Origin of the sequence: Streptomyces sp. NPDC006544 (assembly GCF_040611715.1) — a bacterium.
Classification (GTDB): Bacteria; Actinomycetota; Actinomycetes; order Streptomycetales; family Streptomycetaceae; genus Streptomyces.
On the sequence record NZ_JBEXOV010000034.1, the window covers coordinates 1 to 57,671 of the forward strand.

General features: G+C 70.8%; 39 protein-coding genes and 5 pseudogenes (1 of these 44 running past the window's edge). 22 read left to right on the plus strand and 22 right to left on the minus strand.

The window, feature by feature from the left end; translation table 11 throughout:
• Positions 1-158: pseudogene (locus tag ABZY44_RS17820) on the minus strand (RdlA protein); the annotation flags it as partial.
• Between the two features lie 170 nt (positions 159-328).
• Positions 329-1,072, minus strand: coding sequence for a class I SAM-dependent methyltransferase (locus tag ABZY44_RS17825; RefSeq protein ID WP_356654761.1), 744 nt, complete (start codon positions 1,070-1,072; stop codon positions 329-331).
• Positions 1,073-1,670: 598 nt separating this feature from the next.
• Here ABZY44_RS17825 and ABZY44_RS17830 point away from each other — a divergent pair.
• The 4 genes from ABZY44_RS17830 to ABZY44_RS17845 all read left to right on the plus strand — a co-directional run bounded on the left by ABZY44_RS17830 (position 1,671) and on the right by ABZY44_RS17845 (position 7,911).
• Positions 1,671-1,874 (plus strand): cold-shock protein, encoded by a 204-nt coding sequence (locus ABZY44_RS17830; protein ID WP_356654763.1) that lies wholly within the window; start codon positions 1,671-1,673, stop codon positions 1,872-1,874.
• 1,183 nt (positions 1,875-3,057) lie between these two features.
• Entirely contained in the window at positions 3,058-6,099 is a 3,042-nt protein-coding gene (locus ABZY44_RS17835; RefSeq protein WP_356654765.1) for an NPCBM/NEW2 domain-containing protein, read from the plus strand.
• A gap of 350 nt (positions 6,100-6,449) precedes the next feature.
• Positions 6,450-7,127, plus strand: coding sequence for an alpha/beta hydrolase (locus ABZY44_RS17840; protein ID WP_356654767.1), 678 nt, complete (start codon positions 6,450-6,452; stop codon positions 7,125-7,127).
• A 364-nt stretch (positions 7,128-7,491) separates the two neighbouring features.
• Positions 7,492-7,911 (plus strand): subtilase-type protease inhibitor, encoded by a 420-nt coding sequence (locus ABZY44_RS17845; protein ID WP_356654769.1) that lies wholly within the window; start codon positions 7,492-7,494, stop codon positions 7,909-7,911.
• Between the two features lie 101 nt (positions 7,912-8,012).
• On the opposite strand, the gene ABZY44_RS17850 is transcribed toward ABZY44_RS17845, so the two are convergent.
• Both ABZY44_RS17850 and rph read right to left on the minus strand, forming a co-directional pair.
• Positions 8,013-8,918: an NAD-dependent protein deacetylase gene (locus ABZY44_RS17850; protein WP_356654771.1), complete on the minus strand. Its 906-nt coding sequence runs from the start codon at positions 8,916-8,918 to the stop codon at positions 8,013-8,015.
• Between the two features lie 132 nt (positions 8,919-9,050).
• Positions 9,051-11,651, minus strand: coding sequence for a rifamycin-inactivating phosphotransferase (gene rph / locus ABZY44_RS17855; protein ID WP_356654773.1), 2,601 nt, complete (start codon positions 11,649-11,651; stop codon positions 9,051-9,053).
• A 717-nt stretch (positions 11,652-12,368) separates the two neighbouring features.
• Here rph and ABZY44_RS17860 point away from each other — a divergent pair.
• Both ABZY44_RS17860 and ABZY44_RS17865 read left to right on the plus strand, forming a co-directional pair.
• On the plus strand, positions 12,369-12,668 hold the full coding sequence (locus tag ABZY44_RS17860) for a hypothetical protein (RefSeq protein WP_356654775.1): 300 nt from the start codon (positions 12,369-12,371) through the stop codon (positions 12,666-12,668).
• Positions 12,669-12,833: 165 nt separating this feature from the next.
• Complete coding sequence (locus ABZY44_RS17865) at positions 12,834-14,117, plus strand: low temperature requirement protein A (protein ID WP_356654777.1); 1,284 nt, start codon at positions 12,834-12,836, stop codon at positions 14,115-14,117.
• A gap of 165 nt (positions 14,118-14,282) precedes the next feature.
• Here the strand turns inward: ABZY44_RS17865 and ABZY44_RS17870 are convergent.
• A pseudogene (locus tag ABZY44_RS17870) lies at positions 14,283-14,888 on the minus strand (transcriptional regulator); the annotation flags it as partial.
• 2 nt (positions 14,889-14,890) lie between these two features.
• Here ABZY44_RS17870 and ABZY44_RS17875 point away from each other — a divergent pair.
• Positions 14,891-15,100: pseudogene (locus ABZY44_RS17875) on the plus strand (SDR family oxidoreductase); the annotation flags it as partial.
• 15 nt (positions 15,101-15,115) lie between these two features.
• Here the strand turns inward: ABZY44_RS17875 and ABZY44_RS17880 are convergent.
• The 3 genes and pseudogenes from ABZY44_RS17880 to ABZY44_RS17890 all read right to left on the minus strand — a co-directional run.
• Positions 15,116-15,555: pseudogene (locus ABZY44_RS17880) on the minus strand (Tn3 family transposase); the annotation flags it as partial.
• 388 nt (positions 15,556-15,943) lie between these two features.
• Positions 15,944-16,495: an EF-hand domain-containing protein gene (locus ABZY44_RS17885; RefSeq protein WP_356654779.1), complete on the minus strand. Its 552-nt coding sequence runs from the start codon at positions 16,493-16,495 to the stop codon at positions 15,944-15,946.
• A 125-nt stretch (positions 16,496-16,620) separates the two neighbouring features.
• Entirely contained in the window at positions 16,621-18,933 is a 2,313-nt protein-coding gene (locus tag ABZY44_RS17890; RefSeq protein WP_356654781.1) for a molybdopterin-dependent oxidoreductase, read from the minus strand.
• Positions 18,934-19,290: 357 nt separating this feature from the next.
• Between ABZY44_RS17890 and ABZY44_RS17895 the strand changes: the two are divergent.
• Positions 19,291-19,470 (plus strand): annotated as a pseudogene (locus tag ABZY44_RS17895) (IS256 family transposase); the annotation flags it as partial.
• Between the two features lie 204 nt (positions 19,471-19,674).
• Here the strand turns inward: ABZY44_RS17895 and ABZY44_RS17900 are convergent.
• The gene (locus tag ABZY44_RS17900) at positions 19,675-23,034 is read right to left on the minus strand and encodes a BTAD domain-containing putative transcriptional regulator (RefSeq protein ID WP_356654783.1); all 3,360 of its coding nucleotides are present in this window, start codon (positions 23,032-23,034) and stop codon (positions 19,675-19,677) included.
• 229 nt (positions 23,035-23,263) lie between these two features.
• Between ABZY44_RS17900 and ABZY44_RS17905 the strand changes: the two genes are divergently transcribed.
• The 5 genes from ABZY44_RS17905 to ABZY44_RS17925 all read left to right on the plus strand — a co-directional run bounded on the left by ABZY44_RS17905 (position 23,264) and on the right by ABZY44_RS17925 (position 26,656).
• On the plus strand, positions 23,264-24,250 hold the full coding sequence (locus tag ABZY44_RS17905; RefSeq protein ID WP_356654854.1) for an NADP-dependent oxidoreductase: 987 nt from the start codon (positions 23,264-23,266) through the stop codon (positions 24,248-24,250).
• A 5-nt stretch (positions 24,251-24,255) separates the two neighbouring features.
• The gene (locus ABZY44_RS17910; protein ID WP_356654785.1) at positions 24,256-24,714 is read left to right on the plus strand and encodes a RidA family protein; all 459 of its coding nucleotides are present in this window, start codon (positions 24,256-24,258) and stop codon (positions 24,712-24,714) included.
• 170 nt (positions 24,715-24,884) lie between these two features.
• Positions 24,885-25,541 (plus strand): class I SAM-dependent methyltransferase, encoded by a 657-nt coding sequence (locus ABZY44_RS17915; RefSeq protein ID WP_356654856.1) that lies wholly within the window; start codon positions 24,885-24,887, stop codon positions 25,539-25,541.
• 135 nt (positions 25,542-25,676) lie between these two features.
• Entirely contained in the window at positions 25,677-26,069 is a 393-nt protein-coding gene (locus ABZY44_RS17920; RefSeq protein ID WP_356654787.1) for a PadR family transcriptional regulator, read from the plus strand.
• Complete coding sequence (locus tag ABZY44_RS17925; protein ID WP_356654789.1) at positions 26,066-26,656, plus strand: hypothetical protein; 591 nt, start codon at positions 26,066-26,068, stop codon at positions 26,654-26,656. The genes ABZY44_RS17920 and ABZY44_RS17925 overlap by 4 nt, the downstream gene beginning before the upstream one ends.
• A gap of 353 nt (positions 26,657-27,009) precedes the next feature.
• Here the strand turns inward: ABZY44_RS17925 and ABZY44_RS17930 are convergent, their stop codons facing one another.
• The gene (locus tag ABZY44_RS17930) at positions 27,010-27,666 is read right to left on the minus strand and encodes a hypothetical protein (RefSeq protein WP_356654791.1); all 657 of its coding nucleotides are present in this window, start codon (positions 27,664-27,666) and stop codon (positions 27,010-27,012) included.
• 384 nt (positions 27,667-28,050) lie between these two features.
• On the opposite strand from ABZY44_RS17930, the gene ABZY44_RS17935 reads away from it, so the two are divergent.
• From ABZY44_RS17935 to ABZY44_RS17945, 3 genes are all read left to right on the plus strand, one after another.
• Positions 28,051-28,626 (plus strand): hypothetical protein, encoded by a 576-nt coding sequence (locus tag ABZY44_RS17935; RefSeq protein ID WP_356654793.1) that lies wholly within the window; start codon positions 28,051-28,053, stop codon positions 28,624-28,626.
• Between the two features lie 725 nt (positions 28,627-29,351).
• On the plus strand, positions 29,352-29,762 hold the full coding sequence (locus tag ABZY44_RS17940; protein WP_356654795.1) for a hypothetical protein: 411 nt from the start codon (positions 29,352-29,354) through the stop codon (positions 29,760-29,762).
• 162 nt (positions 29,763-29,924) lie between these two features.
• A complete protein-coding gene (locus tag ABZY44_RS17945) occupies positions 29,925-30,386 on the plus strand; it encodes a ricin-type beta-trefoil lectin domain protein (protein WP_356654797.1) in 462 nt (153 codons plus the stop codon).
• A 124-nt stretch (positions 30,387-30,510) separates the two neighbouring features.
• On the opposite strand, the gene ABZY44_RS17950 is transcribed toward ABZY44_RS17945, so the two are convergent.
• The 5 genes from ABZY44_RS17950 to ABZY44_RS17970 all read right to left on the minus strand — a co-directional run bounded on the left by ABZY44_RS17950 (position 30,511) and on the right by ABZY44_RS17970 (position 34,755).
• Positions 30,511-31,236, minus strand: coding sequence for a hypothetical protein (locus ABZY44_RS17950; protein ID WP_356654799.1), 726 nt, complete (start codon positions 31,234-31,236; stop codon positions 30,511-30,513).
• 188 nt (positions 31,237-31,424) lie between these two features.
• Positions 31,425-32,702: a hypothetical protein gene (locus ABZY44_RS17955; RefSeq protein ID WP_356654801.1), complete on the minus strand. Its 1,278-nt coding sequence runs from the start codon at positions 32,700-32,702 to the stop codon at positions 31,425-31,427.
• Positions 32,703-33,133: 431 nt separating this feature from the next.
• Positions 33,134-33,298 (minus strand): pentapeptide repeat-containing protein, encoded by a 165-nt coding sequence (locus ABZY44_RS17960; RefSeq protein ID WP_356654803.1) that lies wholly within the window; start codon positions 33,296-33,298, stop codon positions 33,134-33,136.
• Between the two features lie 240 nt (positions 33,299-33,538).
• Complete coding sequence (locus ABZY44_RS17965) at positions 33,539-34,036, minus strand: hypothetical protein (protein WP_356654858.1); 498 nt, start codon at positions 34,034-34,036, stop codon at positions 33,539-33,541.
• A 65-nt stretch (positions 34,037-34,101) separates the two neighbouring features.
• Positions 34,102-34,755, minus strand: a complete 654-nt coding sequence (locus ABZY44_RS17970; RefSeq protein ID WP_356654805.1) for a TetR/AcrR family transcriptional regulator — start codon at positions 34,753-34,755, stop codon at positions 34,102-34,104.
• A 62-nt stretch (positions 34,756-34,817) separates the two neighbouring features.
• On the opposite strand from ABZY44_RS17970, the gene ABZY44_RS17975 reads away from it, so the two are divergent.
• A complete protein-coding gene (locus tag ABZY44_RS17975) occupies positions 34,818-36,497 on the plus strand; it encodes an FAD-binding oxidoreductase (protein WP_356654807.1) in 1,680 nt (559 codons plus the stop codon).
• 104 nt (positions 36,498-36,601) lie between these two features.
• Positions 36,602-36,985, plus strand: a complete 384-nt coding sequence (locus ABZY44_RS17980; RefSeq protein ID WP_356654809.1) for a YciI family protein — start codon at positions 36,602-36,604, stop codon at positions 36,983-36,985.
• Between the two features lie 102 nt (positions 36,986-37,087).
• Here ABZY44_RS17980 and ABZY44_RS17985 read toward each other — a convergent pair whose 3' ends face one another.
• The 5 genes from ABZY44_RS17985 to ABZY44_RS18005 form a co-directional block, all read right to left on the minus strand.
• The gene (locus ABZY44_RS17985; protein ID WP_356654811.1) at positions 37,088-38,302 is read right to left on the minus strand and encodes a M4 family metallopeptidase; all 1,215 of its coding nucleotides are present in this window, start codon (positions 38,300-38,302) and stop codon (positions 37,088-37,090) included.
• Positions 38,303-38,367: 65 nt separating this feature from the next.
• Positions 38,368-39,441 carry a serine protease gene (locus ABZY44_RS17990; protein ID WP_356654813.1) on the minus strand — a complete coding sequence of 358 codons (1,074 nt, stop codon included), beginning with the start codon at positions 39,439-39,441 and terminating at the stop codon, positions 38,368-38,370.
• 30 nt (positions 39,442-39,471) lie between these two features.
• A complete protein-coding gene (locus ABZY44_RS17995) occupies positions 39,472-40,602 on the minus strand; it encodes a trypsin-like peptidase domain-containing protein (RefSeq protein ID WP_356654815.1) in 1,131 nt (376 codons plus the stop codon).
• A 6-nt stretch (positions 40,603-40,608) separates the two neighbouring features.
• The gene (locus ABZY44_RS18000) at positions 40,609-44,721 is read right to left on the minus strand and encodes an ATP-binding protein (RefSeq protein ID WP_356654817.1); all 4,113 of its coding nucleotides are present in this window, start codon (positions 44,719-44,721) and stop codon (positions 40,609-40,611) included.
• Between the two features lie 193 nt (positions 44,722-44,914).
• Positions 44,915-45,805 (minus strand): DNA/RNA non-specific endonuclease, encoded by an 891-nt coding sequence (locus ABZY44_RS18005; RefSeq protein ID WP_356654819.1) that lies wholly within the window; start codon positions 45,803-45,805, stop codon positions 44,915-44,917.
• 180 nt (positions 45,806-45,985) lie between these two features.
• Between ABZY44_RS18005 and ABZY44_RS18010 the strand changes: the two genes are divergently transcribed.
• Entirely contained in the window at positions 45,986-46,840 is an 855-nt protein-coding gene (locus ABZY44_RS18010; RefSeq protein ID WP_356654821.1) for a caspase family protein, read from the plus strand.
• 316 nt (positions 46,841-47,156) lie between these two features.
• Here the strand turns inward: ABZY44_RS18010 and ABZY44_RS18015 are convergent, their stop codons facing one another.
• Positions 47,157-50,018 (minus strand): peroxidase family protein, encoded by a 2,862-nt coding sequence (locus ABZY44_RS18015; protein ID WP_356654824.1) that lies wholly within the window; start codon positions 50,016-50,018, stop codon positions 47,157-47,159.
• A gap of 597 nt (positions 50,019-50,615) precedes the next feature.
• On the opposite strand from ABZY44_RS18015, the gene ABZY44_RS18020 reads away from it, so the two are divergent.
• Positions 50,616-52,322 (plus strand): thiamine pyrophosphate-binding protein, encoded by a 1,707-nt coding sequence (locus ABZY44_RS18020; RefSeq protein ID WP_356654826.1) that lies wholly within the window; start codon positions 50,616-50,618, stop codon positions 52,320-52,322.
• Positions 52,323-52,366: 44 nt separating this feature from the next.
• Positions 52,367-53,764 carry a hypothetical protein gene (locus ABZY44_RS18025; RefSeq protein ID WP_356654828.1) on the plus strand — a complete coding sequence of 466 codons (1,398 nt, stop codon included), beginning with the start codon at positions 52,367-52,369 and terminating at the stop codon, positions 53,762-53,764.
• A 67-nt stretch (positions 53,765-53,831) separates the two neighbouring features.
• Here ABZY44_RS18025 and ABZY44_RS18030 read toward each other — a convergent pair whose 3' ends face one another.
• Positions 53,832-56,897, minus strand: coding sequence for a hypothetical protein (locus ABZY44_RS18030; protein ID WP_356654830.1), 3,066 nt, complete (start codon positions 56,895-56,897; stop codon positions 53,832-53,834).
• Between the two features lie 284 nt (positions 56,898-57,181).
• On the opposite strand from ABZY44_RS18030, the gene ABZY44_RS18035 reads away from it, so the two are divergent.
• A protein-coding gene (locus tag ABZY44_RS18035; RefSeq protein ID WP_356654832.1) for a hypothetical protein crosses the window boundary here: on the plus strand, positions 57,182-57,671 show its 5' portion. 266 nt of this gene lie beyond the right edge of the window; only the first 490 of its 756 coding nucleotides appear in the window; the start codon lies at positions 57,182-57,184; its stop codon lies off the right edge, out of view.

Genomic DNA, 57,671 nt, shown 5'->3' on the forward strand with positions numbered 1-57,671 from the left:
GTCGTCTTCTGGTTGCCGTAGATCTGCTGGGCACCGTTCCCGTTGACGGTGTTGACCCCGTTGTCGTTGCCGATGGCCATGGCCGGGGCCGCGACTGCGGCGCCCGCTCCCAGGATGGAGGCGGTGGCAGCGGCGGTGGCCATCATCTTCTTGATCATCACGAGTCTTTCTTTTGCACGAGTGCGCGGTAGTCAGCGGCTTGATCAACGGCCTGATCCGGCACAGGTGTCTCTGATTCACCCGATCGGCCCTGATCACCCCACGACGCGTCGAAGTCCTCCGCCGAGACCGTGCCCGCTCGGAACGCGCCGCGCCGGGACCGGCCGGTTCAGGGGCGGGCGGGCGTCCGGCGTAGGACCAGGGAGGCGAAGCCCCAGGTGTCGCGGTAGACGCGCAACCATTCCGAGCGGCGGGTGGTGGCCGTCGTGAGCGCGTGCGCGCTGTCCGGAGCGTCGGGGTGGTCCAGAGCCCATGAGGCCAGTGCTCCCCAGCAGGCCCATTCGTAGTCGTCCAGCTCACGGCGCGTGCTGACGTGCCCCTCGACGGGAGTCCATCCGTCGGCGACGACGTGGTCCACGGTGGTTGCGAGGTCGGTGAGGTCCCCGAGCATCTCGACGGCTTCCTCGGACGGGGCGCGGTCCCAGAACCCCTCACCGATCAGTACGCGGCCCTGGGGAGACAGGTGCGTGCGGGCCGCCGCGAGGGTGGGCAGTAGACCGCCGAAGGCGTGCGCGGCCCCGACGCTGATCACCAGGTCGAACGGCTCCGTGGACACGAAGGCCTGGGCCTCTTGGTGGTGCAGGGTGAGGCGGTCCTGGACGCCGAGGTCGGTCGCTGCCCGGCGGGCCTGCGCCAGGGCGTCCTCGGAGATGTCCACGCCTTCGGCGCGCACGTGCGGGTGGGTGACCAAGGCGCGCAGGAGCCATTCCCCGCTGCCGCAGCCGAGGTCGAGTACGCGCTCCCTGCCGTGGGGGAGCCCGCGTGCCAGCAGTCGACGTACGGAGTCGTCGTCGAGCGGAGACTTTATCGGGTGGTCGGCGTGGGCGATCCTGGAGATTTCTTCACGGTTCACCGGCGCAGCTTGTCAATGACGGAGGTCACCGGCACCTCCTTTTCCTCCATGGGGCGGACCCGTCCATGGACCGGGTGCCTTCAAGGAGCCTTCGGCCAAGCGCCCTTGACCTCTGCTCTCTCGCGGCGGCCCGCCCGCACCGGCGGTTGCGGGCGGGCGGCCGCGAGCGCTCGACAACTGCCGCGCGGCGTCCTCGTAGGTGATCGCCTCCGGGCCGGTGGGAACCTGGGTCGGCCCGCCCCGCACCGCCGTGCTCAGCAACGAGGCCGCCGCTGCGGCGACGTCCCGAGGATCGGACGCCGCGCGCGGGTGAGCGTGAACCTGCGGCCGTGAGGTGAGGGTTTATCGCTCCCCAGGGAGAGGGTTTTTGCCGCAACGACGAGAGCGGAATGTTCTCACCTACCGGGGCGGGTATGGCGTGCTACTGTCGATCTCAGTTGCAGTCTTGGTTCCCACGAATTCAAGCACACCCTCCGTTGGTATTATTAGACGCTGGAAGTGTGCTTTGCATTTCCGCCGATTTCCGGTCGGGGCAATCATCGCGGCGACTCCGGATCCGCACAGTGCGAGTCCGGGCATTGCCCCAAAGGAGATTGATATGGCATCTGGCACCGTGAAGTGGTTCAACGCGGAAAAGGGTTTCGGCTTCATCGAGCAGGAGGGCGGCGGCGCTGACGTCTTCGCTCACTACTCGAACATCGCCGCCCAGGGCTTCCGCGAGCTTCAGGAAGGCCAGAAGGTTAACTTCGACGTCACGCAGGGCCAGAAGGGCCCGCAGGCCGAGAACATCGTTCCCGCCTGACGCTGACGCGTACACGCAGCTGGGGCTCGCACCTTTCGGTGCGGGCCCCAGCTGCGTTGTCCTGTCCTCCCGCGCCCCGCGCAGCGATGCGCTGGCCTCCCGGGGGCGGGTGGGCCGGCCAGAACGCGCCCCCGACCTCGTGTCGGCCGCCCGCGGCCGTGGTGGCCGTCGCCCCGTAGGCGTCCTTCCCCGCGTCGCGCCCGCCCTGGGCGTGGTTGCGACGGTCTTCGAACCGTTCCCGTAGGTGTGCGCGTAGCCGCCGCCTGGGCCGTGGGCGCGACGGCCAGACCGAGCGGCAGCGTCATACGCCGACGCCCCACGCGTGCGGGGCGCGCAACGGCTTCGCCAGTTCGTCCAAGCCGTGCACGACCACCTCGGCCCGCCGAGGCCGCCGTCCCGCCAGGGCCCCGACACTACGCACGCACGGCGCAGCATGCAACGTCAGACTGAAAGATTTCTGAAGTTGCATCAATTTTCTGATGCAAGGCGGTTGTTGTTTACCGCATCGCTCGCGCTGCCCCAAGGGTGACCGGCCAGTTTCAGTTGCCTCGTGGAGGCGGGTGCATTCGCCTGCGTCAAGCCGTTGACCTGCTGATACGAGCCGCAACGCGGCCCGGCTCCCTCGGGCGCGGCGCGCTGGTGCGGCGGCCCGCCCCGAGGCGGGCCGGTCCGCGGGCGAGCGATGCGGCGGGGATCGAACTGAACACAACCATTGACATCACTTCTCAACAGGCAACACAGTTCAACTTCTTCCAACATGCCGCGCCATGAGAGGAGTTACCCCTACCAGCCGCCCGCCCCACCCCGGGCGGCGCCCGACGCGAAGCGGCCGCGGTGGACGCACGCGTGCGACCGCGAGTACGGCGCAGTGACTCGCCCGGCCCGAGGCAGCCCCGCCGCGCCCCGGCATGGGCGCGATCACAGGTGGTCGCCGCCCGCGCGACCGCAGGACTCCGGCGGCGTCCCGCACCGCCCGGTCGGCCGACGTCCGGGACGACGTGACCGGCGTCGCGCGAAGGCGGACGGGTCCGGACCGCCGACGGCCGCCAGGGCCGCTGCGCCGCGGCCTGTTCCGCAGCACCGGAGAGCGACGGTCGAGGTCTGCGGCCGTCCTCGAACGACGAACACCCCCACCCGAAAGGATCCCTCACACATGCGTCGTCTCGCCTGTGTCCTGTCCGCCGTGCTCGCAACAGCCGGCACCGCGATCGCCCTTCCCGTCACCCCCGCGGTGGCGGCGGCAACGGCAGGGCCCTATGTCATCGAAGTCGAGAACATGTCGCTGACCAACTTCGCGACGGACACCGTGAACCACACCTGGAACGACACGCCGGTCGAGAACGTCACCTATGCCCGGGGTGCGGCAGGACAGACGAGCACCGCCAGAACGACCTTCAACGGCTCTGACGGAACCTATGACCTCATCACGCGCTACAACGGCAAGACCGCGAACGGAGTGACGTACAAGATCTCCGTGAACTCCACCGCCGTGGATTCATGGGCCACGTCCCAGCGGTACGGCCGTGACTACACCGACCCGATGAGCATCGACACCCGTACGTCGAGCAAAGTAGCGCTGAAGGCCGGTGATGTCATCGAGCTGGTGGCCACGTCCGCCGGCGAGGTACCGCGCGTCGACAGGATCACGATCCAGAAACACGTGGGGGCGCCCACCAGCACCCTGACCATAGATTCTCCGAACGCGACGCTGAACGACGGCTTCAAGTGGGGCAAGGACCGGGCCCTCGGCATGACGTTCTACCCGGGGAACCCGATGATGGGACACGAACCCGAGTGGTGGCGCCTCAAGAACGCCGCGCACACATCGGTGGAACCCGGCTACTGGGGTGCCTACACCAGCCGGGAGTCCTACTACAACCGGGACATCGCCCACCAGTCGGACGGCGCGCACGCGCTCGGCCTGGACGCCGAGACGTTCAGCATGCTGAGGACGTTCGCGGCCGATGCCGACGATCCGGGCCAGAACGGCTGGCCGCTGTGGGCCCACAGTTCCCACGGAGCCATGTACTACATCGACGGCACCGGCTTCCGGGAACTGCCGTCGCCCTTCAACCTGATGACCAAGGCGTACAAGCAGTACCAGTGGACCGGCAACGCGGACTGGATCAACGATCCGGCCCTCTCCGCCTACTACGACTCGACGATGGGCTCGTTCCTCACGAACCACGAGGTGACGTGGAACGACGCGAACCCGGCCGCCGACCAGCCGGTTGCGAAGAAGCAGCCCGGCGAGTACACGGCGACGTTCTTCGAGTTCCCGAACGAGAATCTCGTCTCCGCGGGCGATTCGCTCGGGTACCAGTACCAGTCGATGCTGGCCTACGCCGAAATCCTGAAGGCGAAGGGTGACACCGCCAACAGTGCGAAGTGGGCCGATCGCGCGAAGCGGGTGCAGGACCACTTCGAGGCGAACTGGTGGGACGCGTCGAACAACCGGTACGTCCGCGGCAAGGACGCCGCCGGCACGGGCTACAGCAGCTGGGGGCACGAGGCCAGCTTCCTGACGATGCTGACCGGGCTCGGCGACCACGGGTCGAGGACCAGCAGCTCCCTGGACTTCATCGCCGCCAACGATGACGGTCTGAACGTCGAGGCGACCTCCTACCTGCCGGAGATGTACTACCAGTACAACCGGTCCTCGGAGGGCTGGGGCTGGCTCAAGAAGCTCATGACCGGCAAGGACACCTACCCGGAGATCTCGTTCCTCGCGGTCAGCAGTGTGATCGACGGCATGATGGGGGTGCAGCCGGACGCCCCGAAGGACAAGGTGGCCACCGTCTCCCGGCTGACCTCCGAGACGCCCTGGGTGGAGATCGACCACCTCAAGGTCGGCGACAACGACCTGAAGCTCAAGCACACCGGTACCACCGGTTCCACGTTGACCAACAACTCGGGTGGCACCGTCAACTGGGAAGCCCAGTTCTACGGAACCCCCGCCTCGATCACCGTGAACGGCACCGCGTACACGCCGCAGACCAAGTCGCTGTACGGCAACACCGTGTCCTACGTGAACGTACCGGTGGCCGCCGGTGCGTCCGTGACCGCGACCGCCGGGACGGTGGTGGGCGACACGACGGCCCCCACCGCGCCGGCCGGCCTCGTGTCGAGCAACGTGACGTCCAAGAGCGTGGACCTGAAGTGGACGGCGTCGTCCGACGACGTCGGCGTGACCGGTTACAAGATCTACAGCGGTGCCGCCCTCGTCGGATCGTCGACGGGTACGAGCTTCACCGCGACGGGCCTGTCGGCCTCGACGCCGTACACGTTCACGGTCAAGGCGGTCGACGCCGCGGGGAACCTCTCCGGAGCCGGCAACGCCGTCGACGTCACCACCTCCGCCGCCGGCGGAAGCGGACAGGCGGTCGATCTGAGCGACCTCAACTGGGCCGACGCCAGAAGCGACTCCGGCGCCGTGCAGAAGGACAAGAGCGTCGACGGGCACCCGATCAAGCTGAACGGCGCCGCCTACGCGAAGGGCATCGGTACGCACGCCAACAGCACGGTCACCTACGCCCTGGACGGTGGCTACGCGCGGTTCCGGTCGGACGTCGGTGTGGATGACGAGGTCGGCGCGAACGCGACGGTCAGGTTCGAGGTGTGGGGCGACGGCGTCAAGCTGTACGAGAGCCCGGCGGCGATGACGCCGTCGAGCGCGACGCAGTCCGTCGACGTCAGCGTCGCCGGTGTGAAGTCGCTGGTCCTGAAGGTGACGGACGCGGGCGACGGCATCAACAGCGACCACGCCGACTGGGCCGGGGCCAAGCTGATCCGGAACGCCCAACTGCCGACGGCCCTCAGCGAACTGAACTGGACCGGTACTCCCACGATCGGGTCGGGCACCGTGCAGAAGGACAAGAGCGTCGACGGGCACCCGATCAAGCTGAACGGCGCCGCCTACGCGAAGGGCATCGGTACGCACGCCAACAGCACGGTCACCTACGCCCTGGACGGTGGCTACGCGCGGTTCCGGTCGGACGTCGGTGTGGATGACGAGGTCGGCGCGAACGCGACGGTCAGGTTCGAGGTGTGGGGCGACGGCGTCAAGCTGTACGAGAGCCCGGCGGCGATGACGCCGTCGAGCGCAACGCAGTCCGTCGACGTCAGCGTCGCCGGTGTGAAGTCGCTGGCCCTGAAGGTGACGGACGCGGGCGACGGCATCAACAGCGACCACGCCGACTGGGCGGGCGCCCAACTGCTGCGGTAACACCGGCCGGCCGGGCCGGCGGGGAGCCCTCGAGGCGACCGGCCGGCCCCGTGCCATCGCAGAACATCATCTCGAAGGGGTGGACCCCGTCGAGGGCCGGCACGACGGCCCGGTGGGTCATCCCAGGAGTCATGGCCAGATATTTTCACATCGTGTCACTCCAGCCACTCGAACGCCCGGACGCCGCCCGGCATCCTTGATCACATGACGACGAAGACACGGAACGAACAGGCCGCGCCGGGCGGGCGGGTCAGGCGGGCCGGGGCCTCGCCGGCCTCACGGGCCACAGGAACCACAGGGGCCACCACCTCGGCGACCATCGGCGCCGTCTCGACGCAGGGAGTCCGACAGTGACCACGTACGTCCTCGTTCCCGGTGCCTGGCACGGCGCCTGGACCTTCGAGCCGCTCGCCCGCGCACTGCGGGGCGCCGGCCACCACGCCTATCCGCTGACGCTGACGGGACTGGGCAGCCGCAAGCACCTGCTGACCCCCTCGGTGAACCTGGACACCCACATCGCCGACGTGGTGAACCTGCTGGAGGACGAGGCGGTCACCGATGCCGTGCTCGTCGCCCACAGCTACGGGGGCATGGTCATCACCGGCGCCGCCGACCGGGTCCCCGAGCGGGTGAAGGGGCTCGTGTACGTGGACGCGATGGTCCCCGAGGACGGTCAGTCCACCTGGTCCCTGGTGACGGACAACGAGCGCGCGTGGTACCTGGACGGCGCCGGGGACAACGGATACACCAGCGCCCCCCTCCCGTTCTTCGACCCGCGCGCCACCCCGCACCCGCTGGCCTCGCTGCTCCAGGCGGTCCGCCTGGAGGGCGACCTGACCCGCTTCGCGGAGAAGTCGTACGTGTACGCCACGCGGTGGCCCACGCCGTCACCCTTCACGGAGCTGTACGAGCGGCTGAGCGGCTCGCCCCAGTGGCGTACGCACGCCGTCGAGAGCGGTCACAACGTCATGCGGGAGGCGCCCGATCAGCTGCTGAAGGTGCTCCTGGGCCACGCCACGGCGACGTGAACGACGCACCGGGTCCGTGCCCCTCCCGCCGCTGCGTCGGCGGGAGGGGCGGTGGCACGTGACACGGGTGCTATCCGGTCAGCCTGGATGGACGTTCGATGAACCGCGTACGGCCGACCGCAGGTCAACTGCCCCTCGTAGGGGCGACGGGCCGGGTGTCACCCTCCGTTTTCGCGTGACCCCGCAGGGCTCGCACCCGCCTGAACTGCCCGAACGACCATTCGGTCGTTCCCAGGAGGGGGCGTGTCCGTAAATCGGTGTTCGATGTGCGCACCCCCTTCGGACGCGGCAAGCTGAGCGATGTCCAGTCGATGTAACGCAGGCAACTACTGCGTGAGTCCTTTGAATTGAAAGTGAGTCCGTCGTGCGTCACCGCATCGCTGCCGTCTCCGCCGCTGCCCTCCTGACCCTGGCAGGCGCCACCGGCATCGCGGAGGCAAAGCCCGCCAGCCTGTACGCCCCGTCCGCCGTGGTCCTCGCCGTCGCCCAGGGCGAGGACGCGACCACCGTCGTGCGGGCGTCCGCCCTCAGCTGCGCACCTACCCCCCAGGGAACGCACCCCGACCCCAAGGCCGCGTGTGCGGCCCTCACCGCCACCTCCGGCACCCTCGAGACGCTCCTGGCCGCCCCGGACTCCGACCGTGCGTGCCCGATGCACTACGACCCCGTCACCGTCACCGCGGACGGCGTCTGGAAGGGCAAGCGCGTCTCCTGGAAGCACACCTTCTCCAACGGGTGCGTCATGGCCGCGACCTTCAACGGGAACGCCGTCTTCGCGTTCTGACGGCCCCTGCCCGAACCGGTCCGGCCCCGTACGTCCGCCCCCGCCCCCGCCCCCTCCCCGGCGGGGCGCGGGTGCACGGGGCCGGACGGGGTTCGCTCCGCCTAGACCGGCGGCGCGGCCTCCGCGGCGACGGGAATGTCCAGCTGGTCGGCCACGTCGGCGAGCGCGCTTCCCAGGGGGAGCGCGACCCGGGTGACGGCATGCTGGTCACCCCTGGTCACGTCCCGGTTGACGATCAGCACCGGTTTCCCGGCCTGGGCCGCCTGACGCACGAACCGCAGTCCGGACATCACCGTCAGCGAGGAACCCAGGACCAGCAGGGAAGCCGCCTCACGGACCAGCTCGCGGCAGTTCTCGACCCGCCGCGGCGGAACGGCTTCCCCGAAAAACACCACGTCCGGTTTGAGGATGCCGCCGCACACCGCGCAGGGCACCACCCGGAAGGACCCGACCTGCTCGTCGGTGAGGTCGGCGTCACCGTCCGGATTGATCCCGGCCGCCATCGGATCGAACCCGGGGTTGGCTGCCTCGAGCCGCACGGCCAGCTCACGGCGGGCGCTGGAGCCACCGCAGGACAGGCAGACGACCCGGTGCAGGCTCCCGTGCAGTTCCACCACCCCGTCACTGCCGGCCACCTGGTGCAGCCCGTCGACGTTCTGGGTGATCACCCCCGAGAGCAGCCCGCTCCGCCCGAACGCTGCCACCGCCCGGTGTCCGGCGTTTGGGCGGGCGCGGCCGAAGGTGCGCCAGCCGAGGTGGCTGCGCGCCCAGTACCGGCGCCGGGCCCGGGCACTGCCGATGAAATCCTGGTAGGTCATCGGGGTGTGCCGGCTCAGGCTCCCCCCTTCGCTCCGGTAGTCGGGGATGCCCGACTCCGTGGAGATGCCCGCCCCGCTCACCACCAGCACCCCGCCGGCGCTCAGCACGTCGGCGACCGGCGCGACACTCGTGGTGCCGGCGGGCAGGCCCTCGGCGGCGGTCCAGCTCAAAGTGGGACGCATGCGCATGCCGCCAGGGTACGGAACCCCGCGGCCGACCGGAGGAGCCGAGCGGCCGGACGCGGGGAGCGGGAAGGACACGTCCCGGGGGAGGAAGGACCCGTCCCGGGGGGAAGGACCCCTCCCAGGGGGAACGGTCGGTCAGGGCAGGATCTCGACGTACCCGTCGGTTCCGTGCACGCGGATCCGCTGCCCGTCCCGGATCAGCCGGGTGGCCCGCTCCACGCCCACGACCGCCGGCAAGCCGTACTCCCGGGCGATCACCGCGCCATGGGTCATCAAACCGCCCACCTCCGTCACCAGACCCGCGATCCCGACGAACAGCGGCGACCAGCTGGGGTCGGTGAAGGTCGTGACCAGGATGTCGCCCGCTTCGAGATCGGCCTGCGCCAGGTCGAGGATGACGCGCGCCCTGCCCTCGACGGTGCCGGCGGAAACGGCCAGACCGGTCAGGGCGCCGGCCGGTACGTCGTCGCGCCGGTAGGCCCCGGTGACGGCCTCCCCGTCCGATGTGAGCACCCGGGGCGGCGTGAGCGCCCGGTACGACCGGAACGCTTCCTTGCGCTCCCGGATGAGCTGGTGATCCACCCGGTTCGAGCGCGCGACCTCGTGGAATTCCTGGAACGTGAGGTAGAAGACGTCCTCCTTCTCAGGAAGCACCTCGGCCCGCACGAGGCGTTCGGCCTCCTTGAGCAGGGCTTGCTTGTAGACGAAATAGCGGCTGATGATGCCGTACTTCGGGTACTCCCGGTACCCGATGAACGTTCTGACCCGGTCGATCATCCGCTTCGCCTCTTCGGCCTTGCGGTCTCCGTCGGGCAGGACGCGCAGCCGTGACAGGACGTCCTGCTCCTTCTCCAGGGCCTTCTGCCGCCCCTGCTCGAAGCGTCGCTCGGCCGCGCCCGGCTCGAAGTTCCTGACGTTGTCGAGGATCAAGGGCACGAGGGTGGTGGGGCGCTCGCGCCACCGCGGCCTCGTGATGTCGATCTCGCCGACGCAGCGCATGCCGTACCGGTCGAGGTAGGACTCGATGGCGTCCCGCGCCCCGGTGCCGCCCGGGAGCTTCGCCAGCCCGTCCAGGAAGTCCTCGTCCTCCACCCCCTGCAAGAACGCCACGACCTCCGCCTGCGGGCGGATCACGTCCGCGACGTCGAGCAGCGCCAGCCCCATCTCCGACGTGATGTTGCCGGGGGCGGACAGCGTGAGCGTGTCGACCGCGTTCCTCTCGCCCAGCCACTCCTGCAGGGTGTCGCCCAGCCACCATGTGGCCTCCATCCCCGCCATGACCGCCTGGATGCTCAGCGGATCACCGAGGACGCGCTTGTGCTCCTCGAAGGCCTCCAGCAGGAAGTCGAACAGGGCTGGTCCGCTCTTCGTGCGGATGTCGCGCTCCAAGGCGGAGACGGACGCCTGGCTGCGCTCGACCAGCTCGGTGACGATGGCCGGGTCGGTCTCGACGGGGGCGGGCGCACCGCCCGTCGTGGGCCTGCCGCCGGGATGCGCGTCCGGGACCGACGGGACGAAGCCGTCACGGTCGAGGACGGTCTCCAGAGCGTCCCTGACCAGCGGATCGCCCTTCCCCAGGACGTCCAGGAGGCCGGCGCGGCTCGCGGGCGAGGCCAAGCGTCCGGTGACGTCGACGAACAGCCTGCCGCCGGCCTCGTGCATCGCCACCATGGCCGTCAGCTGCCACATGGAGAAGCCCAGGGGCTTCATGGCGTCGGTCATCATCTGCTGATGGCCGACGGAGACGTAGACGTGATTCTCCTCGTCCGCGGTCTCGGGCACGGGGAACAGGGTCGTGATCGGCCGGCTCTGCACGATCTGGAAGCCGTCGTCGACCAGGCACCATTCGATGTCCTGCGGGCGGCCGAAGTGCGCTTCGATCTGCCGCCCGAGCCGTACGAGCCGCACGACCTGTGCATCCGTCAGCGCCGGCTGCCGCTGCCGCTCCGGGGGGACCGGCACCTCCCGCGTGCCGCCGTCCGGCAGGGCGTGAACGGCACGCTGTTGGGCGGCGATCGTCTTGGCGACGATGGCGCCGTCCCGCACGCTGAAGACGTCGGGGTTCACCAGGCCGGAGACCAGGGCCTCACCGAGGCCGAATCCGGCGTCCACGGTGGAGACCTTGCGGTTGCCCGTGACGGGGTCGGCCGTGAACAGGATGCCGGCCGACTGCGGGAAGACCATTTCCTGCACGACCACGGCCATGTGGACCGAACGGTGGTCGATGCCGTTGCGCCGGCGGTAGGTCACGGCCCGCTCGGTGAACAGCGACGCCCAGCACCGGCTGACGTGCCAGAGGACCGCGGCGGGCCCCACGACGTTGAGGTACGTATCCTGCTGCCCGGCGAAGGAGGCCGTCGGCAGGTCCTCCGCCGTCGCGCTGGAGCGCACGGCGTACGCGGCCCGCTCGCCACGACGGGCGAGCGCGCCGGTGACGGCCGCCGCGAGGTCGCCCGGGACGGCGATCTCCTCGATGGTCCGACGAATCTCCGCGCTGAGCGTGCGGATCGCCTCCCGCTCGTCGGGGTCCAAGCCCGCCAGCTGATCGAGGCGGTCGCCGAGCGACGGGGCCTCGGCCATGATCCGCCGGAAGGCGTGCGTCGTCAGGCAGAAGCCGGCCGGCACGCTGATGCCTTCGATCCGCGACAGCGCGCCCAGGTGCGCGCCCTTGCCGCCGACGAGCGCGACGTGCAGCTCGTCGACTTCTCGCAGATCCACCACGTACTGCTCGGTCACCGCGACACCCCCCACCGCTCGGCCGGTCCCAGCCTTGGTCCGACATCGCCGGGTTCCCGGTCCGTCGACAGCAACACACGCACGTCGTGCCCTCATCTCCGCAGGTTGTGGCATCAGCGGACGATTCTGCGCCGTGACCCGGGCCTTGCGGCAAGCCCCCCAGTGCGCTATATGTTGAGAGTGGCAAGGAGAGAGCTCTCCTTGCCTTTTCGTTTTCCCCCTTCCAGACCACCCGTCCACGGATGATGTGCTGTCAGGTGATGTGCTGTCAGGGCCGTCAGTCTGCCGGTAGATCCTGAGATGGTGCAGGTAGGCGGCGGGGGTGGGGCAGGGGTGGTCCTGCGCGCCGTGGCGGTGCAGGCCGAGGCGGCCGTCGGGACCGATGCGCACGGTGGTGGTGGCGCGCCGCAGGGCCCCGGGTTCCTCGGGCCGGCCGGTGAGGGCGTCGGTGGCGAGGACCGGGACGGGCGGCGGGAACATGGCGGTCGCCGGCGCGGTAGGTCCGGGTCTTCACCCACTGCATCGCCGCCCGTGCCCGCTGCTGGTCGAGCGCGTGTCCCAGCCGGGCGGCGACGGCGGTGACGACACGGGCAGCGCGCGGCGTGAGGCCGCCCCAAGGGTTGACGTGCGTCCTGTCATGGCTTGCGGGGTTGTTCCTGCGCGGAATGAAGTCGTTGGCCAGGCGGTCCTGGTCGGAAAGAAGCCCCCCGCCCCCTTGTGAGCCAGGTGACGAAAGAGGCCTCCTCGGATGGCAACGTCAGCCTCGGCCAGCGGAGCCAGGACACATGTGCGGAACTGGCGGGTTTTCTCGCGGCACAGGTGGGCGGAGCGTCGGCTCACGTTGCCGACAGGGTGAAGAGCGATGTGATCCGTGCGGACGATGTTCGCACCGCTTTGCTGGTGTTGCTCCAGGGTGAGCTGGGCCAGCTCACTGTCCGCGAGTTCGCAACGGCCGCCGCGTACGCCTACGAGCAATGGGCATGTGGAGGTGTAGGGCGTCAGCACTGCCGGGTCTGACAAACGCTGCAGCAGCCTCGGGGACCCGTGCGCGCCTCCCGGCCGTCGGCGGAGAGGTCCCCTTCAAGGCTCCGTGGCAGTGGGGGCCGGACGGGTACGGTACTTCGTCGCTGCCTCGGCAGTGCGGCCGGACGGGCTGGAGAGGCGTCAGAAATACTGCTGCACATGAATGATTCCCCACCCACCGGCAAGTCCGGCAAGCCCGGCCTGTTGCGACGACGGCTGGTTCCCATGACCGGCCGTGACCCGGAGGAGCACGGCCGGACCGCCTCGCCGCTGGAGCTGTTGTTCGACCTGACCTTCGTGGTCGCCGTCGGCACGGCGGCGTTCCAGTTCGCCGAGATGCTCGCCGAGGGGCATGCCGGGCAGGCGGTCACCGCGTTCGTCCTGGCGATGTTCGCGATCAGCATCGCCTGGATCAGCTTCAGCTGGTTCGCCTCCGCCTTCGCCACCGACGACTGGCTCTACCGGGTCGTGACGATGCTGCAGATGATCGGCGTCGTCGTGTTCTCGCTTGGCCTGCCCGCGATGTTCCACTCCGTCGAGGAGGGCGGCCACCTCGAACTGCGTGCCATGGTCATCGGCTACGTCGTGATGCGGATCGCGATGGTGCTCCAGTGGTGGCGCGCCGCCCGGCAGTCCCCGTCGTTCCACGACGTCGGCATGGCAAACATCCGCTGGACGGTGATCGTCCAGGCCGGCTGGATCGTCGTGGCCTTCGTGCACATGCCGATCAGTGCCGTCTTCGTTGGCTTCGCCATCCTGGGAACCCTCGAACTCGTCCTGCCGGTACTCACGCAGGGCCCGGCGGGCGGCACGCCCTGGCACCCGCACCACGTCGCCGAACGGTACGGACTCTTCGCGATCATCGTCCTCGGCGAGGGCGTCGTCGGGACCGTCGCCTCCTCCGGCGACCTCCTGGGCGGCGCAGACGGCACCCACTGGACCTGGAACGCCATCGCCGTGGTCATCGCCGGCGTGGGCCTGACCTTCGGTATGTGGTGGATGTACTTCCTGACACCCTTCGGCGACATCCTCGCCCACCGCCGCGGCCGCGGATACCTCTTCGGCTACGGCCACATCCCCCTGTTCACCGGCGTCGCCGCAGCCGGCGCCGGGCTCCACATCGCAGGCCTGTACATGGAACACCACGCCAAAATCTCCGGCACCGCCGTCGTCCTGGCCCTCGCCCTCCCCGTCGGCCTCTACATGCTGATGATCTACCTCCTGCACTCCCTGCTGCTGTCCACGGCCGACCGCTTCCACATCCTTCTGGTCGCCCTCACCATCGCCGTACTGCTCGCGGCAGTCCTCATGGCCGCCGCCGGCGTGTCCATCGCGGTGTGCCTGCTCGTGGTCATGCTCGCCCCGTTCGTCACGGTGATCGGCTACGAGACGATCGGCCACCGCCACCAACAGCAGGTGCTCGAAGAGCTCGGTACGCAGTAGACACCGGCGGGGACCCCGATCCGTTCAGGTGCCCGGTGGTACGGGCCGCCGCGGCGGCTCGGCCCTCCCGGGCGCCGCTCGCTGAGCCCGGACGCCGAGTACCCGACAGGCCCTCCTCGAAGCCCACCTCCACGAGCGCATCTGCGCCGTGTCGGCCGGGGATCATCAGTCGCGCGAGTGTGGTGCGAGGGTCTGGGACGTGGCTGCCCAGGAGGCGAGGAGACCCAGGCCCTCCTCGGATGCCGAGCCGGGTTCGGCGGTGTAGATGGTGAGTGTGAGACCCGGGGCGGCGGCCATCTCCAGGCCCTCGTAGGCGAGGGTGAGGTCGCCGACGGTGTGGTGGTGGAAACGCTTGGTGCCGGTGCCGGTGCCGGTGCCGGTGCCGTGGTGGCGGACGTTGTGGGCGCCCCAGCGGGTGCGGAAGTCGTCGCTGCGGGTGGACAGCTCACCGACGAGGTCGTGCAGGCCCTTGTCGTGGGGGCTGCGGCCGGCTTCGGTGCGCAAGATGGCCACGGCAATGTCAGCGGCCTGCTCCCAGTCGGGGTAGAAACGGCGCGACGCGGGGTCGAGGAACTGGAAGCGGGCCAGGTTCGCCTGGTTGCCAGCCGAGGCGTAGACATCGGCATGGAAAGCGCGGGCGAGCTCATTGGCGGCGAGCAGGTCCATGCGGCCGTTGCGCACGAAGGCGGGGCCGGCGGTGACGGCGTCCCGGACCCACTGCAGGCTCCGGTGCGCCTTCCACTGCGCGGTGCGGCGCCGGGGGCGGGTGAGGGGTGTGCCCCGGCACCATCGCCACCCCCATGGTCGATGCCATGGTCGAAGGCGGCGAACTCGACCGCGCCCAGGCCGAAGCCGGCCAGGCCATCGACCGTCTCGGTACCGCCGACGAGATCGCCCAGGCCGTCCTGTGGCTCTCCAGCCCCGGCGCCAGCTATGTCACCGGCATCGCCCTGCCCGTCGACGGCGGCTACACCGCCCAGTAACCCCCTGCGTTGCCATCAAGCCGAGAGGTCGTCCTCGTCCGACTCCGGCGTGTCCGGGTCCCGCAGCGGGCGCAGGGCGCCGGCGGCCGGGGTGGAAGCGGCGAAGCTGTAGCGGTCGAGCAGGTTCAGGTTCTTGTGCTTGGGCGGGGAGAGCCGGGCGATGTCTTCGTCCCTGATCTCGTGGCCTTCCGCTTGGAGCTGGGCGATGGCAGCGTCGATGTACCGGGTCGTCCAGAGCGCGATGGCGTTGAGGACCAGGCCGAGCGCGCCGAACTGGTCCTCCATGCCGTCGCGGTACGCCTGGTGGATGGTGCCGCGCTTGCTGTGGCACACGTCCCGGGCCAGCTCGTGGCGGGACTCCTGCACGGTGAGCTGCCGGTTCATCTGCCGCCGGTAGGTGTCGTCCACCGGGTCGACCACCCGCAGCAGGTGCTCGGTCGGGCGAGCCTTCCGTACGCCTCGGCCTGCTCATCAGTCAGAAACTCCACCAGCACAAGGCGGACCGTAGCCGGCCCTGGTACCCGCCCGGCGAGGTGTCGGTCGGGAGTGGTGGGGGCTGCCGGATCGGGGCCCAACCACGGTGACGATCCGGCAGCCCGGGAGCGCCGCGGCAATGCCGCGGCGGCAGTCTCGGGGTGAGGCCAGCGGCTGGGCCAGGGGTAGCGGCCGGCGAGGATCGTCCACTCCTCATCCGTCGGCCCGGCACCAGGTGGCCGGCGGTCTCCCACTGCTCGGCGCGCTCGGTGAAGTTCGGCTCCCGTGGGGTTGCCCTGGAGGTCCTCACGCGTACGCCGACACCAGCAGTGCTGTGGGCGTGCAGGTCTCAGGCCGTATTCACAGCCGTCAGACGGAGACTTTCCCGAACAGGTGGTTGGCGGGAGCGTCCGGGTTGTTGCCGTAGAAGAACTCAGTGAGCGCCTGGTGGAATTCCGCCCGGCCCAGTGCGCCGGAGCCGTCCCGATCCAAAGCGGCGAAGACCGCAGCGCAGTCCTCGCCGGGAACGCCGGCGACCGAGTTGAACATCTGCTGGAACTCCGCCTGATCGATCTTGCCGTCCGAGTTGAGGTCGACGAGATCAAAGAAGCAGTTGGTGACCGGCTCGATCTGTTCCGGATACAGGGCGGGGTCGGTCAGGACCCGCTTGAACCCTTCGGTCATTTCCCGCAGATCGACCTTCCCGTCACCGTCCTGGTCCATGGGGGCGATCACGTTCGTCCAGAACCCGTCCATCCCCTGGGTGAGCTGATGGGCGGTCCCGGCGTCCGGCGTGGCGCAGCGGGCGGCGATGTAGCGTTCGCTCATCATGCGGACGTCCCGCTGAGTGATGAATCCGTCGCCGTCGACGTCGGCGCCCCTGAACCACTGGCCGTACTTGAGATTTTGAAGTGCAGTCACAAATGCGCACAGTATTCCTGCCGTTACGCAAGTGCAAACGGCAAGGCGAGAGCCTCTCGGCAGCCAGGGCGGCCTTGCTGCACACGCCACGATGCAGGCTTGGAATCTGGCCCGAAGACTTCGTGTCAGTGTTCGAGGTTGGGGCGTGTAAAGGCGAGCACCTCAGGAGGGGGATCGCCGTACAGCTCGACGTTGACCAGCGCGCTGAGGGCACTCGGCCCCTGGGACAGCCGCGAGCACGGACGGTCCGCCGTGAGGACGTTCGGATTGCCGTGACGGTCCAGGGTTCCGCTCAAGCCCGGCTGGACCGGATCCCACCACGCTCCGGTGGACAGTTGTACGACGCCTGGCATGACGTCGTCCGATATCACCGCGCCCGCGAGGCAACTGCCTCGGTCGTTGTAGACGCGCACGATCATGCCGTTTTCGATGCCGCGCGACGCGGCGTCCGACGGATTGAGCGTCACGGGCTCACGCCCTCGAATCTTTGAACTGAGGCTGTGACCGCCGTTGTCGTACTGACTGTGCAGGCGCGAGGCGGGCTGATTCGAGATCAAATGCAGCGGGAAGCGGTCCGAAAGATCAGCGTGAAGCCACTCCACCGGTTCGAACCACGTCGGATGCCCGGCGCAGTCGTCGTAGCCGAACGAGTCGATCTCCTCCGAGAAGATCTCGATCCTGCCCGACGGCGTCGGCAGGGGAAAACGCTGCGGATCTGAGCGGAGCGCCTCGAAGCTCCCGGGAAACGGTCCGGTCAACGCCGGCAGCTCAGCGGTGGAGCTACGCCAGAAATCCTCGAAACTCGGCAAGGCGGCAACGTCGCCGAGCTGGGCTCTCGTCTGCTCGTAAAGGTGCCGGACCCATTCGAACTCGGAGCGCGACTGCGTGAACTCCTGCTCGTATCCGAGCCGGGCGGCCAGGGCGGAGAAGATGTGGTGGTCGGTGCGCGACTCGCCCTCCGGCTCGCGGACCTTCGGCATCGCGACGAGGTGGGGATCGGAGAATCCGGCGGCGAAGTCGTCGCGCTCCAGGCCGGTGGCGACAGGGAGGACGATGTCCGCGAACTTGGCCGTGGTGTTCCACCAGGCTTCATGAACCACCACCGTGTCAGGCCTTTGCCAGGCCCGGGTCAACCGGTGCAGGTCCTGGTGGTGGTGGAAGGGGTTGCCTCCGCACCAGTAGATCAGGCGCAGTTCGGGCAGCGTGAGGCGCTGGCCGTCGTAGTCGATGGTCTTCCCCGGATGCAGCAGGGTGTCGGCGATCCTTGCGACAGGGATGAAGTCCGGGACGGGGTTGGGCACCGCGGGAATCGTCGCCACCGAGGGGCGGCCTGGGGCAACGCCGGTCGCGTCCATCGTCGCGTAACCCGCGCCCCAGCCGCAGCCAGGCCGGCCCATCGAGCCCGCCATGGCGGCCAGTACGACGGACATCCAGATCGGCTGTTCGCCGTGGTCTGCGCGTTGCACCGCGTAGTTGACCATGATGAGCGAGCGCTGGGTGGTGAGGCGGCGGGCGAGGTCGGTGAGCGTGTCGCGGCTGATGCCCGTGATCTCCGCTGCCCAGGCGGCGTCCTTGGGGACGCCGTCGAGGTCGCCGACCAGGTAGGAGGCGAAGCGCTCGAACCCGGCGCAGCACCGGCGGAGGAAGTCCTCGTCGTGCCACCCGTTGACCAGTATCGTGTGGGCGATGCCGAGCATCGCAGCGGTGTCGGTGTTGGGGACGACGGGCAGCCACTCGGCGTCGAGGAAGCCGGCGACGTCGCTGCGGAGGGGACTGACGTTCACGAACCGCACCCCGGCCTCGTGGCACTGGAGCTGCAGGTTCTGCGTCTGGTGCCTGGCCAGCCCGCCAGGATTGATCTGACTGTTCTTGAGGGCCAGCCCGCCGAACGCCACCACGAGCTCGCAGTTCTCGGCGATCTCGTCCCACATCGGCATCCGGGACTGGTAGCTCCACGGATGCCCGCCGATCACATGGGGAAGGATGACCTCCAAGGCCGCGGTGCTGTACGTGTTGCGCGAGTCGGTGTATCCCCCGCCCAACGACAGGAATCGATGGAGTTGCCCCTGCGCGTTGTGGAACGCGCCCGCACTCGCCCAGCCGTAGGATCCGCCGAACACCGCGCTGTCTCCGTGCTGCGAACGCACCCGACGGAGCTCATCGCTGACCAGCGTGAGCGCGTCGTCCCAGCTCACCTCTACGAAGGCGTCCGTACCTCTGGCCGTGTCGCGGGCGCGCGGCAGGCCGTTCAGCCAGCCCTTGCGCACCGCGGGGCGCAGCACACGAGCGCTGTCGTCGGCGGCTGTCATCATTCCGGGGCCGATAGGCGACGGCGCAGGGTCATCGCCCCTCGGCTCGATGCGCACCAATCGGCCTGATTCGACCACCGCGACGAAACTGCCCCAGTGCGTCGCAACCGACATGCGTCGTTCCACCATGCATCGACTCCGTCCCTGAAACTGCCCCTGCACTTGGGCAGCGTTGCCTACGGCGCAGGGGCTCCACTGCAGTGGACGCTCCGCGGGGCAGAGACTTCCCTTGCGGCCTGCTGTCCAACCCCCGGGGGGCTCTTCGGCAGCACCCCCTTCGGCGTGAGCCCGCCGCTCGGTTGAGCAGCGCCACCGGCCGCGCGGCGCCCGGCCGTGCAGGAACGTACGGAACTTCCGCCCCACGGCGCCTTGCCGATCCTTCCGTCGAACCCTGCCAACGGAGCGGCCGCTGTGCTGGATGCTCAAGATCATCGACGTAGGGTCTGTACGGTCAACGGTGGATCTTCGCGCAGGAAGTGACACCTGGCCGTCCGAGCTCGCGGGCACTTCCCGAACGAGCAGGCCGCCAGCAAGTGCGTCTACACGGCCGTCATGAGCCTGGACCCCACCGGCCAGGGAGGTAAGCACTGGACCCAGCGGTGGAAGACAGCATTGAACGCCTTCGAGATCACCTTCGACGGCCGGCTCTCAGCCGCCCGCCGCTGAACCCCTACAACTCCAGAACCACCGTTCACTGGACAGACCCGCTCGTCCGTCGTCGGGGAAACGATCTCTCAGCAGCCACGACGGGTCCGGCCGCGGCGGCGGCTATCACTCGTACGAGGGACACGGCTCGTGCAGTCCGGCACCACCGTGCTCCGGCACGCCCGAACAGCACGCCCGAACGGCACGGACCGACCCCGGACGAGGTCAATCGGAGGGGACGACGTCGCGCCGGAAGGAGATCCGGGGGACGGACACGGACACGGACGCGCCGTCGCCGTCGGCGTCGGCGTCGCGGTGCACCGTCATGAGCCGGTCGTCGGGCAGCGGCACGTCGTACGAGCCCTGCCCGCGGCCTTGGCGGAACGCGGTGTCGAAGGCCTCCGTGCCCAGGACTTCGCCCGCCCCCGCCGCGACGCGGTCGACGTCGAGCCGCTCCGCTACGGGCAGCGGGGCCCCCACGGACTCGCGGGCGGCCGCGGCCGAACCGAGGAGGCGGGCGGCGTCGCCGGCGCGGCCCGCGAGGGCGTGGGCCCCGGCAAGGCCCTCGAGGGCGAGCGCGAGCGCCCGGGGGTCGGCCGCCCTGCGGGCCGCCTCCAGACCCTCGAGGTGGAGGACCATAGCCCTCCCGCTATCGCCCCGCTGCTCGGCGACGAAGCCCAGCTCCGCCAGGATCAGGGCCTCGCCGCTGTCCACGCCCATCCGGCGGTTCCACTCCAGCCAGGGCCGCAGGTGCCGCTCGGCGGTCTCGAGCTCACCCGTCCGGCGCGCCCCGAGGGCGAGGCCCGTCTCCGCGAACTGCTCGGCGGGGCGGTGGCCCTGTTCGGCGGCCAGCCGCCGCGCCCGCTCGTGGAGTTCCGCCGCGGACGCGAACTCGCCGGTGAGCAGGGCGATCCTGCCGAGCCTGGACAGCCGGAACGACACGTCGGTCCAGAGCAGCAGTTCCTCCGCGACGCGCACGCCGTCGCGGTGCAGCCGGGCGGCCTCCTCGTAGTCACCGGCGATCTCGGCCAGCACCCCCAGCTGTTCGGCGGCCTGGAGCTGGCCCCATCGGTCGCCGATCTCCGCGAAGCGGGCCGCGCTCTCCTCGGCGTACGTCCTCAGGGCGGCGAGGTCACCCCGGTAGACGGCCTCGGTGGCGCGGGTGCTCAGGGCCGCGGCAATGCCCCAGTGATCGCCCCGGGCCCGGAACTCGGCCAGCAGGGCGGCGGTGCGGCCCTCGTCACCCGACCCGTCGCCGAAACCGCACCGTGCGAGAGCGAGGAACCACCGGGCCCGGGTGTCCGCCCCCGCGTACTCCCCGCACTCCCCCTCCTCGTCCGTCGCGTCTTCCTCCATCCCGTCGGCCCGCGCCTCACCCGCAAGCTGCGCGAACGCGGCCCGACGCGCCAGCGCGCCGCTCCGGGCGCCGCTCACGCCGCCGCTGCGGGAGGCGAGCGCCAGGGCCAACGACCGCCGGGCCTCGCCGATGCGGCCGCGCAGGAACCAGTACCAGGAGAGGGAGTTGACCAGACGCAGCGCCAGGGCGTCGTCGGCGGCGTCGGCCGCCTCGGCGAGCGCGCAGCGCAGGTTCGCGCTGTCGGCGTCGAGCCGGCGCAGCCAGCGGCGTTGGCCGGGGCCGTACAGGGGTGGCTCGGCGCGCTCGGCCAGCTCGGTGTAGTGCATGACGTGCCGTTGCCGGACGGTGCGGCTCTCACCGGCCTCCTCGAGACGTTCGAGGCTGTACGCGGCGACCGACTCCAGCATCCGGTACCGGGGGCCGTCCTCGCTGTCCACGACGGTGACCAGCGACCGGTCCACCAGACGGGTGAGTACGTCGAGGACGGTGCCCGCGGGTACGTCCGGCGCCGCGCAGACGTCCTCGGCGGCGGTCAGCGCGCAGCCGCCCGCGAAGACGGACAGGCGGCGCAGCACGGCCCGCTCGGGCTCGGTCAGCAGCCCCCAGCTCCAGTCGATCACGGCGCGCAGTGTGCGCTGGCGGGCCGGGGCGTCCCGCCGGCCCGCGTTCAGCAGGCGGAAGCGGTCACCGAGGCGCTCGGCCAGCTCGTGGATTCCCAGCGCCCGTACCCGGGCCGCGGCGAGCTCCAGCGCCAGCGGGATCCCGTCGAGACGCGCACAGACGCGCGCCACGGCGTCCGCGTTGGCGGGGCCCAGGGCGAACCCCGGAGAGGCTGCCGCGGCCCGCGCCGTGAAGAGCCGTACGGCGTCGGACTGCGGCAGGGGCTCGACCAGGTGCAGGGTTTCGCCGGTCAGGGCCAGCGGCTCCTGGCTGGTGGCCAGGACGCGCAGGCCGGGAGCGTGGCGCAGCAGGTGCCCGGTGAGTTCCGCGACGGCCTGCACCCGGTGCTCGCAGTTGTCCAGTACCAGCAGCAGGCGCCGGGCGGCCACGGCGCGGGCGAGGCGGTCCACCGCCCGGCCGGCGTGGGGTTCACCGCCGGGCCGGTCGCGGATGCCGAGGACGTCGGCCACCGCGTCGGCCACGGCGGGAGCCGCGCCGCCCGCGCCACCGGGACCCCCGGGCTCGGCAGCCAGTTCCACCAGCCAGACCCCGTCGGGAAAGGCGTCGACCGTGAGCGCGGCGGCCTCCAGGGCGAGGCGGGTCTTGCCGACGCCGCCCGGCCCCGTGAGGGTGACCAGGCGGCCCGACGTGAGCAGGGCCCGTACCCGGGCGACCTCCTCACGCCTGCCGACCAGGTCGGTCAGGTGGGCCGCGGGCAGGTTCGTACGCGGTGGAAGCGGAGCGGCGGCCGGGGGAGAACGGTCCGGGGCCTTCGGGTCAGGGGCGAGCAGGGCGTGCGTGGCCGGGGCCGGCGCGGGTGCCAGGGACGGGTCCTGGCGCAGGATGGCCCGGTGGAGAGCCACCAGCTCGGGTCCGGGGTCGAGCCCCAGCTCCTCGGACAGCCGCGTCGTCAGCTCCCCGTAGCTCTCCAGTGCCTCGGCCTGCCGGCCCGAGCGGTAGAGCGCGCGCATGTGCAGGGACCGCAGCCCGTCCCGCAGCGGGTGCTCGCGGACGAGTTCGCCCAGCTCGTCCGAGAGCACGTGGTGCTCACCCCGTTGCAGGCGTATGCCGGCCAGTTCCTCCAGCGTGGTCAGGCGTTGTTCGTCCAGCCCCGTGGCGGCCGCCCGGGCGAAGGGCTCCTCGCGGAACTCGGCGAAGGCCGGCCCGCGCCACAGCGCGAGGGCGTCCGAGAGCAGCCGCACCCGCGCGTGCGGGTCCCCGGTCCGGCGGCCCCGGGCCGTCAGGTCGGCGAACCGGCCGGTGTCCAACGCGTCGTCCGGGACCTGGAGCAGGTAGCCGGCCGGGCGGTGGACGATCAGCTCGCGGCCGCCGGGCTCTGCCTGTTCCAGCGTCCGGCGCAGCTGCGACACCTTGGTCTGGAGCGAGTTCGCCGGGTTTCCGGGCAACGCCTCGCCCCACAGGTCGTGGAGCAGGCGGTCGGTCGGCACCGGCCGGCCGTGGTGCGCCAGCAGATCGGCCAGCAGGGCCCGGACCTTGGGCTCGCGGACGGTGACCGGGGCCCCCTCGTCGGTACGGACCTGGAGCGGACCCAACACTTCGAAGCGCATGACGTCACGTTAACTCCTGGCCTCCCAGGGGTCCGTGCGGGCTCGTGCGCAGATCATCAGGGAGCATCAGCGGTTCGTCAGCGGCCCCCGGCAAGGTGATCTCCGTAAGCGAGGAACGCACCACCGAGGGAAGAAGCAGACCGTGTCGAACGCCACGAACGCCACGAACGCCACGAACACCACGGCCCACGCCCACTCCACGCTCTCCGCGAAGACCGTCTCCCGCGAGATACACCTCGTCGCCCGGCCCCTGGGCGAGCCCACCGAGGACGTCTTCCGGCTGGTTCGCGCCGAGGTCCCGGAGCCGGCCGCCGGGCAGATCGTCGTACGCAACACCTGGATGTCAGTGGACCCGTACATGCGGGGACGGATGGACGACGCCCCCTCCTACATCCCGCCGTTCCCGCTCGGCGCGCCGCTGGAAGGCAGCGCGGTCGGCGAGGTCGTCGCCTCGCGGTCCGACGCCGTGCCGGTCGGTGCGACCGTCACGCACTTCCTGGGCTGGCGCGAGTACGCCGTGCTCGACGCCGCGGCCGCCACCCCCATCGACACCGGTATCGCGCCGCCGCAGGCCTACCTGGGGGCCCTGGGCACGACCGGCCTGACCGCATTCGCGGCACTGACCGAGATCGCCCCGGTGCGCGAGGGCGACGTGGTGTTCGTCTCGGCCGCGGCCGGGGCGGTCGGCAGCGTCGCCGGTCAACTGGCCCGCACGCTCGGTGCGTCGAGGGTGATCGGCTCGGCGGGCGGTCCGCAGAAGACGAAGAAGCTGGTGACCGACTTCGGGTACGACGCGGCGATCGACCACCGCGCCGGCTCGCTGGACGAACAGCTGGCCCAGGCGGCCCCGAAGGGCATCGACGTCTACCTCGACAGCGTGGGCGGCGACCACCTGCGGGCAGCCATCGGCGCGATGAGGACCGGCGGCCACATCGCACTGGTCGGCGCGATCAGCGGCTACAACTCCACCGGCCCGGCCGCGGGCCACGACCTGTTCCAGGCGGCCGCCAAGGAGCTCACCTTGCGCGGCATGCTCGTCAGCAGCTACTTCCACCTCTTCCCCGAGTGGATCGGCCGCGCAGCCGGATGGCTCGCCGACGGCACGCTGCACACCGAACAGACCGTGTTCGAGGGCATCGACCGGGCCCCGGCCGCCTTCCTCGGCATGATGCGCGGCGCCAACACCGGCAAGATGCTCGTCCGGCTGGACGGGTGACGGCCATGGGTCACCAGCGCACGAGCGACCACCGCACCCTCACCGACCCCGCCGGGCTGCACGACCCCGCCCCGTTCGGATACAGCCACGCCGCCTCCGCACCCGGCGAACTCGTCTTCATCAGCGGCCAGTACGCTTCCGACCGGACAGGCCAGCTCGTGCCGGGCGACTTCGCCGCGCAGGTCGAGCGGTCCGTCGCCAACCTGCGCCTCGCACTCGCCGGCGCCGGCCTCGGCTTCGAGCACGTCGTACGGCTCGGCTCGTACGTCGTCGACCACGACCTGGCGAAGCTGGAGGTCCTCGGCAAGGCCTTGCACGCCGCCTGGGAGGACCGGTTGCCGGCCCAGACCCTGAGCGGGGTCGCGTCCCTGGCCCTGCCGGGCATGCTCTTCGAGATCGACGCGGTGGCGGTCCGTCCGGCGTCACGCGCGGACGGGAGGTGCGGCGGCTGTGCGCGGGCGTGACCGGCCGCCACAACCTGCTCGTCGTCGCCTGGGTGAAGTCCCTCGCGGACGCCCAGCGCTTCGAGGTGCGGCTCGACGAACGCGCACCGGGTATGGAGATCACCGACCGCGCCGTCGCGCTCTGGCTTCCACCGCGTGTGCCGTCGGTGGGAGCGGGCATGATCTCGGTCATGTCCGATCCCACCCCTGCCATCGCCGCGTACTGGGACGCCGCCGCGGCGTCGTTCGACGCGGAGCCGGATCACGGCCTGCGCCAGGAGCACACCCGGGCCGCGTGGGCCCGGCTCCTGCATTCCTGGCTGCCCACCGGGGCGGCCGACGTCCTCGATGTCGGCTGCGGCACCGGGTCGTTGTCCCTGCTGCTGGCCGAGGCCGGGCACCGGGTCACCGGCGTGGACCTGGCGCCGAGGATGGTGGAGAAGGCAAAGGCCAAGCTTCTGGCCGCGGGCTTCGCGGGCCGGTTCCTCGTCGGTGACGCCGCCGCTCCGCCGACCGGCAAGGCACGGTACGACGTCCTCCTCTCCCGGCACCTGCTGTGGACCCTGCCCGACCCCGGGGCGGCGCTCCGCGCATGGGTCGCACGCCTCAGCCCGGGCGGCCGGCTGGTGCTCGTCGAGGGACGGTGGCACGCAGCGGGCCAGAGCGGCGCGCCGTACGTCGCCGGAGCCGACTCGCTGCCCTGGCACGGCGGTGTCACCGCCGACGACCTGGCAGCCGCCGTCCGTCCGCTCGTATCCACCCTGCGCATCGAACCGCTCAGCGAGAACGGCGACCTGTGGGGAGGACCGGTCACCGACGAGAGGTACGCCCTGATCGCCCGGACCTGACCGGGCGGATCGCCCCCGCAGCGGGACGTCCCGGACGTCCGGGGCGGCGCCGGACTGCCCGGGCCGGTGGAGATCACCGAGGCCGCGGTCGGCCCCCCTCCACGTTCTTTTGTCTCGCCAGGTATCTTGCATCGCATGGAACCAGGTCAACCAGGCGAACCAGGCGATTCGGCGAAGCAGGCCCGGGCGGCCGCCCAACTGCGCAAGGGCGTCCTGGAGTACTGCGTGCTCGCCCTGATGCGGGACCGTCCCCGCTACGGCGTGGAACTCCTCCACGCCCTGGAGGAGTCCGGTGCCCTGGCCACCAGTCAGGGCACGGTCTACCCGCTGCTCTCCCGCCTCCGCCGCGACGACCTGGTCACCACCACCTGGCAGGAATCCGCCTCCGGACCGCCCCGTCGCTACTACGTGCTCACCGACAGCGGCCGGGCCGCGCTCGACGAGTTCACCCGCGTCTGGCCGGGCTTCCGCAACGCCGTCGACGCCTTCCTGACCACCCCGCACCCCTCCACCGGAGACCTCGCATGAAGACCTCTGCCGACCGCATAAGCGACTACCTCTCCGCCGTCGAACGCGAGGGCTCCGCACTGCCCGCCGACCGTCGCCAGGAACTCCTCGCCGACCTCGCCGAGCACATCGAGGTGACGTGTGCGGAGCGCCCCCACGCCGCGATCGGCGAGATCCTCGCGGAGCTGGGGGACCCCCGCACGATCGCGGCGACGGCGCTGGCCGAGGCGGGGAACGGGGCCCCCGGGACCTCGGCCGGGAGCGGAGCCGGCACACCCGACCGGCGAGGCAAGGTGCACCCCCTGGTCCCGCTCCTGATGCTCACGCTCTCGCTGGCCTTCATCATGGTCTTCCCCGACCACCTCGGGCCGGTGATCGGCGTCCTGTTCCGCATCACCGGCGCGGTCCTGCTCTGCACCTCGGTGCACTGGAGCGCCGTCCAGAAGACGACCGGTGTCCTGCTCACCGCCGTCCTGCCGACGGCCGTCATCGTCGCCTACAACCAGTCAGGCGGGCCGGCCGGCACCCCGGCCCTCCTGGCCAACCTGGTGACTCTGGCCCTCCTGGCCGGCACGGCGGCATGGCTCTGGCGGGTCCGCCGCGCCTGAGGGAGCATGCCGTACGGGCCCGGGCGGCCCCCTGCTCGATCCCGCTGCCGACGATCTGGATGGGGGCGCCGGTCTTGCCGGCGGGGGTGACGAGGGGTCACCACTGGACCCGACTGCACGTCAGGCGCGCCGAGGAGGCCCAGGTAGGGGAGTTGGCGTGGTGGAAGGCCGCCTGCCCCATGAAGTCCTGCGCCGACCGCCTCACCACGTTCGGGTCGTAGGGGTCGTAGGCGTCGTTCAGCCTACCGTGGGCTCAGCCCGCTGAATGGAGCCATCCAAGCGGCTCCGACGCCGTGATCACACCAGCCACCGCGAGATCATCTCACTCGTGACCAGCGATGACGGGATAACTGTCAGGGACTGTCCGGGTCTTCCATCGTGGCGGTTGCCGTGAAGCAGTGGGCGCGGCCGTCGTCGCAGATCTCGGCGGCGGCGTCGAGGTGCCCGTCGAGGATCTCGTAGACGAGGAGGGCGGCCGTCCTGCCCGAAGGGAACACCACCGTGGCCTGGTGCACCGGTCCGAAACTCTTGCTGGGGCCCGTGAAGGAGAAACGGCCCCGCCCGTCGAGGACGAGCGCGGTGTAGTAGTGGTACTCCTCGCCTATGAGGTGGCCGTCGAGGTGCGGGCCGGCCGCGATGTGCGGGGCGTGCCGGGCGGGGAGCCGCTCACACCGTGTGGAGGTCGATCCGCTCGCGCGGGTCGAGGCGAAGCAGTACGTCTGCTCGTCCGCCATCCAGCCCAGGTGGCCGGCGCCTTCGGCTCCGCGGAGGATCACCGCGAGGGTGTCCTCGGACGGCTGTTCGTAGCCCGCAGGCAACCTGTTCTCACGGAAGCGTTCGAGCAGCTTGCTGTCCTCCGGGGTGATCCGCGCAGACTTCTCGGGCGCCCCTGGCCCGGTGGCCGCGGCTGCTTTCGTGACCTGCGGTGTGGCCGTCGCGCCGGGCGTCAGCGGGGCCCCCTTGCCGACCGACCCTCCGGCGCTGCACCCGCCCGTCGAAATCACCGTCATCGCGAGAACCGCGGCCCCGACGGATCGCCCCCATGTCGCCTTCAACACCAACACCCCCGGTCGTGATCATAGAGGCCGTCAGCGATGACGTCCCGACTGACTTCGGCATGTCAGGGTGAAGCTGGTGTGTCGAAGGTGAGGCGGTGCCGGCGATGAAGCCGTTGAGGGTCTCGACTCGGACGGCGTGCCCCTCCGCCTCTCGGCCAGACAAGGCACCGGGACCTCACACCGCACCGCCGCCTCGAGGCAGGGGCGCGGCCTTACAGTAGGTCCGGAGGACGTGCTTGCAGCCGCCCGGGAGGAGTAGGCCCGGGGGATAAGTCGAGCACTCAGGCGCGGAGGGGCGCGCTGCGCTCGCGCCTCCGAAGTATTCAAGTTCGACTCATGGGGGCCATGGACAGGGTTCGTCGCGCGTGCAGAATTGCTGTGGGGGGACTGCTGGCGGCCGTGCTTGCCGCGGGGCTAGCAGGGTGCGCCTTCACCGAGGAACTGCCGGAGGTCGGTGGCCAGAGCCTCCAGGTTGCCCAGGATTCGGCGCAGCAAGCGGGCTTTTACAACCTGAGCTCGGAGGGCGGGCTTGGCATGGGACGGGCTCAAGTCTGGGACCGCAACTGGAGGGTGTGCAGCCAGACTCCGGGAGCGGGCGATGTAGACCCGGACGCCCTGATTGTCTTCTGGGCGGTCAAGGAAGGCGAGTACTGCCCGAGGGACAGCAAGGGCTGGCAGGCGCGGCCTGGAGACCTGATGCCGAACTATGTCGGCAAGAACTTGATGGACGCCGAAAACCAGTTGGTCCTCATCCCGTCGGTCACCGCGACTGATGCAACCGGCGCGGGACGCGAGGTCCTCCCCAGCGGGCTGTGGAAGGTATGCAGCTCCATGCCCGCGGCTGGGGGGATCATCGCAGACACCGCAAGTTTCAAGGCTGTGCTCAAGGGAGAGAACTGCCCCGCCTACTGACTTCGGCTTATCAGGATGAGGCGGGTGCGTCGAGGGTCAAGGAATACCGTTAGCCATTTACGCTCGGCGACGAGGTCCCGCATCCTGCGGGGGACGTGGGTGTTGAGGCGGTCCCAAACCAGGACGAGCGGTGACCTGACGGGCTGGTGGACTCCGTCGACCAGCGCGATGAAGTCCCGCTCCCCATGCTGCGACCTCCGACAGCTTGATCTTCTGCTCGAACAAACTCGGCCGCCTGCACCCGTACCGACTCTCGGCGCCGACGTTCCGCAGAGTCAGCCCGCCCCCATCCGCATATCTCACACACCACGCGTACAGCCGGGGGTGCAGGCCCGTAAGGCCGTGGCCGCATGCCTCTCGGCCACCACCATCTTGCGGCTGCCGGTGTACGGGTTGGGGACCGCGGTCCTCGTGGGCGCCGGCGCCTGGATCCGCGACCGGGCCCGGGAGTGGACGGGTCCGGCCGACGGCGGGCCCGGCGTCCCGTCTCCCTGAGGGTGGTTCGACCCGCAGGGGATGCTCACCGCCTGGCAGGTGGAGGCGGCCGCCGGCGGTGCCGCGCGGGTCGACGGACCGTTTTGAGCCGGGCAGGGTACGGAAACCGGACCGGGCCGACGCCGGGAGGCCTCGGCGGCAGCGGAGCGTTAGCGGAACGTTTGCGACGGGCGGCAGGCTCGAGGCCGTCAGCAGGTCCGCCTGCGCGTCGGAGCAAGGAGCAAACGGAAATGAAGAGGATCAGGGCCGCCGTTCTCGCGGCCGCCGTCCTGGCGGGTCTCGCCGTGACGGCCGCGCCCGCCCAGGCGGTGAGCCACTGCAAGGGGAGTGGCGGCGCCGTCTACATCTGCGAGTACGGGGTCACCGTCCACTCCCTCCCCGACGGTACGAAGCAGCAGTTCCTGGTCGGCACCGACTCGGCGGTGTGGACCCGCTGGAACGACCGGAGCGGGAAGTGGAGCGGCTGGCAGTCCATGGGCGGGGTCGTCTCCGGCCCGGTCGTCGTCATCGACCGCTGGAGCCAGGGCGACCCCTGGAAGTTCGCCCTGAGCGTCCCGACCCCCGACGGCTGGCGCTATGTCAACCTCCGCAGCCACGACGGCGCATGGAGCGGCTGGCGCCCCATGCCCGACCCCGACTGACCAGGCCCGGCCCCCGGAGCAGTGTCGCGTGCGGTAGGGCCGGGGGTGGGCGCGGTACGGGCAGTCGGCAGAACCGGGGCGTGTCCGCCCCGCTCACCCCATGTGACGGCACGTCATTTTGTACATCCAGCGAGGACGACTCGCGAAGCGAAAAGAGTTCCGATGAAGACGAGAACGGGCGTGGCCGGAGTCCTGGCCGCCGCATGTGCGGGCGTCATCATGGCGCCCTCCACGGCTGTCGCCGACACCCCTGCGAACAGCATCGGGCCCGGGATGATCCAGAACGTCCAGACCGCTCTCTGTCTCGACGGAGACAAGAGCGGAAACATCTATACGAAGGGCTGCAGTGTGGACAACCCGTATCAGCACTGGCGGCGCTTCAGCGACGGGCGACTGCAGAGCGTCGCCACGGGACTGTGCCTCACCGCCGTCGACGCCGAATCGGTGCGCGGGGCCAGCTGCGGACGTTCGCAAGGCCAGACCTGGGCCAACACCTACCAGTGGGGCCCCAGCATGCTGCTCAACGACTACTACCTGAACGTCCTGGATTCCGATACCCAGGGCAATGCCTACATGAAGGACCCCTCGCGGGGAAACCCGTACCAGGGATGGAAGATCCTCTGACCTGACGCCCCGTCCGGCCGAGCCGCGGTACTGCTCGGCCGGACACCGGTCCTTCGGCCGTCCGGCCGTCCGGCGGTCCGGCCGTGCTCGGTCCGGACCAGTCTGCGGACCGACTACGGGCTCGTCACTCCTCGGCCGGTGGGGGTGAGACTCCACCACAGGCGAGCACCGTGGACGCCGTGGCGTCGAGGAAGAGCATGAAGGTCCAGGACCGGTCCGTGGCGGTGATCTCGCCCGTCCGGACCGGCTCGTCCGCAGCGCGCTGGAGGATGCTCACGGTTTCCTCGAGGGCGAGCGTCTGCTGGCCACGGAGCCGGATGCGTCTCAGCCGCATGCCGTACGCGGATCCCAGCCGACCCGCCGGGACCAGACCGTCACCGACCGCGAAGTGGCCCCCGGACAACAGGGCCGCCCGGGCCGGTCGGCATGCGGTGGTGTCCTCGTCCAGCAGCGCCGACAGCTCGTCGCGTGTCATACCGGCCTCCGAGCGATCGGAGCTGCCCTCGGAGCCGGCCTCGGCCGCGGTCCCCGCCACCCCGTCGAGTCGTGTGCGGGCATGGTGCCAGACCTGCTCGAAGGCGTCTCCGGAGATCTCTGACGCTCCTTCGGCTTCTCCCCAGCCGCGGAAACTGCCCTCCGCGAGGACGCCGTACCGGTGCTCGTACGCCGACAGGGCCTCGAAGTCGGCCTGACCCCTGAGCCGAAGGACCTCGGCCAGGTCTGCCCCGACCATCGGCTGGTGATCAGAACTCCGAAGGCCGACCTGGCGTCGAGCCCACCCCTCGTCGTCGAGTTCGAAGTACGACCAGAGGCCGTACTCGCTTTCGTGAATCCGGATCCACCGCGTCATGCCTCTATGATCGCCTGCCCGCCCCGCGCCATCCGCCCTCGGTGTCGCGCTGGAGACGGGTTCCCATGCGGTGCCCCGACCGCCCCGTCCCGCCCCGGCTTCCCGCAGGAGTCTTGCGGGGGCCGCTCGCGTGCGCGGGGTGGGGCGGTTGGAGACGGGCGGATCGGGGCGGGGACGGGGCGTCGGGTTCAGTTGTGCAGGGCGCGGGGGTGCTGGGGTGAGGCGAGTGTCTCCAGCCGTGCCCGCGTCAGGGCCAGGTAGCGCGGGTCCAGAGCGGGCAGGGCGCTCAGCAGACGGAGCAGCTCGGGGCCGGACTCGAGGGCCGGGGCCCGGTCCTTGAGCTGGGTCCAGCAGTACAGGGCCCCGGCCGCCGCGGCCTGTAGGTGCGGGTCCTCGGCGCCCTCGCGGGTCAGGCGGGCCTGCCCGGCGCCGAGCCACAGTCGGGTCGCCGTCGCGAAATCGCCCGCCATCCGCGCCAGATCGGCGCGGATCTCCGCCCACTCGATCGCCTCCACGGAGGTGTGCCCGCACGTGTGCAGGACGTGCTCTTCCCAGGCCCGGGCGAGGGCGGCCGCCTCCGGATGGCGGCCCGCGCTGGCCAGCGCGTGGATGTGCGGCCGCGGATCCCGGCCCGGAGCCGGGGCGGCAGCCGCGGTGGGGGTCGAGTCGGGTGCGGAGCTGACGGCGGAGCCCGGGACCGGCTGCTGCGGGTGCGGGCGGGGCAGCTCCTGCCACGCCTGCTGTTGTTGCCGCTGTTCCTGGTGCTGTTCCTGGTGCGGGGCGGGGCGCAGGGCGAGTTCGCGGGCGGTCGGCAGGACGAGGGCGCCCGGCGGCAGGGCTGCCGTACCCGCGGCCAGGGCGTGCAGCTGGACGTTGGCGGGTCGGACGGGGCTGTGGCGGAGCTGGTCGATCCACTGCCGGGTGTAACCGCTCACGGCCCCGTCCCCCGTGGCGAACGCCGGCGGCCGGACCACCCCGTACACCTCGGCGCACGCAGGAGCGGGCAGGCTGCCGTACTCCCGCAGCAGCGGCCAGGCGTCCTTGTCGGCGGCGAGGTCGAGGAGCACGGTGGTCAGGCCGGCGGGGCGTTCGCGCAGTTCGCTGCCCAGCCAGTCCCAGGGCAGCGCGGTGTAGCGGACGGTCGCCGACGTGGTCCCGGCCAGGGCCAGGTGGAGGCGGCGGCCCCGGCGGTCCACGGTGAGCCGGCCCGACAGGTAGAGCAGCAGCGGGCCCGGCGTCGCGGCCGCCGTGCGCAGCCGCGCCAGTACGGTGTTCGGGTCGCGGGCCCCGTCGAGGTACACGGTGTCGCTGGGGAGTTCGCTGCCCAGCAGCATCGAGGCCGGCACCATCGCGAGTGCGGCGAGATTGGCACTGGGCGCGAGCTGTACCGTGCGCCGGCGCACGGAGGCGTCCCCGGCTATGAGGAGGACGTGCCCCCGCTGCTGTCCCGGTCCGTTGATGTGCATGAGCAGACGGTACTCATACCCGGGCCCCCCGATCCGCACGCGCCTCACATCCGTCGCCGGGGGGAGAGCGGTCAGGCGCCGAAGAGCCGGCTGGGCGGCCCGGTCGGAGCGGGCACGCGGGGTTCTCCGAAGAGCGGGGCAGCGGGTGCCGAGGGCTGTCGAAGTGGGCGACGACGGGGGGTGCCCGCCACCTGGACCCTGGGGCCAGAGACTGTCGGGCTGTCAGGCCGAGGGAGACATCGCCCATGGCGTGCCGTGCCGTGCCGTTCCGTGTCGTGCCTTGCACCCTTCATGACCCGCCGGTCCGGGCGGTCGTGCCGCACCGGTTGCCGTTCCTGGCGGTGAAGGAGGGGTGCAGGGGCGCATGCTGCTCGCCGAGCGCGCAGCATGCGCACGAGCCGGACTGGTGGAGCAGGGGCGGTGAGGCCGTATCAGTTCCCGATGCCGGAGCTGCCGATGCCCGAGTTCCCGATGCCGTGGCTGCCGATGCCGGTGTTGGCGAAGCCCGCGTTGCCCAGGCCCCAGTTGGCGATGCCGGCGTTCCCGACGCCCGAGTTCCCGATGCCCGCGTTGCCCACGCCGTCGGCGCTGGCCACTCCTGCGCCGCAGAGAGCCAGAACCGCGGCGGCACTCAGCGCGGCCGCTACACGGAGAAGAGTTGAACGCATTGTGGCATACCTCCTACTTTGGGATTATTTGCCCCTCATCTTTAGCACGCCGTCCTGTCGAAAGCCGGGATCAAGGTCCGCAACGGTCGTGTCGCCCCGCTCCCCGCCCCGGTGGCGACAGGCGGGGTTCCCAGGCGCGTGGGGGCCGCCTCGGTGGCGTACGACGGGTCAGGTGCGGAGCAGTGAGGCGTGGATGCGGGCGATGGCCCGCAGTACCTCGTCGCGGTTCTTGGCCTGCTTCATCCAGGCGGGCAAGCGGGCCACCACGGTCATCTTCCGGCCGTGGTCGTGCCAGGGAATTCCCTCGCGCAGCGGCGCCTCGACGAATCGTCGGATCAGGCCCAGGTGTTCCGGGCCGTACGCCCATACCCATCCGTGACGGGTCTCGGTCTGCAGCCACAGACGGACGTCGAAGTGCGGGTCCGTGGCCGGTTCGTGCGGGCTCCGGTGCCAGGCCACCGATCCACCGGTCCACTCCTTCGCCGTCCCGCAGTTCCGGCAGACGAGACGCCGCGGCGCGAAGAGGCCTCGGTCGTGCGCGCCGGCCGGGTCCGGTGCGGGCCCGACGTGCGCGAGCTTCGCGCAGCCGGGGCAGCAGACCAGGACGGAGGTGAGGAAGTCGTACGGAGTGCTGCGGGGGTCCCGGAATCGACGGTGCGGGGACATCTGGCTCATCGGACCAGTATGCGAGCCGTGCGACGAAGCCCGGCGCCGTGGCGGTCGTCCCGCGGTCAGGGCCGCCGGGACGGCGCCCCGGGAAGCGCCGACGCGGCGAAGACGCGCTGGATCCGCGTGACCATGTCCTCGGCGCTCTGCTCGGGGTGACCGCGCCACCAGGCGACGGCAGCGCTCACGGCCCCGTACCACAGGTGCGTGACGAGGTCGGCGTCGAGCGGATCGTCCGCCGCGCAGGCGCCGAGGAATGCGGCCACGCCGACGGCGCCCATGCGGTTCAGTTCCCGCCGGTACACGACCGCGGCGCGGTGGAGCTCCCCTTCGGCCGGCAAGGTCGGGTCGTAGACGAGCCCCCAGTCGTACAGGCGACCTTCGAGGGCCCGGAAGACGGCCTCCAGCGTGCGCGAGGCACGGGTGAGGTCGGACGGTCCCGTCTGCGCTGAGGCGACGGCTGCCGCGAGGCGGGACCCCGCCCGGTCGAGGCAGGCCAGATAGAGGCCGTCCTTCGACGAGAAGTACTCGTAGATCATCGGCTTGGTGATGCCCGCCCGGGCAGCGAGGGCCGCCGTCGACCCGCGGGCGTAGCCCTTCGTGCCGAACTCCTCCGCTGCCGCGTCCAGGATCAGGCGCTCCCGGTCCCTGCGAGGCATCCCCTTCGTGCCCGCCCGCCGGGGGACGGGGGCGGCGGGGACGCTCTCGTGCTTGCTCATGACCTCATCCTATGCCAATCTGACCGCCCGGTAACTTACCCGACGTTCAGATAGGTGGGGCAGTGAGCGGGACGACGCGTTCGTGGTGGGGATGGGGAAACGTCGAGGACGCGGTGGTCGGCCCGGAGCGCCGAGAACTCACCCGGCGCGTCGCCGAGATGCTGCCGGGCGCGGATCTGGCCGTGCACGAGGCACCGCCGATCGCGTCGTTCGACCTGCCCGCCGGCCGGGTCCAGGCGCCACCGGCGCTGGCACCGTGCGCATCGGCCGCCACGTCCGACCGGCTGTCGCACAGCCACGGGCAGGCGTTCCGCGACGTGGTGCGCGCGCTGCTGGGGAAGCTGCCCCACGTCCCGGACCTCGTCATGCGGCCCACGTCCGAGGCCGATGTCGTGCGGGTGCTCGAGTGGTGCACGGACGAGAACATCGCCGTGATCCCCTTCGGAGGTGGCACTTCCGTCGTGGGAGGCGTCGAACCCCGTGTGGGTGACGGGTACTCCGGGGTGGTCAGCCTGGACCTGACCTCGATGAACCGGGTGCTCGAGGTCGACACCACCAGCCGGGCCGCGCTCGTCCAGGCGGGCGTTCTGGGCCCGCACCTGGAGGCGCAGCTCCGCGATCAGGGGTACACCCTGCGCTTCTTCCCCCAGTCCTTCGAGTTCTCCAGTCTCGGCGGGTGGCTGGCCACCCGCGCGGGCGGCCATTTCGCGACGCGGCTCACCCACATCGACGACCTCGTCGAATCGCTACGGGTCATCACCCCCGCCGGCGCCGTCGAGACCCGGCGGCTGCCGGGCTCCGGTGCCGGGCCTTCCCCCGACCGGATGTTCCTCGGCTCCGAGGGCGCGCTCGGCGTCATCACCCAGGCGTGGGTCCGGCTCCAGGCCCGGCCCCGCTGGCGGTCCGGGGCCTCGGTGGGTTTCGCGCACTACGAGGAGGGCGTACAGGCCGTACGCGCTCTGTCGCAGTCCGGGCTCGACCCGGCGAACTGCAGGCTCCTGGACCCCATGGAGGCGCTGATCAACGCCGGCTCGGCGACATCCGTCCTGGTGCTCGGGTTCGAGTCGGCCGATCACCCCGTCACGGCCCCGATGGAACGAGCGCTGGAACTGTGCCGGGACCACGGGGGTGTCCTGTCCGGCGGGCCGCGCCCTACCGACAGCCCCGACCGGCCCGCGCGCGGCGCGGCCGCGGACACCTGGCGCTCCTCCTTCCTCCGGATGCCGTACCAGCGGGACGCGCTCGCGGCCCAGGGCATGATCGTGGAGACGTTCGAGACCGCGTGCACGTGGGATCGGTTCGACCGACTGCGCGCCGCCGTCGACGACGCGGCCCGGGACGCCATGCGCCAGGTCGGCGCCGTGGGCGTGGTGACCTGCCGGTTCTCCCACGTCTATCCGGACGGCCCCGCCCCGTACTTCGGCATCTACGCCGCCGGAACGTGGGGCAGGACGGTGGAGCAGTGGGACGAGATCAAAGCGGCGGTCTCCGAGGCGCTCATCGGCTGCGGAGCCACCATCACCCACCACCACGCCGTGGGCCGTGACCACCGCCCGTGGTACGACCAGCAGCGCCCCGGCCTCTTCGCCGCCGCCCTCCAGGCCGGCAAAGCGGTACTCGACCCGGCGGCGATCCTCAACCCCGGCGTGCTGATCGACCCCCTGCCCGGCCGACGGGACGGCGCGGCGGCCCGAGGACACCGAGTATCGAGGAGTACCGATGAGCCCGGTGAGTTCCGATGAGAACCGCTGAGTTCCGATGAGTTTCACGGCGCCCGGCTGTCTACCTTCTCGTACGCTCGAGATGCCCAGCAGCAGCCCCGAGAGGGTGAGGGAACATGAAATACATGATCCAGATGAACGTGCCGGCCGCCGAGTGGGACGCCATCATGGCGTCGTACTCCCCGCACGACATGCAGGCGATGTTCGCCCACATGAACGCCCTCAACAACGACCTCACCGCCGCGGGGGAGTGGGTGGACGGGCAGGGTCTCGGCGGCCCCTCGCTGGTCAAGACGGTGCGGGCCGGAAGCGACGGACGACCGCGCGTGACCGACGGGCCGGCCTGGGCGGGGCACATCCTGGCCGGCTACTGGGTGGTCGACGTGAAGAGCGAGGAACGGGCCCTGGAGATCGCCGCACGGGCGTCGGCCTGCCCCGGTCCCGGTGGGAAGCCCGGCAGCGATCCGGTCGAGGTGCACCCGATTCCCGGGGCCCCCACGGCGGCCTGAAAGTTGGCCGCCGCCAGCCCGCCGTGTGCCGCGAGAGTCACCTTCATCGTGCGCGACCTCGTGACACTCGCCCGAGGACCGGGCAACGGCGGTTCCCGCCGGTCACCTGGATGCCTTCAACGCGTTCACATCCTTGGCCAGTCCCGTCATCTTGGCGCTCAGTTCCCCGATCTGCCTGGTCAGGGCTGCCAGGTCGTCCTGCCGGCCCGCGCCGCCGTGCCCGTTGGACGCGAGGCTCCGTGCCCGGACGAGCCCGGTCGGAACGCCCGCGATGGGCACCTCCACCTCTCGCCACGCCGCCAGCACGGCCGACTGCTCGGCGCTCCCGGCGCCGAACAGTTCCCCGGCCTTCTGGAAGGTGGTGTGGGCGAAATCCTGGAACTGGGCCCCGGAGGCGGACGCCCTGAGCGATTCGTACCAGATGGGCCCGGCGGCCTCCCACGCGAATCCGCCGATGCCCACGGCCGTCAGGAAGAACGCCTTGTTCGGAATACCGGAGTTGAAGTGCACCCCGCCGTTGTCCCCTGCCTCGGAGTCGGGCAGGTGGACGAACTTGCTCATGCGGTCGGGCTGCGGGTCCCTCCCGAACAGTGCGTTGTCGTACGCATGCCCCGGGGCCTTCAGCGACCGCAGGGCGTCGGCGTCGATTCCCGGGGTCCACACGTCGGCACCGATCAGCCAGTCCGCCTCCTCGGCCGACTGCTTGAGCGACCACTGCTTGACCAGCGACCCGAAGACGTCCGAGACCGACTCGTTCAGGGCCCCGGACTGATTGTGGTACTCGAGTCCGGCGGTGTGTTCGGTGACTCCGTGCGTCAGCTCGTGGGCGATCACGTCGAGGGATCCGGTGAGGTTGGCGAGCTGCTTGCCGTCCCCGTCACCGAAGACCATCTGGCGTCCGTCCCAGAACGCGTTGTTGAACTTCACGCCGAAGTGAACGTACCCGTCCAGACGCATCCCCCGGCCGTCGATCGAATCGCGCTGGAACACCTCCTTGTAGAAATCGCGCGTCAGGCCGAGTCCGGCGAACGCCCGGTTCACGGACCCGTCCACCGACTCCGGTCCGTCCTCCGGCCTGGCGAGGACGGCGGCCGGGAGGAAACTCCCCTGCTCGCAGTCGAAGACGGTGCGCCGGCCGTTCCCGGCGGCGGCCGCGCCGTCGAAGGACGCCCGGACCGCTCGCTCACCCCGCAGGCGAGCCGTGGTCAGCAGGGTGTCGAGGGCGGCCTGGCGCACCTCACCGTCCTCGCTCTCCAGGAGCCTCTTGAGAAGGTACGGGGGGATGATGCAGTTGAGTCGCGGCGAGGTCCTGCTCATAGGACACCTCCGAAGAGAAGAGGACCGACGGTGGGGCATTCGGCAATGCGTGGGAGGTTCGCTCCCTACACCCAGTTGACTTCCGCCCGCCGCAGCAGCGGGTCGTCCGTCAGGTGGAACAGCGGCACGGCGTAGTTGCCGGACCTGAACCGGCCGCCGAAGTGCAGGCCGAGCACCCGGTGATCGGCCAGGTCGAAGACCGGGGAGCCGCTGTTGCCGCCGAGGGTGGAGCAGTCGTGCGTCATGGTGAACCCGGACCCCTCCGGGACCAGGGCCGTGACCGTGCCCGGCTGGAGCCGCTTCACGTTGTAGATGTCCATGAAGATGCGCCGCATGGCCTCCGGCTCGTTGCGGCGGCCGTCGGCCGCCGGGTAGCCGACCACGTACACGGGCCGGCCCGGCAGGTCCGGCGGGGCGTCGGCGGCGACCGGCAGGGGCGCCGGCAGGGGCCCGCCGCCGGCGGCCGTGGGGGACACGCGGAGCAGCGCCATGTCGACGTCCTGGTGGATGCCGATGACCTCGGTGACCTCGAACTCGAGCGATCCGTCGGTCGCGGGCGCGCCGAGTTCCTCGGCGGTGTCGAGACGCGCACCCATGCCCTGGCGGAAGGTGAACCCGCCCTCGCCGTCCGCCCGGCTGAACTCGGCCGCGACATGGCGGTTGGTCATCACCGCGAACGGCGACACCAGGAAGCCCGTGCCCAGCCAGTCCAGTTCCGCGTGGCCGGAGACCTCCACCCGGCCGACCCGCTCGATGGAATTCCGGATGCCCGGCCGCTGCCCGTCCAGCAGCGCCCAGTCGCCCGGCTGCGAGGCGAAGTCCTGGCCCTGGACCAGGATCGCGGGACGCCCCTCGAGTAGGACGATGGCCTCCACCCCGAAGTACTCGTCCGCGTCGACCTCGTCGGTGCGGCCCGCGGCGAGCTTCTCCAGCCCGCGGACGCCGGCCTCCAGCACCGTGGCCCGCTCCTCCCGGGCGGCGCGGCCGATCTGCGCGGCCGCCTCGTCCTCCCGGGGAAGTTCCTCGGCGGATTCCAGGATCTCCGCGTTCAGCCCCTTGCGCACGCGTGCGGCCACCTCCAGCAGATCCTCCTTGAAGACCTGCTCGGGGCCGGTCGCCACCGGTGATCCACCGCGCATCTCACACCTCCTGTGGTCGTGCCCGCCCGGTCAGCGCGACTGGGCCGCGGCGATCTCGTCGTGGATTTGAGGGCTGTGCTCCCGCAGGTGCCGCATGATGGCGCTCAATTGGGTGCCGACGTTCACGAACGCCGTGCTCTTGCCCTGGAAGCTGACGTCCGAGACGCGGCGGGTGCCCCGGTGCAGGGCCACCACCGTCCAGTCGTCGGTCAGCACCGGCGAGCCGGAGGAGCCGCCCCGGGTGTCGGTGAAGTACCGCACGTCCCGGTCGTCCGCTTCGAAGGCGAGGTTGTTGCGCAGCGCGATCCGCTTCGGTTCCCCGCCCGGGTGCTGAATGATGTTGAGCGCCACAGGAGCGTCCTTGGCCACGGCCAGCGGCGCGGTGGCGACGCGCAGGAAGGGCCGGGGCGGCGCGCCGGCCAGGCGCAGCACGGCGTAGTCGAGCTCCTCGTCCCAGGCCACGAGTTCGCTCGCCCGCGCCTCCTCGACGTCCGCGTCGTCCTCGTTCAGGTAGTCGAACCGGGAGCGTGATCCCTCGGCCTGGAGCCGCAGGTCCGCCGGCTCCGCCACCTGCTGCTGGCCGTCGGTGCGCTTGCGGGCGTTGACCACGTGGTGGTTGGTGACGAGCAGGTCGGAGGAGATGAGCCAGCCCGTGCCGTTGTGGGGCAGCGCCAACGGCTGGAGCAGGGCGCCCCCCTGGTAGGGCAGCACCTTGATACGGGCGACCGAGGCGCCCGCCTGCGCTCCGCCGTTCAGGAAGCCGAAGGGCACCGTGTCGTCCCGGAAGACGATCTCCTCCTTGGTCTCCCCGGTAGGGACGTCAGGCGCCACGTCGGGCTCGCCGGCCGCGTCGCGCGCCACTCGGTCCAGTGCCTTGAGGATCACGTCGCGGGCGGCGGCGTCGGTGAGCTGGTCGGCCGCGTTGCGGAGCCAGAGGGCCAGCGGCACGGTGCCATCGATCAGGCGTTCCACCCGGTTCATCTCGTTGAGGTCCGAGTGGACCTGCTGCCCGGGCGCCGCGAGGAGCGGCAGCGAACCGCGGTACTTCGGGAGGATGCCCGCGAACAGCAGGCTCCGCAGCGACGGGTCCGTCAGTCCCGCCTCGACCGCCGTGTCCCGCAGCAGTACGACATCGTCCTGGGACAGATACGTGTCGCTCATGGTCCATCAGGCCGCTCTGTGGCCGTTCCCTTCGCCTGGGCCCTCTGCTGAGGGGTCCGCCCCGCCCCGCTCCGACGAGGCCGGCCGCTCGCCCGTGGGCAGGTCCGGGACGGGGGCGACGGCGCCGGAGCCCATGACGGCCGCCACGCCCGAGGCGAGCTCGCCGCTCCGGTCGTCGAGGGCCAGGAGGCGCCGGGCGAGCCGGTCGAGCGTCCCGAGGCGGCGCGCCTCGCGCAGCATGCCCCGCACCCCCCGGTGGGCTGACCCGGTCGTGTACCTCTGGTCGGGCGGCCCGGCGGAGTCCTCCAGGAGGCGGCGCAGCGGGGCCCGCAGCTCGGGTCGGCCGGCCACCACGCGGGCGATCGCCTCGCCGAACGCGTCCAGGACCCCGTCCTCGGTCTCGGGCAGGCCCACGACGTCCAGCGCGTGCTCCAGGATCCTCGGGTGGTCGCGCGAGACCTCGGCGACCGCGGCACGCACCAGGGCGGGCTGCCGGACGAGTTCCGCGTCGGGCAGCCGCCGCAGTCGCTCGGCCAGCCTGCTCTCGACCTCCTGGTCGTGCTCCTCGGTGCCCATCGCCAGCTGTGCACGGGTCAGCAGGGCGCCCAGCGCCTCGAAGTCCTTGCCCAGGCCCGTGGCGATCGCCTCGGCCTCGGCGAGGTCCTCGTCGGCCGCGTCCCGCTCGCCGTCCGCCTCGGCCAGCCGCGCCGCGAGGAGCAGCAGCTCCAGCTGCAGTCCCGGGAAGCCGTCCTCCTCGGCACGGTCCACCGCCGCGTCGGCGGCCGCCCGGGCCTCGGTACGACGCCCCAGCCGGTCCAGGGTCTCGACCCACAGCGGGTGCAACGGGCTGCCCGAGGTCCACGGGCGACGCTCCTCGAGCCGGGCCGCGGCCGCGCCGGTGTACCCCTGCGACAGGAGGTCCTCGACCTCGCGGGCGGTGATGCGCTCCCAGTCCTCCTGGTCCGCCTCCGCCATCACCTCGTCCGGGGTGTGGCCGCCGAAGCGCCCGGCGAGGTACGCGGCGGACCGTCCCGCCATGTCCTGGTCGGCCCCCTCCAGGAACCGCTCGACACCGGGCAGCCAGCGCAGCTCCACCTCGCGCGGGCTCTCGTTCAGGCGCAGCCGGTGGTAGATCTCCTCCGCCCGGGACTCCAGACCTGCGCGGGCCGCGTAGTACGTGACGGCCCGCTGCCCGACCGCCCGCATCACGTCCGCACGGGCGCGGTCCGCCAGCCGCAGCATGACGGCCCGCAGATCGGTCCGGTGGCGCACGCTCCCCGGGCCGGCGGATTCCACCAGGTCGAGCCGGGAGAACAGCGCGAAGAGGCGCTCCGCCTCCGCGTCGGATTCCACCGCCAGTCCGCAGGGCTGGGCGAGGACTTCGCGGATCAGCCCGGGGGTGACGGTCCGCAGGGCCATTCCGGCCTGGGCCAGGGCACGGACGTCCTCGTCCTCGACGCGCGCGAGGATCCGCTCGTACAGGATCCCCTGGATGAGCATCTCGTCGACCTTGCGGAAGAAGTGCCGGCGCCGCCGGGGCAGGCTCTCGATCAGTTCGTTCAGCGGCCCGGCCCGGTCGCCCTCCCGCACGGCTGCCCGCGCCGCCAGCTTCAGACTCAGGGGATTGCCGCCGACGCGGTCGGCGAGTTTCCCGGCGAGCCGTTCGTCGCTCACCCCGGAGCAGGCCAGGAGGGCCGCGGAGGCCTCCGGGCCGAGGTCGTCCAGCTCGATGGTCAGGGGTTCCACCAACCGGGCCGGATGCTGCTCCAGCAGCCGTCCGGCGACGACGGTCCGCAGCCGCGGGTGCACCTTCTGGAGCGCCGACCAGACACCCCACATGCGGCCGAGCTCCGGGGAACCGCGGTACTGGGCCTCCTCGAAGGAATCGATCACCAGCACCAGGGGCGGCTGCTCCCGCGCGGGCACCCCCACCACCCCGACGACGAGCGTCGCGAGCTGGGCCGCCAGCATGCCCTCCCGCGCGGCGGACAGGGCGTGCACGCCCGACTGGGAGAGCCGCGCCATCGTCGCCCGGGTGGTGGCGAGCTCGAAGAGCTCGTCGACCGTGTCCTCCTCGGCCCGGTGGAGGCCGACGGTCTCCTCGCACGCATGCGCCAGGGCGTCGAAATCGGCGTGGTGCTCCGGGAACTGGACGCGGAGCTGGCGAGCCATCTCCGCGATCAGGGTGGCCGGTTCGTGGACCGAGAGGGTGGGCCGTGCGAAGTCGACGTACGCGAAGGGGAACGGCGTCGGGAAGTCGCGCAGGCTGTCCCGGAGGAACGTCGTGAGCAGTGCGCTCTTGCCGACACCGCTGAGCCCGTGGACCAGCACCGGCCGCTTCGTGCCGCTGCCGACCTCCCGGGTGAACTCGTCCTGCAACGGCGTGGGCAGTCCGATGTAGGCGCGCAGCCGGGCGAGTTCCACGGCGCGCCCCTGGAAGGAACTGCGTGCGAGGCGTTCGAGGGGCTGCATCAGCCGTGCCCGGTCCAGCAGCTGCTGGACCTCCCCGCTCTGCGGGATGCCGGTGATCCCGGGGATCTGCGCGAGCCACAACACCGCCTGCAGCGTGTGCGGCAGCTCGTCCAGCTTCTGGCGCTCGAGGTCCGGGGGCGTGCCGTCGAGATAGGCCAGCGCGGTGCGTTCCGGGCCCGGGCCGGGAGGGACCTGCTCCAGGTTGGCCAGCAGGGCGAGGCGGGCCGGTTGCGGAGCGGCGAAGTGGCGCAGCGCCGTGTCGCGGGCCTCCGGCTTGAGTACCCAGGTGAAGGTGTTGCGCGCGCCGACGGCCCGGCAGTCGGGCAGCAGCTCCACGCACGCGGCCCCGGAAGGCGCCTCCTCGCCGGGCAGCCTCAGCCGCGCCGGGTCGAACCGGCCCAGCAGGGAAGCCGCTTCCCGGTAGGCCTTGCGCAGGTCCGACACGTCCGCGGGACCGGGGGCGGCCGCGGTGGCGCGCAGCCGCTCGGTCAGGCGCGCGCCGAAGTCCTCGCCGGGCGGGAGCGTGCCGTAGAGGCGGACCGATTCCGCTGCCGCCGCGCATACCTTGCGCATGTAGCTGTCCGGTCCGGAGGCCTCACCCGCGTGGAGGACGGCGGGGACGGTCGTCTCCACGAGCCCGGCCACACGCTTCGTGTCCACGGGCGCCGAGGCCTCCGTGAAGAACTGCCGGAAGAACTCCTGCAGATCGTCCGGACCGAACATCCGGGCGGTGTCCCTGACCTCGTTCTTGCGTATCTCGTACGGGAGCTGGCGCATCGTCGGTGAGTATCCGAGCAGCACGAGCCGGGGCGGTACGTCCGGTGGCGACGGCCTCTGGCGGTAGATGGCCAGGGCCAGCTTTCCGATGCAGTCCCAGACGTCGGAATTGACGTCGAGCTTGTCGCAGTCGTCCAGCACCAGCCAGTACTGCGCGAGGGCGGTGGTGGCCTGTCCGACGACTCGCTGCACCGCCACGTCGATCTCAGGAAGTGGATCGTTCAATAGTGCCGGATTCAACGGCGAGGAGGCCGTGTTCGAGGCCGCCGGGGCCGGGGCCGGGTCCGCGACGGACTCGATGAGCCGCTTGACCACCTGGTCGGCGGTCGAGGTCCGGTTGAGCGTGACCCGCACCGGGCGGAAATTGCAGTGCTGGGCTACGTGCCGGATCAGTTTGTAACTGTGGGAGCGCCCGCTGTCCGGCTCTCCGTCCACCACCAGAACCGTCTTGTCGAGATTCTCGACGAATTGGCGGAGCCGTTTCCTGAATTCCGCCCGGTCGATGAACACCTCGGCGCCGTTGCTCAGCACGCTGCTGAGAAAGAAGTCCTGGGGCGAGACGTGCAGCCGCGCCGCCTCCTCCAGCTCGCGCTTGAGGCGCAGGGCCTCCTTGCCGGCCGGGATGGAGGCCAGCGAGTCGATCCGCACGAGCGTGCTGAGCAGTTGGAGCTGGGTTTCGATGCCGCTGTTGCGCACCGCCTCGACCAGGGCGACCGAATTGTCGCTGCTCACATAACTCAGTGGGATCCGGCTCACGAACTCGGGTGAGAATCCGAACTGCACGAGCTTGGGTCGGGGCTCGCCGGCAATGAAGAAGTGGTCCCGCACCATTTCGGTGACGAGTCCCCATTCGGTGTCCTTGGGAGACATACCGCACCTGCACAGCCGCCGTGGCGGCATGGGAAGACGGACTGCCTGATACCTGCCATGGTTTCACTCGGCCCGGTCCGTCGCAACGCGGCCGAACGGCGCGCGGACCCCCTGCCGTACGGCCGCGCCGCGCGGGTACCGGGCGGCGCGGCCGTGACGGTGCGGCCGTCGTTGCGCAGGCGCGTCCTCGGTCTCAGCCGCCCAGGACCACGTCGTCGTAGCTCTCCAGGCGCTTCCAGCGCTCCGCGGGTGCGCGGGTGACGGGCATGAGGTCGGCGGCCGGCAGCGGCCCGAAGTCGAGGCCGGTGAGCTCGACGATGTCGCTGACCGGCACCTGGAAGGTGCGGTACGGGCCGAGCGGCGGCGGATCCCCGGGCTTGGCGCCCGCCATCGCCCGCTCGCGGTCCCGGCTGAGGTCGGGACTCTGGTCGAGGATGTACCCGGTCGCGGCCAGACGGCCGCTCTGGATGAAAGCGGCCACCTTCCAGAACCGCAGCGGCACCTGGATGCCCCGGTAGGGCGGGTCGGAGTCGTGCAGAACGGGACCGGTGAAGACGGACAGCTTGCGGTCGAACTCGGCCGCGTGGTCCAGCAGATGGTTCTCCAGCCCCTGCCACAGCTCCTTGCCCTGGTTGAAGAAGTCCTGCTGCGGAGCCGCGTTGGTGAAGTGGAAGGTGTCCAGGTTCGCGCGGTCGCCCTCGGCCGCGGCACCCCAGACCGGGTCCAGGCGGCGGACCAGGTGCCCCCGGTCCAGGGAGTTGTCGCGGTAGATGTCGTTGCCGGCCTGCTGGGTCTCGGGTACGCGGGGGTCGAACTCCCAGGCATCGTCGCGGGGTACGTCCTCGATGAGCCGTTCGCCGTCGATGCAGACGGCGGTGGAGGCGGCCAGTCTGCGGTCGGGGCGCAGGACGACGGTGAAGTGGGTGTAGGGGAGGACCACGGTCTCGATCCCGGCGGCGGCCGGCTTCGGGAGCGGGACGACGGTACCGAGGAAGGACTCGTCGTATCCGGTGCGATCGGCGAAGGAGTCCTGCCGCGCCCTGACTCCCGCAGCCCGGTCCGGAGGCGTGTCGATTGCATTCATACAATAGCAATACCGTGCGCAAGTGATCGTTTACGATCCGGTGTCACGGCTCACCCGAACAGCGGCTCCCCCTCGGCAGGCCCGATCGGGCGGCGTCCCCCGCGTCCCGGTTCAGGCGGCGGCGGCCGCGGAACCCATGCTCTCGACCCCCCCCGTGCCCCCACGCCCCGAGGAGTAACCGTGCCCACTGGCCTGTCCATCCACGTCGGTCTGAACAAGGTCGATCCCGACGCCTACGACGGCTGGGACGGCAAACTCCTGGCCTGCGAGAACGACGCCCGTGACATGGCGGCGGTGGCCCGCGCCGGCGGGTTCGGCGACACCGTGATCCTCACCGGCGACGGCACGGTCGAGAACATCACCGGGGAACTGCGCAAGGCGGCCGGACGGCTCAAGAGCGGCGACATCCTGCTCTTCACCTACTCGGGCCACGGCGGCCAGATGGACAACGTCGTCGGATCGGACGACGAGCCCGACCGGCTGGACGAGACGCTGGTGTTCTTCGACCGCCAGTTCCTCGACGACGAGCTGTACCGGGAGTTCGGGCGGTTCGAGTGGGGGGTCAGGATCGTCGCCCTGCTCGACAGCTGTCACAGCGGCAGCGCCATCGAGTCCCTCCAGGGACTGCTCACCCCGGAGGCGCTGGAGTCACAGTTCCAGACCCGTGACCCGGGCCAGGTGGAGGCGGCGTCCCGGCTGATGCCCCTGCTCGAGCAGCAGCAGAACTTCGCGCGGGACCGGGCGTTCTACGAGGGTCTCCAGCGCGAGCTCAAGGAAGGCAACGGCAGCGGCCCCGCGCCCGGCGCCGTGCTCATCGCCGCCTGCCAGGACAACCAGGTGGCGTCCGACGGAGACGTCAACGGGCTGTTCACCGCGAACCTCCTCAAGGTGTGGGGGGAGGGCGCCTTCCAGGGCGACTACCGCACCTTCCACCGCGACATCCAAAAGCGGATGCCCGCCATCCAGAGCCCGAACTTCTACACGACGGGCAGCCCGTCGGACGGCTTCCTCAAGCAGAAGCCGTTCACCATCTGACCTTGCCTGCCGTACGGCCGGCCGCCCCCGGGAGCCGTCGCATCGGCCCCGTGGGCGGCTCCGCTAGCCGCCCCTCACCCGCCGGAGCGGGCCTCCTGAAGGAGCTTCTGATAGGGCGTCTGCACCGTGGAGCCCCGCACCGGCGAGAGACCGTACCGGTCGTTGACCGCTTCTTTCGCGTCGGGATCCAGGGGATCGAACTCTGTCCGTCCACCCGGCGGCGACACGTCCACCACGACGTGCGGCCACGTGAACGCCGCCCGGCGACGGGCGTCGCCGCCTCGCCGCCGCTGCGGGCAGCCGCATGAGAGTCCTCTCAGCTGAGGCCGCCTCCGGCCTCCTTCGCCGTGGCCAGGCGCCACGGCGCGAACGCGCTGGTGGTGCGTGGCAGCAGGCCCGCCAACTCGGGGCAGTGCCGCGCCACCACGCTGGTCATGCCGTTGCGCTGGATCCAGTCCATGCCCAGGGGCGTGTACACCTCGGGCCTGAAGTCGACCGTGAGGAAGCGGTCGCTCTGCAGGCGGCGGGTCGCCATCAGGATGAAGATGCGGAAGGCGGTGTCGCTGAAGCCGAAGCCCTGCGGTGGGTTCTCGGCGAAGAGACCGACCATGGTGTCGATCTGATCGACATCGCGGTAGACCTCCTTCAGGCGTGCGACCGTCTCCGCGTCGCAGGACACGTCCTCGAACCGCCGCACCGGCGGCTTGTGCAGACCTGCCCGGAAGTCGTTGTAGCGGGGTACACCGCGGCGCCGGGTGCGTACCAGGTCGACCACGGACAGGTCGATGATCTCCCCGTCCCGCTCGAACGCGCGCAGGGCGCGGGGGTAGTTGTGCAGGGTGATCGCGCCGGGATGGGCGATGCCGAGCGAGTACAGCGAATTGGCCAGACCGGTCGCCCGGATGAGCGGCTCCGCCGCGCGGCCCTGCACGTCGTCGAAGCCGAGGGTGTCCAGACGCCGGCCGAGCCGGTGGTCCATGATCTCGAAGTCGTCGGGGAGCAGCGGGTGCATGCGGTAGACGGTGACGAAGTCCTCGGTGAGCGAGTACGGAGCGGCATGGTGGTCCGGCAGGGTCTCGGGGATGCCGGTCAGTGAATGCGCCTCGAAGAGCCACAGCCCCAATTGTTCGAGCCACTTCTTCGGCGGCCCCTGCCAGTTCGTCTTCAGGCCGATGTCGATCACATCGGTGGCGAGGATCGCGGGGGTCCACTCCACGGTGTGGATCTTCGCGATGAGAGCCGAGACGACCAGGCGCGCCGTCTGGTAGACACGGTCCTCGCTCAGCCTCGGGTACTCCTGCCGCAACGCTTCGCACACGGCGTTGTGCTCGCGGGCGAACAGGGTCTGCATGGCGCTGAGCCCGTACCACCAGCTCTCCGCGAACCCGGTGAGCGGGAGGCCGTCCGGCCCGGCGGGCAGGTGGCCGTCCTCCAGGCGCAGCGACGCACCACCGCCCGGCTCGCGCAGCGACTTCCCGGTGATCTCGTCGCCACCGTAGATTTCGGAGCCGTCCCACCAGTGCGACGCCGCGTTGGCGAACAGCGTCGGCGGACCCGTGCCGTCGGCCGGGTGCATACCGTCGTTCTCGGCGAAGCGCATGACCTCCTCGGGAGGTCCGCCCGGTGTGTTCCTCCACGTGACACCAGGGGGGAGCGGCACCTCGACGCTCTTCGTACCGGTGGGGTAGCGCTTGTGGTTCACCCAGTCGTGGACCTGGAACTGGATCCAGGCGGCAGCCAGGATGTTGAGGGAACGCGCCGGGATGAAGGCGTCGCGGTGCAGCAGCTCCCGACTGACCGTGACCGGGTTCGGGACGTCGAAGAGCTCCGGCCGGTAGACGGGTGCGAGGTTCCGGCCGAAGGCTGACCCCACAGCGCCCATCCCCGGTGCGGACAGGTCGTTGTAGGTGCCGTCGTAGCTCCGTGCGAGCCGCATGTCCTCCTCGACGGGCGGGGGTACGGACTGGGCCCTGGGCGGGGCCTCGCGGACCTCGGTGTCGATCAGGTTGTACCGGCGCAGCTTCTGCCGGAAGGCCACGAGGTTCAGCAGCCCGAGGCGCGTGGGCAGCCGGTGCCAGGGGACGAACCGGTTGAGTCCGCGGAAGGCGGCGCGCAACGGCACGCCCAGTACGGCGTTGCGCCGGGGCTCGACGTTGGCGAACCGGTGGCCCAGGCGGTGGGCGCTGCTCGCTTCGTAGGCGACCTTGCGCGCGCGGTTGAGGTTTCCGAGGGGCCGGAACTCCTCCGTCGTGTTCCACGGGTTGAAGGCGAGCTCGTCGACCCGTGCCGCTGCGGCCCGGGCCCCGGCCGAGCCGATGTCACGGCGCGGAACGGTCAGCGTTGCCACACGTACCAGAGGCGTGTCCTCCTCCTTCCACTCGGCCGCGCCGTCCTCGATCGGCGTCCTGCGGGCATCCACGTAGCGCTGGACGTACAACCCGAAGACGACGTCCGCCGCCGCCAGCCGCCGTGCGAGTTCGTGCTGCAGGTAATCGGGGTCGGTGCCGGAGGGGGCGGGGGCCGGCGGAGCGTCGTCCGCGGGGCGCAGCTGGTAGCGCACCGGCCCCGCGTCCCCCCACAGGACGGCTCCGCGGCTCCAGTACGTCTCCAGCGCCAGGCTGACCACGGTGCGGCTCGTACCCGCACGAACGTTGCGCCGCATGCGCGCGGCGGTGGGCCATCCGACCGCGAGCGGCAGCGTGACGAACAGCGCGAGGGCCTTGCGTGGTGTCGAGTCGGCGCCGGCCATGGCCTTCGCGAATTCGACGAACTCGCGGGCGTTGCGCGCGTGCGAGACGGGATGGCTCGTCATCAGCAGGTCGTGCGCCTCGTCGGCTCCCACCGTGACGCGCAAGGCGGCTCCGCGCAGATCGGGGGCGTGGTCGGGCCGGCGGGCGCCGTTGGCATTGGAGAGGCGCACGGTGACGGGGTACTCGGCGCCCGGTTGGGCGAAGCCGGTCCGCAGGTCGGCGGGCAGGTCGCCGACGAAGGCCAGCCGCGCGTCCTCCACGCCGAGAACGGCCTTGGCGTGGAACGTCCGCGCGAGGTCGGCGGCGCCACTGCGCTTCCTGGACTTCAGCTGGACCCGCATGAGCTCGCGGGCGAGCCGCTCGAAGACGAGTCGCTCCGCCTCCGGGTTGCCGCCCACGTAGTGCTCGTACTGCCTGAACTCGGCCATGTGTGCCTCTTCGCCAAGGCGCACCCCGCTCCCGCGGTCCGGACGCGATGCCGGCGGACGGCGAGGTGACGCTGCACGGCTGCCCGGGACTGGATCCCCGGGCACCTGGGTTACACACGGCAACCCTGACCCAGGGGTGCGGCCGCGGCGCGCGGAACAACGCAGACGGGTGGTATCCGCTTCGCGCCCCGCGGGGCCGGCCGAGGAGCGGACCGCCGTGCGAATCCGCGGCGCGCCGTGAGGGGTGACGCCTGAACCGCCACTCGCCCGGCCCCCTTCATGTGCGGGAGCGGGATGCGTCGGGTACTGGCAAACTGGTTTCCGGGGCACGGCCCGACGGATACGTCCCCGTCGGCCGACCGGGACCGGGACCGGACCGAGGCCCACGCCGACGCCGAGACCACTCGATGGCCGCCACAGCGCACAGCCACAGCTTCCCGGGCCACCACAGCTCCTCACCCGAGGCGTCCGTCCCGGCGTCCGGGGACGCCCGGGGCGTCTGCGCCACGGGCGACGGGGCCGACACGACCGCGCCACGTGCCGCGTCGACACCGCACGCGCCGACAAACAATGCGGGGGAGCGGACGAGGGACGGCGATGAGGGTTTACGAAGCCATGGTCAAGGGCCTGGAAGACATCGGAGTACGGGCCGCGTTCGGCGGGGCCGGAGAGAACGCCGCCGGGCTGATGCTGGCGCTGAAGCATTCGCAGCAGATCCGGCCGGTCATGACGCGGCACGAGCAGGCCGCGTCCTTCATGGCGTGCGGCCACGCGATGTACACGAACGAACTGGGCTTCTGTTTCGCGACGGCCGGGCCGGGCGCGTTCAACCTGTTCTCCGGCCTCGCCGTGGCGATGTCCGACTCCTACCCCGTGCTCGCGGTCTCGGGCTACGCCTCGAGGGCGTGGCAGGGATGGGGCTCCCTCAACGAGACCTCGGGGCTGAACCGGACGCCCGACTCCCGGGCCATGTTCGCGGCCACGACGAAGAAGTCCTTCCTGCTCACCGATGCCGCCGACACGTGCGACGTCCTCGAGGAAGCCGTCAACATCGCCTTCGAAGGCAGGCCAGGGCCGGTGCACATCCACGTGCCCGAGGACCTGACCCACCGCGGTGTGGAGGTGACGAACTTCCGGCACATCCGCCTCGACGTAGCGCCGGTCGTCCCGGATCCGGCCCGCGTGGAGTCGATCGCCTCGATGCTGGCCGACGCCCTCACACGGCGCAGGCGCATCGTGGCGCTCGTCGGATTCGGCGCGATCCGCAGCGGAGCGGGAGCGGAGGTCCGGCGCTTCATCGAACGGTTCCGGATCCCCCTGCTCACCACACTGGACGGCAAGGGCATCGTCTCCGAGGGGCACCCGCTCTCGGTGGGCGTCTTCGCGGACAGCGGACACGCCAGCGCGTGGAAGGCGTTCCGTGAGGCCGATGTCGTCCTGTGCGTCGGCAACTCCCTGAACCAGCACGCCACGTTCAACTACCGCGAAGACCTCTTCGAGAACAAGGTGCTCGTCCATGTGAACATCTCCGAGAGCGAGTTCCGCAAGGCCTACCGGCCCGACTACGCGCTGCTGTCCGATGCGCGCCTCGGGGTGGCCGCCCTCCACGAGGCGCTCGACGAACGCGTCGGCGACGTCCCGGAGGTCGAGGTCGACGGCCGCGACTACGAAGCCCGCCACATCACGCACCTGACCGGAAAGATCCACCCGGGGGAGCTGGCCCAGGCGATCGGCAGGATGCTGCCCCCAGGAGGGGTTCTGCTCGCCGACGCGGGAGCACACCTCGCCTGGCTGGGCTACTACGTGGAGCTGGAGGAGGGGCAGAACTTCCGCAAGGCCGGTTCCTTCGGGCCGATGGCCGGGCACGTCAACGGCGCCATCGGCATGAAGGTCGCCCACCCCGAACGGACCGTCGTCGTCGGATGCGGCGACGGGTGCTACTCGCTGTCCGGTTTCGAGCTGATGACCGCCGTCGAGAACGACGTCCCCGTCATCTGGATCATCTTCGACGACCAGGAATTCAAGCTGATCAAGATGTTCCAGTTCGTCACCTACGGGGAGACGGGGCTCGTCGAGTTCCAGAACCCCGACTTCGCCGCGTACGCGCAGGCGTGCGGCGCCGACGGTTACCACGTCGAGACGCTGGCGGAGTTCGAGAAGGCGTTCCGGGAAGCGCTGGCCTCGGGGCGGCCCTCCCTCATCGACGCCCGGATCACGCGATGGGCCGTCCCCCACTACAGCCCCTCGCCCGACGGCGTCATCGCCGGCCTCGTCGAGACCATCGAGGCACGCTTGCGCGGCTGACAGCGTTCGCGTCCGCCCGACCGGTCGCGACGTGAAGGGACAGCATGATGAACGACCCGCTGAACGCAGACCGCCGCGCCGGGTTCGAGGCCCTCCTGAAACGCCCGCTGCTCACGTCGATCTGGCGTCGCCGCACCCACCGCGTCAGCCGCGGCAGCTCGGTAGCGGCCGGCTCGATGAGCTGGACCTCCACCGCACCACGGGCCCCGCTCACAGAGCTCGAAGAGGCCGTCCTCATCGCCGTCACGGGCTGCTCCGGCCTCACCATGCCGGACCGCCCGTTCGCCGACCCCCGTGACGGCAAGCCCGTCATGGCCAAGCCGAACCTCAACATGGCCGGCCGGACCGCGGGCAGCCCCGACAACGCGCAGGGCACCCACTTCTTCCTGATCAACGACACCGGAACCTACTTCCTGCGCAGACTTCCCCCCGCCTCCGAGGACGACGGGGCGACCGCGTTCGATCCCGGGACCCTCTGTGCGCGCGCCGCCGAGGCGAAGGTCCGGCTGCTCGACCACCGCATCGACGTACCGGAAGGAAAGCGGGACTTCCCCGCCTACCTCGACTCGAACCGGTTCCTGTCGAACCTGCCGGGCACCACGGTCCTCTTTCCCGTGGTGGACCTGTCACGGCAGTACATCAACGGTCTGATGTACCTGCTGACCCAGCCCGAGGGGGCACGGCCGGCGATCGTCGACGACCGGAACCTCTACCGCTCGGCGGGCGTGCGCTCCTGGGTGAGGTCGGGCTTCCTCAACAAGGACATCAAGCTGCCCCTGGGCTTCATCTGGGCCATGCGGACGCAGATCGAGGCCGACCTGCTGCTCCAGAACCTCATGCTCACCGCCGACTCCATGGGCCTCGGAGCATGGATCCACGCCTCGATCGCCCCGTCGATCATGCTGGGGGACCCGAAGTTCCGTCCCGCCTACGGTCCCATGCTGGACTTCGACTGGACCGTCCCCCGGTGGCGACCGGCGGACCTCCTGCGCTGGCAGGTGCCGCTCCCGCGCCACGCGGACCTGAGGGCGACCGCCGTCGGCCTGCGGCACAACGGCGAACACCTCATCGAGGCGATGTGCCCGCCCCACTACGCCACCATGGGCGAGGCGGTCGACGCCGTGGTGGCGGGCAAGTTCGGGCCGACGGGCATCTACTCCGACGAGGGGCTGTTCGCCCGCATCTACCGGGGGGAGTTCGGCAGTCAGTACCTGCGCGAGGCCAGCGACTACTCCGCCGACGTCATCGCGTGTACGCGGGACATCTGCACCTACATCTACGAGACCCACGGGCGGTTTCCCGCCCACTGCGACACGATCCACGTACCGGGCGTGTGGCTGCAGGCCCATCACCTCGAGAACGACTACTACGAGCGGTACTTCCGCGACGGTCTGACCGAAGCCCACCGCACGCACGACGCGTACTGGCACGGGGAGGGGTGACGGGGAGGGGTGACGGGCCGGGGGACTTCGTGCGACCCGCCGCAGGACGGAGGAACCGAGCCCCCCGCTACGACCGGGACGCGGGTCCGGGCCTGCGGAGCCTGGTACCGCACCCCTTCGCCCGAGCGGGGCGCACCTCCGCGGCCTGGGTGCCGAGGTGGTGTCCCAGCTCCCGGTAGGCGTCGAACTGGGCGTGGTCGAACCACTGGTCGAAGGTGGCCTGGCGGGGGAAGGCCTTCTCCCGGAGGGCGTAACTGAGCAGCTCGTACGGCATGTCCGGGGTCAGCCCGGCCTTCACGTAGACGATCGTCCCCCGGGTGGAGGCCGGTGCGTCGGGCGAGAACTGGACCCGCTCCGGATACTCGATCGTGCCGCGCACCACGCAGGTGGCGGAGAACCGGGCGTTCAGGGCGGCCATCGGCGCCTCGGGCGCGAGCGGTTCCGCGCTGCCGGGTACCAGGTTCAGCAGGTCCTGCCCCTCCTCGTCGAAGGTGATCGTCACGCCGAGGTCCTCGTAGGCGAGCGTGATCGCCTGCGCGAGAGTGGTCGCCAGCGGCGGCGAGTCCCCCGAGGCGTCGATGACGTAGACGGTCCGGCAGCGGAGCCGGAGCAGCTCGACCAGACCGAGGTTGTCGACGTGCCCGCCGTCGGTGCACAGCAGCAGGGGAGTGGTGTCCGCATAGCGGCCCACCAGCTCCTGGAGCTGGTAGCGCAGCCGCCGTACCCGCGGCAGCCGAGGCATGATCCAGTCGGGCGCGTACGCCGCCAGTTCCGCGAGGTACAGGGGGTTGGGCACCCAGGTGCCGAGCCGCACGTTGGACAGCGCGAGCAGCCGCTCCATGAACATCGTCTGCGTGCCCATCGCGGAGGCGAAGGCCGCCCCGGACACGGCGACGGCGGACTGTACGGTCAGGTCGCGCCCGATCAGCGCCGGGGCCGTCTTCTGCAATGTGCCGGTGCGGACCCAGCCCGTGTCGGGTCCGCCGCAGTAGTCGGAGGCGAAGGTGAACGGCACGGCGGGCCGGCCGGGCGCGGTGCGGTTGCGCAGCGAGACGGCCGCGGAGGCGGCGAAGATGACCTGGGGGAAGCCCTCCACCTTCTGTGCGTAGGGGTTCAGCGGGGTCGGCTCGTTGTTGTAGTCGTACGGCAGGGCGCCGACCGATCCGTCCTTGAACACCGCGCGGCGCACGGCGAAGGCACCGGCCAGCCGCTGCCGGTAGAAGGGGTGCAGGCTGAAGGTGGTCTGGTCGATCACGAGCGTCAGCACGATCAGGGCGAGCGGCACCCCCCACTTCCACCCCGGGTGCCAACGGCCGGCGTGGACGGCGGCCCAGGACATGAGGGCGAGGCCGAAGAACGCGACCAGGAGCAGCACCAGCCAGCACACCACGGCTTTCACCCAGCTGGGGCCGACCTGCGTGACGAGGGAGGTGCCGCGGGAGAGCGGGCCCGCCCGCTCGCCGTCCGGCTTCAGCTTCTTCACCGTCCTGGTGACCGCGATGAACCACGTACCCACGGCCGTCACCGCCGCCGTGATCGCGCCGAGCAGGGCGACTCCCGTCCCGCTGTCGTCCCCGTAGCCCCCCGCGTCCGCCTTGTGGGCCAGAGACGCGAAGAACCAGATCATCGAGGGAAGGACGACCGAGATCGCGGCGACCGCCAGCGCGAGGCCGGTGAGCGTGTTCACCGTGCTGCGCAGCCACGCGGGGCGCGACTTCCCGCTCCCGGCCCGCGTGAAGGCGTGTCCGACGGACACCAGGCCGGCCAGGCCGAACAGGGCGATGACGGGACGCCAGGCGTTCGGGTACAGGCCGGGGGACGAGTCGAACTCCTGCGCCCGCCCCGCGAGGGGGACGAGCCCGGCCAGCGGAACGTGCGAGTAGAACTGGTGCAGGAACTGACCTGCCACGGCGAAGACCAGCGCCAGCATGCCGAAGGAGACGGCCATCCCCCGCAGTACCGCGCCCAGGGCGTTCAGCTTCTCCTTGGGCGCGTCCGCCAGGTACTTCGCGTGCCGGCGGATGTGGTCCTCCTCCGGGCTGCCGGGCGCGAACACGTCCGCGGGTTGCGCGAGACCGGGCCGCACCGAAGGGCTCCCGTCCGGGGCACGGAGCCGGGCGTGGGTCAGCGCCAGCTGGAAGGCCCCGGCCGTGTACCCGCCGCCGGACACCGACACGAGGTACGTCGCCTTGATCAGGTGCCCGCGCAGTGCCTGCAGCGCTCCGAGGGTGACCGAGGCCGACCGGATGCCGCCGCCGGACACACAGAATCCGATCTCCGCGGGCTGGCGACCGGGCGGCTGGTACGCGCGGGTGCGCCAGCGGGTCGCCGCACTGTCCTTCGGGCCCCTGGCCCCGGTCCGGTGCGGCCGCCCCGGCTCGGGGGCGGTCCACTCGGTCCGGGGCTCCCAGTCGTGGGGAGCGGCAGGCGGGAGGATGACGTCCGGGTCGCTCCACTGGCTCTCCGTGCCGGCCACGAGCGCGTGGGCGTGGGCCACGACGGGACGGGCCCGGTCCACCCGCGCGCTCAGCACGCAGGAAGGGTCCAGCACCCGCCGGCAGGAGAGGATGACGACGATCACGACGGCCGCAGCCACCAGCGGCACGACGAGCGCCCATTTCACCTGGGCGAAGTAGGCCGCCCGCGTCAAGTCCGCCACCGGGTCGGCGGCGAGCCGGTTCAGAGCCCTCCACAGGAAGACGTTCTCCACGCAGTCCGCTGCCACCGGTACGGCGGTGAGGGCCAGGGCACGACGGGCCCACAGCCGCGCGGATTCCCGGTAGAGGAAGAGATGCCCTAGGCCGAAGGCCCCGGCCAGGGCCACCGCGTACCCGGGAATGAACATGCGCCAGTCGAGCACGAGACCGTCCTGGAACAGCCTGACCCCGTCTCCGTCTCCGTCTCCGTCTCCGCCGCTGACGCCGCTGACGCCGCTGACGCCGTGGACGCCGTGGACGCCGTGGACGAGGGCGCGGGCCCCGTCGGCCGTCGCCGCGAACTGCAGGAGCACTTCCCTGTTCCCTGCGGGCCTGTCCAGGAACGGCGGATCCAGCGAGTACCAGATGATCATGCAGAGACCGGCGGTGAGCCCGAACAGGCACAGCCCCACCGCCCAGCCCGGAATCTCTCGCAACCTCGACTGCGTAGGAGCATGCGGCATGTACGCAGGGTAGTCATCCCGACTCCGTCCGGACGGCATGTCCCTCGGTGCGCGCCGCACGCGCACCGCGCAGGACCCACTCGGGGTCGGCCAGCGGCGGCAGGCCCGCGTCAACACCGATGCCGGCGAGCGCCTGGACGCATCCGGCGCATCCGGCCCAAGGGCTGTTTGCGAGGACGGCCGCCCCGGGTAGCACAGACCGTGACGCCTTCGACCCCTCGACCCGTGGGCACTTCGACCGAGCCCGATGCGATGCCGTGAACACCGAACTGATCGTTGCGTCCATGTCCGGAGTCGTAGCTCTGGCGAGCCTCGCCTACAGTGCCCGGGTCAATCGAATGAGTTCCCTCCTCAGCGACGACTTGGAACGGCAGTCGGCCGAGCGTCGTCGGATGCAGGAGCGGCGGGACGTCATGAGCCGGTATCGCGACCCGCTGCTCTGGGCTGCTTTCGATTTTCAGTCGCGCCTCTTCAACATCGCCGGTCAAGGCTTCCTGAGAGTGCACTTCGTACAACCTCATGACCGTCTCTACGCGGTGCGCAGCACTCTGCACGTGCTCGCCGAGTACCTCGGCTGGGTCGAGATTCTCCGGCGCCGCATCTATTTCCTCGATCTCGGAAACCACGAGGCCAACCGGCGTGTCGTGGCGCTGTTCACGCGTATCGGAAACGTCCTGAGCGACGACGCCCATCCGGACACGCACTTCCAGGTGTTCCGCAGTGATCAGAGGGCCATCGGAGAACTGG

Coding starts and splice junctions, on each gene's coding strand:
- ABZY44_RS17865 (WP_356654777.1), top strand. CDS start 12,834: ATGAATGATTCCCCACCCACCGGCAAGTCCGGCAAGCCCGGCCTGTTG.
- ABZY44_RS17945 (WP_356654797.1), top strand. CDS start 29,925: ATGAAGACGAGAACGGGCGTGGCCGGAGTCCTGGCCGCCGCATGTGCG.
- ABZY44_RS17900 (WP_356654783.1), bottom strand. CDS start 23,034: ATGCGCTTCGAAGTGTTGGGTCCGCTCCAGGTCCGTACCGACGAGGGG.
- ABZY44_RS17985 (WP_356654811.1), bottom strand. CDS start 38,302: ATGAGCAGGACCTCGCCGCGACTCAACTGCATCATCCCCCCGTACCTT.
- ABZY44_RS18000 (WP_356654817.1), bottom strand. CDS start 44,721: ATGTCTCCCAAGGACACCGAATGGGGACTCGTCACCGAAATGGTGCGG.
- ABZY44_RS17990 (WP_356654813.1), bottom strand. CDS start 39,441: ATGCGCGGTGGATCACCGGTGGCGACCGGCCCCGAGCAGGTCTTCAAG.
- ABZY44_RS18025 (WP_356654828.1), top strand. CDS start 52,367: ATGATGAACGACCCGCTGAACGCAGACCGCCGCGCCGGGTTCGAGGCC.
- ABZY44_RS17940 (WP_356654795.1), top strand. CDS start 29,352: ATGAAGAGGATCAGGGCCGCCGTTCTCGCGGCCGCCGTCCTGGCGGGT.
- ABZY44_RS17890 (WP_356654781.1), bottom strand. CDS start 18,933: ATGGTGGAACGACGCATGTCGGTTGCGACGCACTGGGGCAGTTTCGTC.
- ABZY44_RS17920 (WP_356654787.1), top strand. CDS start 25,677: ATGGAACCAGGTCAACCAGGCGAACCAGGCGATTCGGCGAAGCAGGCC.
- ABZY44_RS17955 (WP_356654801.1), bottom strand. CDS start 32,702: ATGCACATCAACGGACCGGGACAGCAGCGGGGGCACGTCCTCCTCATA.
- ABZY44_RS18005 (WP_356654819.1), bottom strand. CDS start 45,805: ATGAATGCAATCGACACGCCTCCGGACCGGGCTGCGGGAGTCAGGGCG.
- ABZY44_RS17850 (WP_356654771.1), bottom strand. CDS start 8,918: ATGCGCATGCGTCCCACTTTGAGCTGGACCGCCGCCGAGGGCCTGCCC.
- ABZY44_RS17925 (WP_356654789.1), top strand. CDS start 26,066: ATGAAGACCTCTGCCGACCGCATAAGCGACTACCTCTCCGCCGTCGAA.
- ABZY44_RS17830 (WP_356654763.1), top strand. CDS start 1,671: ATGGCATCTGGCACCGTGAAGTGGTTCAACGCGGAAAAGGGTTTCGGC.
- ABZY44_RS17980 (WP_356654809.1), top strand. CDS start 36,602: ATGATCCAGATGAACGTGCCGGCCGCCGAGTGGGACGCCATCATGGCG.
- ABZY44_RS18015 (WP_356654824.1), bottom strand. CDS start 50,018: ATGGCCGAGTTCAGGCAGTACGAGCACTACGTGGGCGGCAACCCGGAG.
- ABZY44_RS17910 (WP_356654785.1), top strand. CDS start 24,256: ATGGGTCACCAGCGCACGAGCGACCACCGCACCCTCACCGACCCCGCC.
- ABZY44_RS17965 (WP_356654858.1), bottom strand. CDS start 34,036: ATGTCCCCGCACCGTCGATTCCGGGACCCCCGCAGCACTCCGTACGAC.
- ABZY44_RS17950 (WP_356654799.1), bottom strand. CDS start 31,236: ATGACGCGGTGGATCCGGATTCACGAAAGCGAGTACGGCCTCTGGTCG.
- ABZY44_RS17995 (WP_356654815.1), bottom strand. CDS start 40,602: ATGAGCGACACGTATCTGTCCCAGGACGATGTCGTACTGCTGCGGGAC.
- ABZY44_RS17915 (WP_356654856.1), top strand. CDS start 24,885: ATGTCCGATCCCACCCCTGCCATCGCCGCGTACTGGGACGCCGCCGCG.
- ABZY44_RS18020 (WP_356654826.1), top strand. CDS start 50,616: ATGAGGGTTTACGAAGCCATGGTCAAGGGCCTGGAAGACATCGGAGTA.
- ABZY44_RS17930 (WP_356654791.1), bottom strand. CDS start 27,666: ATGACGGTGATTTCGACGGGCGGGTGCAGCGCCGGAGGGTCGGTCGGC.
- ABZY44_RS17935 (WP_356654793.1), top strand. CDS start 28,051: ATGGGGGCCATGGACAGGGTTCGTCGCGCGTGCAGAATTGCTGTGGGG.
- ABZY44_RS17970 (WP_356654805.1), bottom strand. CDS start 34,755: ATGAGCAAGCACGAGAGCGTCCCCGCCGCCCCCGTCCCCCGGCGGGCG.